Annotated in this window: 53 protein-coding genes and 2 pseudogenes (2 of these 55 only partly in view); 27 read left to right on the top strand and 28 right to left on the bottom strand. The window is 36.2% G+C overall.

Annotated features, from left to right (window positions below; all coding sequences use genetic code 11):
* Positions 1–301: the 3' portion of a YcbX family protein gene (locus GQ594_RS02115; protein ID WP_160411224.1), read on the top strand. It extends 800 nt beyond the left edge of the window; only the last 301 of its 1,101 coding nucleotides appear in the window; the start codon falls outside the window, past its left edge; it ends in the stop codon at positions 299–301.
* Positions 302–528: 227 nt separating this feature from the next.
* Here the strand turns inward: GQ594_RS02115 and GQ594_RS02110 are convergent, their stop codons facing one another.
* Both GQ594_RS02110 and ilvC read right to left on the bottom strand, forming a co-directional pair.
* The gene (locus tag GQ594_RS02110) at positions 529–1,092 is read right to left on the bottom strand and encodes a cell division protein ZapC (protein ID WP_160411223.1); all 564 of its coding nucleotides are present in this window, start codon (positions 1,090–1,092) and stop codon (positions 529–531) included.
* Positions 1,093–1,386: 294 nt separating this feature from the next.
* A complete protein-coding gene (gene ilvC / locus GQ594_RS02105; protein WP_160400098.1) occupies positions 1,387–2,865 on the bottom strand; it encodes a ketol-acid reductoisomerase in 1,479 nt (492 codons plus the stop codon).
* 165 nt (positions 2,866–3,030) lie between these two features.
* Between ilvC and GQ594_RS02100 the strand changes: the two genes are divergently transcribed.
* The 7 genes from GQ594_RS02100 to ruvC all read left to right on the top strand — a co-directional run bounded on the left by GQ594_RS02100 (position 3,031) and on the right by ruvC (position 8,319).
* A complete protein-coding gene (locus tag GQ594_RS02100) occupies positions 3,031–3,267 on the top strand; it encodes a YhdT family protein (RefSeq protein ID WP_160400099.1) in 237 nt (78 codons plus the stop codon).
* A 7-nt stretch (positions 3,268–3,274) separates the two neighbouring features.
* A complete protein-coding gene (gene panF, locus GQ594_RS02095; protein ID WP_160400100.1) occupies positions 3,275–4,726 on the top strand; it encodes a sodium/pantothenate symporter in 1,452 nt (483 codons plus the stop codon).
* Entirely contained in the window at positions 4,701–5,567 is an 867-nt protein-coding gene (gene prmA / locus GQ594_RS02090; RefSeq protein ID WP_160411222.1) for a 50S ribosomal protein L11 methyltransferase, read from the top strand. The genes panF and prmA overlap by 26 nt, the downstream gene beginning before the upstream one ends.
* A gap of 37 nt (positions 5,568–5,604) precedes the next feature.
* On the top strand, positions 5,605–6,612 hold the full coding sequence (dusB, locus tag GQ594_RS02085; protein ID WP_160400102.1) for a tRNA dihydrouridine synthase DusB: 1,008 nt from the start codon (positions 5,605–5,607) through the stop codon (positions 6,610–6,612).
* A 7-nt stretch (positions 6,613–6,619) separates the two neighbouring features.
* Positions 6,620–6,916: a DNA-binding transcriptional regulator Fis gene (fis, locus tag GQ594_RS02080; RefSeq protein WP_160400103.1), complete on the top strand. Its 297-nt coding sequence runs from the start codon at positions 6,620–6,622 to the stop codon at positions 6,914–6,916.
* A 171-nt stretch (positions 6,917–7,087) separates the two neighbouring features.
* Complete coding sequence (locus GQ594_RS02075) at positions 7,088–7,831, top strand: YebC/PmpR family DNA-binding transcriptional regulator (protein WP_160411221.1); 744 nt, start codon at positions 7,088–7,090, stop codon at positions 7,829–7,831.
* Positions 7,831–8,319 carry a crossover junction endodeoxyribonuclease RuvC gene (gene ruvC / locus GQ594_RS02070; protein WP_160411220.1) on the top strand — a complete coding sequence of 163 codons (489 nt, stop codon included), beginning with the start codon at positions 7,831–7,833 and terminating at the stop codon, positions 8,317–8,319. The genes GQ594_RS02075 and ruvC overlap by 1 nt, the downstream gene beginning before the upstream one ends.
* A 133-nt stretch (positions 8,320–8,452) precedes the next feature.
* Here the strand turns inward: ruvC and GQ594_RS02065 are convergent, their stop codons facing one another.
* Positions 8,453–11,662 (bottom strand): efflux RND transporter permease subunit, encoded by a 3,210-nt coding sequence (locus tag GQ594_RS02065; RefSeq protein ID WP_160411219.1) that lies wholly within the window; start codon positions 11,660–11,662, stop codon positions 8,453–8,455.
* A gap of 19 nt (positions 11,663–11,681) precedes the next feature.
* On the bottom strand, positions 11,682–12,878 hold the full coding sequence (locus tag GQ594_RS02060) for an efflux RND transporter periplasmic adaptor subunit (protein WP_160411218.1): 1,197 nt from the start codon (positions 12,876–12,878) through the stop codon (positions 11,682–11,684).
* Positions 12,879–13,283: 405 nt separating this feature from the next.
* On the opposite strand from GQ594_RS02060, the gene zipA reads away from it, so the two are divergent.
* The 4 genes from zipA (at position 13,284) to GQ594_RS02040 (ending at position 17,247) form a co-directional block, all read left to right on the top strand.
* Positions 13,284–14,210 carry a cell division protein ZipA gene (zipA, locus tag GQ594_RS02055; RefSeq protein WP_160411217.1) on the top strand — a complete coding sequence of 309 codons (927 nt, stop codon included), beginning with the start codon at positions 13,284–13,286 and terminating at the stop codon, positions 14,208–14,210.
* 174 nt (positions 14,211–14,384) lie between these two features.
* Positions 14,385–16,463, top strand: coding sequence for an NAD-dependent DNA ligase LigA (ligA, locus tag GQ594_RS02050; protein ID WP_160411216.1), 2,079 nt, complete (start codon positions 14,385–14,387; stop codon positions 16,461–16,463).
* Between the two features lie 70 nt (positions 16,464–16,533).
* Entirely contained in the window at positions 16,534–17,049 is a 516-nt protein-coding gene (luxS, locus tag GQ594_RS02045; protein ID WP_160411215.1) for an S-ribosylhomocysteine lyase, read from the top strand.
* Between the two features lie 9 nt (positions 17,050–17,058).
* Positions 17,059–17,247, top strand: coding sequence for a 2-hydroxymuconate tautomerase (locus GQ594_RS02040; RefSeq protein ID WP_160400117.1), 189 nt, complete (start codon positions 17,059–17,061; stop codon positions 17,245–17,247).
* 182 nt (positions 17,248–17,429) lie between these two features.
* Here GQ594_RS02040 and ribA read toward each other — a convergent pair whose 3' ends face one another.
* Positions 17,430–18,041, bottom strand: a complete 612-nt coding sequence (gene ribA, locus GQ594_RS02035; RefSeq protein WP_160400118.1) for a GTP cyclohydrolase II — start codon at positions 18,039–18,041, stop codon at positions 17,430–17,432.
* 101 nt (positions 18,042–18,142) lie between these two features.
* Between ribA and GQ594_RS02030 the strand changes: the two genes are divergently transcribed.
* The 7 genes from GQ594_RS02030 to GQ594_RS02000 all read left to right on the top strand — a co-directional run bounded on the left by GQ594_RS02030 (position 18,143) and on the right by GQ594_RS02000 (position 25,311).
* Positions 18,143–18,862 carry a phosphatase PAP2 family protein gene (locus GQ594_RS02030; RefSeq protein WP_160411214.1) on the top strand — a complete coding sequence of 240 codons (720 nt, stop codon included), beginning with the start codon at positions 18,143–18,145 and terminating at the stop codon, positions 18,860–18,862.
* Between the two features lie 148 nt (positions 18,863–19,010).
* On the top strand, positions 19,011–19,316 hold the full coding sequence (locus GQ594_RS02025; protein ID WP_202112418.1) for a LapA family protein: 306 nt from the start codon (positions 19,011–19,013) through the stop codon (positions 19,314–19,316).
* A 12-nt stretch (positions 19,317–19,328) separates the two neighbouring features.
* A complete protein-coding gene (gene lapB / locus GQ594_RS02020) occupies positions 19,329–20,507 on the top strand; it encodes a lipopolysaccharide assembly protein LapB (RefSeq protein ID WP_160411213.1) in 1,179 nt (392 codons plus the stop codon).
* Between the two features lie 12 nt (positions 20,508–20,519).
* Positions 20,520–21,305 (top strand): YchF/TatD family DNA exonuclease, encoded by a 786-nt coding sequence (locus tag GQ594_RS02015; RefSeq protein WP_160411212.1) that lies wholly within the window; start codon positions 20,520–20,522, stop codon positions 21,303–21,305.
* A complete protein-coding gene (locus tag GQ594_RS02010; protein ID WP_160411211.1) occupies positions 21,295–22,407 on the top strand; it encodes a ribosomal protein uL16 3-hydroxylase in 1,113 nt (370 codons plus the stop codon). Before GQ594_RS02015 ends, GQ594_RS02010 begins: the two co-directional genes overlap by 11 nt.
* A 184-nt stretch (positions 22,408–22,591) precedes the next feature.
* A complete protein-coding gene (locus tag GQ594_RS02005; protein WP_160411210.1) occupies positions 22,592–23,833 on the top strand; it encodes an MFS transporter in 1,242 nt (413 codons plus the stop codon).
* A 269-nt stretch (positions 23,834–24,102) separates the two neighbouring features.
* A complete protein-coding gene (locus GQ594_RS02000) occupies positions 24,103–25,311 on the top strand; it encodes an aminotransferase-like domain-containing protein (RefSeq protein ID WP_160411209.1) in 1,209 nt (402 codons plus the stop codon).
* Positions 25,312–25,428: 117 nt separating this feature from the next.
* Here the strand turns inward: GQ594_RS02000 and GQ594_RS01995 are convergent, their stop codons facing one another.
* The 5 genes from GQ594_RS01995 to GQ594_RS01975 form a co-directional block, all read right to left on the bottom strand.
* Positions 25,429–25,956: a hypothetical protein gene (locus tag GQ594_RS01995; RefSeq protein ID WP_160411208.1), complete on the bottom strand. Its 528-nt coding sequence runs from the start codon at positions 25,954–25,956 to the stop codon at positions 25,429–25,431.
* A 256-nt stretch (positions 25,957–26,212) separates the two neighbouring features.
* Positions 26,213–26,659, bottom strand: coding sequence for a hypothetical protein (locus GQ594_RS01990; RefSeq protein ID WP_160411207.1), 447 nt, complete (start codon positions 26,657–26,659; stop codon positions 26,213–26,215).
* 214 nt (positions 26,660–26,873) lie between these two features.
* Positions 26,874–27,536 (bottom strand): hypothetical protein, encoded by a 663-nt coding sequence (locus tag GQ594_RS01985; RefSeq protein WP_160411206.1) that lies wholly within the window; start codon positions 27,534–27,536, stop codon positions 26,874–26,876.
* A gap of 153 nt (positions 27,537–27,689) precedes the next feature.
* Positions 27,690–28,580, bottom strand: a complete 891-nt coding sequence (locus tag GQ594_RS01980; RefSeq protein WP_160400128.1) for an SDR family oxidoreductase — start codon at positions 28,578–28,580, stop codon at positions 27,690–27,692.
* A 383-nt stretch (positions 28,581–28,963) separates the two neighbouring features.
* A complete protein-coding gene (locus GQ594_RS01975) occupies positions 28,964–29,407 on the bottom strand; it encodes a hypothetical protein (RefSeq protein ID WP_160411205.1) in 444 nt (147 codons plus the stop codon).
* Between the two features lie 458 nt (positions 29,408–29,865).
* Between GQ594_RS01975 and ilvG the strand changes: the two genes are divergently transcribed.
* The 5 genes from ilvG to ilvA all read left to right on the top strand — a co-directional run bounded on the left by ilvG (position 29,866) and on the right by ilvA (position 36,352).
* On the top strand, positions 29,866–31,545 hold the full coding sequence (gene ilvG, locus GQ594_RS01970; RefSeq protein WP_160411270.1) for an acetolactate synthase 2 catalytic subunit: 1,680 nt from the start codon (positions 29,866–29,868) through the stop codon (positions 31,543–31,545).
* A gap of 3 nt (positions 31,546–31,548) precedes the next feature.
* The gene (gene ilvM / locus GQ594_RS01965) at positions 31,549–31,779 is read left to right on the top strand and encodes an acetolactate synthase 2 small subunit (RefSeq protein ID WP_160400130.1); all 231 of its coding nucleotides are present in this window, start codon (positions 31,549–31,551) and stop codon (positions 31,777–31,779) included.
* A 131-nt stretch (positions 31,780–31,910) separates the two neighbouring features.
* The gene (locus GQ594_RS01960) at positions 31,911–32,840 is read left to right on the top strand and encodes a branched-chain amino acid transaminase (protein WP_160400131.1); all 930 of its coding nucleotides are present in this window, start codon (positions 31,911–31,913) and stop codon (positions 32,838–32,840) included.
* Positions 32,841–32,955: 115 nt separating this feature from the next.
* Complete coding sequence (ilvD, locus tag GQ594_RS01955) at positions 32,956–34,806, top strand: dihydroxy-acid dehydratase (RefSeq protein ID WP_160400132.1); 1,851 nt, start codon at positions 32,956–32,958, stop codon at positions 34,804–34,806.
* 1 nt (position 34,807) lies between these two features.
* On the top strand, positions 34,808–36,352 hold the full coding sequence (ilvA, locus tag GQ594_RS01950) for a threonine ammonia-lyase, biosynthetic (protein WP_160411204.1): 1,545 nt from the start codon (positions 34,808–34,810) through the stop codon (positions 36,350–36,352).
* A gap of 1,268 nt (positions 36,353–37,620) precedes the next feature.
* On the opposite strand, the pseudogene GQ594_RS01945 reads toward ilvA, so the two are convergent.
* From GQ594_RS01945 to purH, 10 genes and pseudogenes are all read right to left on the bottom strand, one after another.
* Positions 37,621–37,929, bottom strand: a pseudogene (locus GQ594_RS01945) (phosphoribosylglycinamide synthetase C domain-containing protein); the annotation flags it as partial.
* Positions 37,930–38,041: 112 nt separating this feature from the next.
* Entirely contained in the window at positions 38,042–38,353 is a 312-nt protein-coding gene (locus GQ594_RS01940) for a hypothetical protein (RefSeq protein ID WP_160411202.1), read from the bottom strand.
* A gap of 10 nt (positions 38,354–38,363) precedes the next feature.
* Positions 38,364–39,674 (bottom strand): PAAR domain-containing protein, encoded by a 1,311-nt coding sequence (locus GQ594_RS01935; protein ID WP_160411201.1) that lies wholly within the window; start codon positions 39,672–39,674, stop codon positions 38,364–38,366.
* Between the two features lie 112 nt (positions 39,675–39,786).
* Positions 39,787–40,104: pseudogene (locus tag GQ594_RS01930) on the bottom strand (phosphoribosylglycinamide synthetase C domain-containing protein); the annotation flags it as partial.
* Positions 40,105–40,216: 112 nt separating this feature from the next.
* On the bottom strand, positions 40,217–40,528 hold the full coding sequence (locus tag GQ594_RS01925; protein WP_160411199.1) for a hypothetical protein: 312 nt from the start codon (positions 40,526–40,528) through the stop codon (positions 40,217–40,219).
* Between the two features lie 10 nt (positions 40,529–40,538).
* Positions 40,539–41,123, bottom strand: a complete 585-nt coding sequence (locus GQ594_RS01920) for a DUF4225 domain-containing protein (protein WP_160411198.1) — start codon at positions 41,121–41,123, stop codon at positions 40,539–40,541.
* Positions 41,092–41,634 (bottom strand): hypothetical protein, encoded by a 543-nt coding sequence (locus GQ594_RS01915; RefSeq protein WP_160411197.1) that lies wholly within the window; start codon positions 41,632–41,634, stop codon positions 41,092–41,094. The genes GQ594_RS01920 and GQ594_RS01915 overlap by 32 nt, the downstream gene beginning before the upstream one ends.
* Positions 41,613–41,804, bottom strand: a complete 192-nt coding sequence (locus tag GQ594_RS01910) for a PAAR domain-containing protein (protein ID WP_160411196.1) — start codon at positions 41,802–41,804, stop codon at positions 41,613–41,615. The genes GQ594_RS01915 and GQ594_RS01910 overlap by 22 nt, the downstream gene beginning before the upstream one ends.
* A gap of 113 nt (positions 41,805–41,917) precedes the next feature.
* Positions 41,918–43,216 (bottom strand): phosphoribosylamine--glycine ligase, encoded by a 1,299-nt coding sequence (purD, locus tag GQ594_RS01905; protein ID WP_160411195.1) that lies wholly within the window; start codon positions 43,214–43,216, stop codon positions 41,918–41,920.
* 96 nt (positions 43,217–43,312) lie between these two features.
* Positions 43,313–44,905: a bifunctional phosphoribosylaminoimidazolecarboxamide formyltransferase/IMP cyclohydrolase gene (gene purH / locus GQ594_RS01900; protein WP_160411194.1), complete on the bottom strand. Its 1,593-nt coding sequence runs from the start codon at positions 44,903–44,905 to the stop codon at positions 43,313–43,315.
* Positions 44,906–45,167: 262 nt separating this feature from the next.
* Between purH and idnO the strand changes: the two genes are divergently transcribed.
* The 3 genes from idnO to idnR all read left to right on the top strand — a co-directional run bounded on the left by idnO (position 45,168) and on the right by idnR (position 48,450).
* On the top strand, positions 45,168–45,932 hold the full coding sequence (gene idnO / locus GQ594_RS01895) for a gluconate 5-dehydrogenase (RefSeq protein ID WP_160411193.1): 765 nt from the start codon (positions 45,168–45,170) through the stop codon (positions 45,930–45,932).
* A gap of 140 nt (positions 45,933–46,072) precedes the next feature.
* A complete protein-coding gene (locus GQ594_RS01890) occupies positions 46,073–47,323 on the top strand; it encodes an MFS transporter (protein ID WP_160400408.1) in 1,251 nt (416 codons plus the stop codon).
* A gap of 134 nt (positions 47,324–47,457) precedes the next feature.
* Positions 47,458–48,450 (top strand): DNA-binding transcriptional regulator IdnR, encoded by a 993-nt coding sequence (idnR, locus tag GQ594_RS01885; RefSeq protein WP_160411192.1) that lies wholly within the window; start codon positions 47,458–47,460, stop codon positions 48,448–48,450.
* A gap of 115 nt (positions 48,451–48,565) precedes the next feature.
* Here the strand turns inward: idnR and era are convergent, their stop codons facing one another.
* The 8 genes from era to GQ594_RS01845 form a co-directional block, all read right to left on the bottom strand.
* A complete protein-coding gene (gene era, locus GQ594_RS01880; RefSeq protein WP_160400406.1) occupies positions 48,566–49,471 on the bottom strand; it encodes a GTPase Era in 906 nt (301 codons plus the stop codon).
* Entirely contained in the window at positions 49,468–50,145 is a 678-nt protein-coding gene (gene rnc, locus GQ594_RS01875; protein WP_370516483.1) for a ribonuclease III, read from the bottom strand. Before rnc ends, era begins: the two co-directional genes overlap by 4 nt.
* 8 nt (positions 50,146–50,153) lie before the next feature.
* Positions 50,154–51,155, bottom strand: coding sequence for a signal peptidase I (gene lepB, locus GQ594_RS01870; RefSeq protein WP_160411191.1), 1,002 nt, complete (start codon positions 51,153–51,155; stop codon positions 50,154–50,156).
* A gap of 46 nt (positions 51,156–51,201) precedes the next feature.
* Positions 51,202–52,998 carry a translation elongation factor 4 gene (gene lepA, locus GQ594_RS01865; protein WP_160411190.1) on the bottom strand — a complete coding sequence of 599 codons (1,797 nt, stop codon included), beginning with the start codon at positions 52,996–52,998 and terminating at the stop codon, positions 51,202–51,204.
* Between the two features lie 154 nt (positions 52,999–53,152).
* On the bottom strand, positions 53,153–54,064 hold the full coding sequence (locus GQ594_RS01860; protein ID WP_160400402.1) for a MucB/RseB C-terminal domain-containing protein: 912 nt from the start codon (positions 54,062–54,064) through the stop codon (positions 53,153–53,155).
* A gap of 78 nt (positions 54,065–54,142) precedes the next feature.
* A complete protein-coding gene (locus GQ594_RS01855) occupies positions 54,143–54,706 on the bottom strand; it encodes an RseA family anti-sigma factor (RefSeq protein ID WP_160411189.1) in 564 nt (187 codons plus the stop codon).
* 49 nt (positions 54,707–54,755) lie between these two features.
* The gene (gene rpoE / locus GQ594_RS01850; RefSeq protein WP_160400400.1) at positions 54,756–55,328 is read right to left on the bottom strand and encodes an RNA polymerase sigma factor RpoE; all 573 of its coding nucleotides are present in this window, start codon (positions 55,326–55,328) and stop codon (positions 54,756–54,758) included.
* 218 nt (positions 55,329–55,546) lie between these two features.
* Positions 55,547–57,671: the 3' portion of a class I adenylate cyclase gene (locus tag GQ594_RS01845; RefSeq protein ID WP_160411188.1), read on the bottom strand. Its footprint extends 365 nt past the window's final position; only the last 2,125 of its 2,490 coding nucleotides appear in the window; the start codon falls outside the window, past its right edge; the stop codon is at positions 55,547–55,549.

The following is a 57,671-nucleotide window of genomic DNA, read 5'->3' as shown; positions in this document are numbered from 1 at the left end:
AGCCAAAAACTATATTAAAGCTTTCCCACCTGAAGCAAAAAGTGAAGAACAGTGTTATTCAATTATTTTCGAAGATAAAACCATTAAAGCTAATAATAAACAACCTATTTTAGAACAATTGGAACAAAATAAAATAACATTACCTTATTCTTGCCGTACTGGTATATGTGGGCGTTGCTTAGTTGTGTTGAAAAAAGGCAAAGTCAACCCACTAACGCAATCAGCAATAAAAAGAAATAATCAAATTTTAGCCTGTAGTTGTGTGCCAAAAGGCGATATTGTAATAACGTTAAAAAAGTAATATAACATCTTTTCTATTAACTATATTACGTAAAATTGTAGTAATACTGATATTAAATATACATTTTTTACTTTACTATCCTTTAATGAAAGATCATGATTATACCTTTGAAGTAAATAAAATAGGTCTATAGTAGTTGAAAAAAGTTGCCAAAGCAGAATCTTCCGAAGCAAAACTATAACTTGCAGATCAATTTAAAACTGTGCTGATAAGGCGCTGTTTTAATTTTATAAAATGGCTTCTAATTCCAGATGTTCTCGATGCTGTACTACATTGTGTTGAATAAGCTTTAGTCTGTCATTCATGATTTTAATAGCTTCAGAAAAACTGAACGTCTTGTTCATTGCCATAAAAGTAGGTTGTGCGATGATACATAACGAAGCATTTTCACCAGCTTCAACCACCATTAGACAAACTTTTTTACCACCCTCTTGTAAATTTACCTCAACAATATCAGCTATTTTAGGCGTGTATAGCATTGGTTGTTGAGAAAAATACCAACTTTTTGGCATTTGAGGTTTTAAAAAGTTAGCAGCTACAATAGCGTTAATAGATAGTTCAATTTTTTGAGAATCAGTTAAATTAAGCAACTGACAACTATCATGGAATTGATAATAAGACGTTGCATCACTAACAGAAAATGGAAACTGTCCAAAAACATCAGGAATGAGCATTTTACTTGGGTAACAAGAGCGAAATAACATTTCAGATGAAACTTCGAGCATTAAGCTATCGTATTCACTATCAAAATACCATCGCCAACAATCCGTTGGACGAAAAGTCATTTTCATTGATATATTACCCTCGTTAATTGAACTAAATTTGGTCAAAAAGATAACATAATTAATATAAGAAATAAATATAAATTTAAAATAAAAATTATTTAATTATATAATTTTTAAAAACTTTAAACAAAAACTTAAAAGATCAAAAAGATCTAAGTTAGATCTGATTCAGATCATCCTTGATCCTTTTGGATCAACTTTATTTTTATATTTAATTTTTCTTTTATGAAAATTTTATACAGAACCGTAAACATAAAAAAGGCGCCTTTCAGCACCTTTTATTTTATTATGAATTATGAATTAGCTTGCCACATTAATGCGTTTCATATCAGTCATATAGCTACGTAATTTTCGACCAATTAGTTCAATTGGATGATTACGTATTTCTTCATTTATATCGCGTAATTGCGCGTTATCAACACTACCTTCGGGGATCACTTTACCAAGATCGCCTGCTCGTAGCATTGGCATAAATTTTTCTTTTAATAATGGTACTGCTGCATTGGCAAATAAATAGTTACCATATTCCGCTGTATCTGAAATGACCACGTTCATTTCGTATAAACGTTTACGCGCAATAGTATTAGCGATAAGTGGTAATTCATGCAATGACTCATAATAGGCTGACTCAGGTAAAATTCCTGATTCAAGCATTGTTTCAAATGCAAGTTCTACCCCTGCTTTAACCATCGCTACCATAACGACACCTTGATCAAAGTAAGCCTGCTCATCAATTTTACCTTGGTATTCAGCCGCTTTTTCAAATGCAGTTTCACCAGTTTCTTTACGCCACTTGAGTAGATTAACATCGTCATTTGCCCAATCTTTCATCATTGTTGATGAAAATTCGCCCGAAATAATATCATCCATATGTTTACGATAAAGATCAGTCATGATCACTTTTAATTCTTTTGCTAGTGCATTTGCCCTTAACTTAGCGGGATTTGATAAGCGATCCATCATTAGCGTAATTCCGCCTTGTTTTAATGCCTCGGTGATCGTTTCCCAACCAAATTGAAGTAATTTACATGCATAAGCAGGATCAACGCCATCAGCCACAAGTTTGTCAAAACAAAGTAATGAACCAGTCTGCAACATACCACAAAGAATTGTTTGTTCGCCCATTAAATCTGATTTAACTTCAGCAACAAATGATGATTGTAAAACGCCCGCACGATGACCTCCTGTTGCAGCCGCCCATGCTTTTGCAATTGCTAGTCCCTCACCTTTAGGATCGTTTTCAGGATGAACAGCAATAAGTGTTGGAACACCAAAACCGCGTTTATACTCTTCACGCACTTCAGTTCCTGGACATTTAGGTGCAACCATTACAACAGTAATATCTGAACGAATTTTTTCGCCTACTTCAACAATATTAAAACCATGAGAATAACCTAATGCTGAACCTTGCTTCATTAACGGTTGTATCGCTTTTACTACTGCTGAGTGCTGTTTATCTGGTGTTAAGTTAATAACAAGGTCAGCAGTTGGAATTAATTCTTCATAACTTCCTACTTTAAAACCATTTTCGGTCGCTTTTTTCCATGATGCACGTTTTTCAGCAATGGCTTCTTTACGTAACGCATAAGCAATATCTAAACCTGAATCGCGCATATTAAGACCTTGGTTAAGACCTTGTGCACCACAACCAACAATAACAATCTTTTTGCCTTTTAAGAAATTGGCTTCTGATGCAAATTCATCACGGCTCATAAAACGGCATTGTCCTAGTTGTTCTAATTTTTCACGCAAATTTAGTGTATTAAAGTAATTTGACATTATTCTCTCCAAAAATTGGGTTATTTATAATTAATTACTATATAGTACTTTTTATATTGCGAAAATTGATATATTTAAAACACAATATTGCATAAATTGCAATAAACTTGCCAAGTTAAATGGTTTCTTTTAATCTAGACTATTTTCAATTTTCAATAAATCAATATGGATGCTCGATATAAGCAAGCAAATAAAGAAGCTAAACTATCGTTAGTACTAACTTTTATTTATCTTCTTGGATGGGTTATTTGTGCTTACTGCATTAGCAATAAAATAGGATTTTTAGGATTACCATTGTGGTTTGAACTATCTTGCATTGTGATACCTTTTGGTTTTGTATTGCTTTGTTGGTTGGTTGTCAAATTTCAATTCAAAAATATTTCATTAGAACAAACTAAGTAATTAAACAATGCATTTTGATATTATCTTACCACTTATCATCTATCTTATTTTTGTGTTTGCTTTATCCATTTATGCTTATGTTAAACGCAAAAAAATAAATCAATTCACTGATTATTTTATTGGTAATCGAACTATGGGCGGATTTTTGCTCGCCATGACACTTGCTGCAACATATATTAGTGCAAGTTCATTCATCGGGGGGCCAGGTGCTGCATATAAATATGGTCTTGGTTGGGTATTGTTGTCGATGATTCAAGTTCCAACGGTGCTTCTTTCATTAGGTATTTTAGGTAAGAAATTTGCCATATTAGCTCGCAAATATAATGCAATAACCTTAAGTGATATGCTTTATGCGCACTATAAAAGTAAAACTATTGTTTGGCTAGCCAGTATTACCCTTGTTGTTGCCTTTATTGGTGCAATGACGGTACAGTTTGTTGGTGGAGCACGCTTACTACAATCATCAGTAGGTATACCTTATCATACTGGGCTATTAATATTTGGTATTGGAACAGTTATTTATACCGCATTTGGCGGTTTTCGAGCCAGTATATTAAATGACGCTTTTCAGGGGTTAGTGATGATCATAGGTGCTATATTATTACTTGGTGCTATTATCTATGCGGGTGGTGGAATTACCACAATAATTGATCAGCTAATAAAAATTGATCCTGCTCTTTTAACACCACAAGGACCTAATGATTTTATGGACTTTCCATTCATGGCCTCATTTTGGATATTAGTTTGTTTTGGTGTAGTTGGCCTACCTCATACGGCTGTGCGATGTATGGCCTATAAAGATAGCAAAGCAGTACACCAAGGAATTATTCTTGGCACTATTGTTGTTACCATTATTATGCTAACCATGCACTTATCTGGTGCTTTAGGTCGTGCAATTATTAGCGATTTAACTATCCCTGATCAAATAGTACCGGCATTGATCATAAAAGTATTACCGCCTTTTGCTGCTGGAATCTTTTTAGCTGCTCCACTTGCAGCTATTATGTCAACCATTAACGCTCAATTATTGCAAGTATCATCCGTTATTATTAAAGATCTCTTTTTAAGCATCAAAACTGATATTAATTTCAGTGACAAGTTTCTTACTCGTATTTCGGTCACTATCACCTTTATTTTTGGTGGATTACTTATTTGGGCAGCATGGACCCCACCTGATATGATTATTTGGCTAAATTTACTCGCTTTTGGTGGGCTTGAAGCTGTCTTTTTATGGCCATTAGTGCTTGGATTATATTGGAAAAGAGCTAATGCTACTGGTGCTCTTTGTTCAATGCTTGCTGGAGCTGTAAGTTATACATTATTGGCAAGTTATAATATTAAATTATTATCGCTACACCCAATAGTCCCCTCTTTAACTATTGGATTTATTATTTTTATTATAGCCAATATGTTTGACAATAAAAGGAAGAATTATGCCTTGGATTCAACTCAGAATTAATACAACCAATGAACTTGCTGAACAAATTAGTGAGCAATTAGAAGAATCGGGTGCAGTATCTGTCACGTTTCAAGACACTTATGATACTCCTGTTTTTGAGCCATTGCCTGGCGAAACTAAGCTTTGGGGCAATACCGATGTCGTTGGTCTATATGATGCACAAATAGATATTGATGAATTAAAGGCAATATTAAATCTAGAGCAATATTCCTATAAAATTGAACAATTAGAAGATAAAGACTGGGAACGAGAATGGATGGATAATTTTCATCCAATGCAATTTGGTAAACGTCTGTGGATTTGTCCTAGTTGGCAAGAAGTTCCTGATCCTAATGCTGTCAATGTTATGCTAGATCCTGGATTAGCATTTGGTACAGGTACTCATCCAACCACGGCGTTATGCTTAACCTGGCTTGATAGTTTAGAACTTAAAGATAAATTAGTTATTGATTATGGTTGTGGCTCTGGTATTTTAGCTATTGCAGCTTTAAAATTAGGTGCCAAGCGTGTAATCGGCATTGATATTGATCCTCAAGCTATTCAAGCTAGCCGAGACAACGCACAACGTAATAATGTTAGTGAAAAGTTAGAACTCTATTTATCAAAAGATATTCCACATGATTTACAAGCCGACGTCGTTGTTGCCAACATATTAGCAGGACCTTTAAAGGAGCTTGAACCACATATAAATAAATTAGTAAAACCACAAGGTGAACTAGGGTTATCTGGCATTTTAGCAAATCAATCACAAAGTGTTTGTATAGCTTATCAGCCTCATTTTGAGCTAGATCCTGTTGTCGAACAGGAAGAGTGGTGTCGTATCACTGGTAAAAAAAAATAAAAAATTAACGTTATCCCCCTTTTCAGTTTGAGAAAAAATGCGTAATATAGCCGACCTTAATTTGCTTACTATTGGTGAAGTTAAATTAAAGAATAATTTAATTGCAGCACCAATGGCTGGAATCAGCGACAAACCATTTCGGAATTTGTGTCATCGATTTGGTGCAGGAATGACTATTTCAGAAATGTTTTTAGCAAATTCGGATGTTTGGCATACCGATAAATCTACTTTGCGGATGATCGCAGATGATGATATTGGTGTTCGTGCAGTACAAATTGTTGGTTCAGATCCCGACGAAATGGCTAGAGCTGCCGAATTTAACGTCAAGCACGGTGCTCAATTAATTGATATTAATATGGGGTGCCCTGCTAAAAAGGTCAATAAAAAATTGGCAGGATCTGCTTTAATGCAGTATCCAGAACTTATTAAAACTATTTTGCAGAAAGTTGTCGGTGCAGTTGATGTTCCGGTAACATTAAAAACGCGGACTGGATGGAATAAAGATCATAGAAATTGCATAGAAATCGCACAAATTGCACAGGATTGTGGCATAAAGGCAATTACTATTCATGGACGAACTCGTGCTTGCTTATTCAACGGTGTAGCTGAATATGAATCTGTTAAAGCAGTTAAGGAAAAGGTTACTATTCCTGTAATTGCTAATGGTGATATTTGTACACCAGAACAAGCAAAAGATGTTTTTCAATATACGCAAGCTGATGCTATAATGATCGGCCGAGCGGCACAAGGGCGACCTTGGATATTTGAAGAAATTGCATTCTATTTAACACATGGAAAGTTACAAAAAAATAAAACGATTGATGAAGTAGAACAAGTTGTATTGTCGCATCTTGATGAGCTTTATCAGTTTTATGGAGAATACAAAGGATTAAGGATTGCCAGAAAGCATGTAAATTGGTACACCAAGAATTATGCTGACAGCGATCAATTCAGGCGCTTATTTAGTGTACTTAGCAATACAAGTGAGCAAGTAAACACTCTAAAAGCATTTTTTAGTCAAATTAGAAACAAAACAAAGAGTTAAGAATACTATGTCAGAACAACGCGTTACAGCTGCAGCACTTCAATTTACAACTGTAAATTCTCAAGACCAAATAACACAAAAGCCTTTGCGAGATTCAGTAAAGCAAGCTTTAAAAAACTATTTATCGCAATTAAATGGTGAAGATCCAACAGATCTTTATGACTTAGTGTTAGCTGAAGTTGAACACCCATTCCTTGATATGGTTATGCAATATACACGTGGAAATCAAACTAGAGCAGCAAATATGCTTGGTATCAACCGCGGTACGCTGCGCAAAAAATTAAAACAATACGGAATGAGTTAATTGTTTAATTATAACACGATAAAAAGCGCCTTCATATTAAGGCGCTTTTTTGTTGATAAATAAAATTTGATACAGTCAGCTATCAAAAATGAATAAATATATTGATAATGAATTTTAAGTAAAAGTTTGCTAAAATACAGCGAATTCTAAATTATTTATCTGGAGATTTTTATGGCAGGTCATAGTAAATGGGCCAATACCAAACATCGTAAAGCCGCACAAGATGCAAAACGCGGTAAAATTTTTACCAAAATTATTCGTGAATTAGTAACCGCAGCAAAACTAGGTGGTGGCGATCCAGCGTCAAATCCACGGTTGCGTGCCGCAATGGATAAAGCATTATCGAATAACATGACTCGTGACACAATGAATCGAGCTGTTGCCCGTGGTGTTGGTGGTGAAGATGACAGCAATATGGAAACGATCATTTATGAAGGCTATGGACCTGCTGGTACAGCTGTGATGGTAGAATGCCTAAGTGACAATCGCAATCGTACCGTATCAGAAGTACGCCACGCATTTACAAAAACAGGTGGTAACTTAGGTACTGATGGTTCAGTTTCATATTTGTTCACCAAAAAGGGGGTTATTTCATATCCAACGGGAACAAATGAAGACCAAGTTATGGATGCAGCACTCGAAGCAGGGGCAGACGATATTGTGACTTATGATGATGGTGCAATAGATGTATTTACTACACCTGAAACATTTGGTGAAGTTAAAGATGCACTTGATGCAGCAGGATTAATTGCTGAATCAGCAGAGGTATCAATGATTCCAGCAACCAAAGTTGACCTTGATATTGAATCAGCACCAAAACTATTACGTTTAATTGATATGCTTGAAGATTGTGATGATGTCCAAGAAGTTTATCATAATGGTGAAGTCTCTGATGAGGTTGCCGCAACACTCTAATGGCCATTATTCTTGGCATTGATCCAGGCTCTCGTTTGACGGGTTACGGTGTAATCCATCAATCGGGACGTCAACTTACCTATCTTGGCAGTGGTTGCATCCGAACCGCTGTTGATGATTTACCTACTAGGTTAAAACGTGTATACGCTGGTGTCAGTGAAATTATTTTACAATTTCAACCTGATATGTTTGCTATTGAACAAGTATTTATGGCTCGTAATGCCGACTCTGCATTAAAATTAGGCCAAGCAAGAGGGGCTGCAATTGTCGCAGCAGTAAATAGTAATTTACCTGTTTTTGAATATGCTGCTCGTTTAGTTAAGCAATGTATAGTTGGAACAGGTGCTGCGGATAAAAAACAAGTACAACACATGGTAAAGTTATTATTAAAATTACCTGCTAGTCCTCAATCTGATGCGGCAGATGCATTAGCTATAGCAATTACTCATGCTCATACCTATCAACAGAGAATACAATATCGTAAGTAAAGTAAACCAAACATCAATATTTAATAAATATCTATAAACAAAAATGCACCACTAAATTGGTGCATTTTTATTTTTTAGTATCTTAATTTTCAACACATGAGCTATATAATATAGCTCATGTATATAAAATCAACTATTCAGACTTCATTTTTGAACGGTTAGTTAGCAATACCACTTTATTTTTATGTTTAGTAAATAGTTTTGTGATAAACAAAAAGAATAATGGAACATAAAATATGGTTAAAAATGTTGCGGTTAACATACCACCTATTACACCTGTACCTACCGCATTTTGGCTAGCAGAACCAGCCCCACTATTTAATGCTAATGGTAACACACCTAAAATAAAGGCAAATGAAGTCATTAAAATCGGACGCAACCGAAGACGACAGGCCTCAAGTGTTGCATCGATTAATGATTTACCTTCTCTTTCAATTGCATCTTTGGCAAATTCTACAATCAAAATAGCGTTCTTGGCTGATAGTCCCATAGTAGTTAATAAACCAACAATGAAGTAAATATCATTATCAAGTCCTCTAAACATAGTAGCAAATACTGTACCTAATATACCTAAAGGAATAATAAATAAAATTGAAATAGGTACTGTCCAACTTTCATATAAAGCCGCTAACGATAAGAACACTACAATAATAGAAATAATATAAAGAGTTGTTGTTTGCGAACCTGTTTGACGTTCTTGATAAGAAATATCCGTCCAGTCGAAAGTAAACCCTTTAGGTAAATTTTTTGATAATTCTTCCATCACAGCCATTGCTTGCCCAGAACTCAAACCTGGTGCAGCTGAACCGCTTATCTCCATTGCAGCAACACCATCATAACGAACTAGTGATGGAGAACCATAAGTTTTTGTCGTCGTAGCAAATGCATCATATGGAACCATTTCGCCATTTTGATTTTTTACATGCCAATAACCAAAATCATCTGGTAGCATACGATATGGTGCATCCGATTGCAGGTATACTTTTTTAACTCGATTGTTATAAACAAAATCATCAATATAAGCAGAACCCAAAGCGGTCGACAATACTGTATTTACTGAATTTACTGAAACACCCAATGCTTGTGCAGCTTCAAAATCAACATTAATTTTATACTGTGGGACATCTAACATACTTCCTGGCCTAACTTGTTGCAGTTTTGGATGATGAGAGGCTTGACCAAACATTTGGAAAAATGCACCAACCAAAGCATCATGCCCATAACTTGCTGTATCTTTTAGCACATAAGAAAAACCATTAGCCATACCTAATGCCGGAACAGCAGGCAAATTGGTAACAATTACCCGTCCTTCAGTTATAGTAGAAGTAAATCCCCACCCACTTGCAACTAAAGCATTAACTTTTTGGTCAGCCCGTTTACGTTGCTCCCAGTTCTTTAATCGAACAAAGCCTAGTCCCATATTTTGACCTCGACCAACCATACTAAATCCAGCCACAGTAAATATTTCCTCGACAGAATCAGATTTTTGTTCGGTATAAAATTTTGCGGTTTTATCTAATACTGACATAGTTTGTTCTAAAGTTGAGCCTGGCGGTAGCTCAACCATAACTAAAAGTACCCCCTGATCTTCATTAGGTAAAAATCCAGTAGGTAAGCGGTTAAAACCAAATATTAATCCAACTAGAATTAAAGCATAACAAACAAAAGCAATTATTGGATTACGGATAACCTTAATAACTCCCTTTTCATAAGAACGTAAACTTCTATCATAAAAACTATTAAACCATTTAAAGAAAAATTTAGTTCCTTTTGAGCACCAACTAAATGGTGGTATTAATTCTAATTTTTCATCTAATGAAGTTTTTCTAATTTTACTTTTAGATGGCGCTTTTAAAATCTGAACACAAAGAGCGGGGGTTAATACAATAGCCATCAATACGGATAACCCCATTGCGGTTACAATAGTAATCGAAAACTGACGATATATTCCACCTGCAGCACCACCATAAAATGCCATTGGCACAAATACAGCAGATAATACAACCGCAATACCTATTAATGCTGAAGTAATTTGCTCCATTGATTTAACAGTTGCATCATAAGGCGATAGCCCCTCATCATGCATAATACGTTCAACGTTTTCGATAACAACAATGGCATCATCCACCAACAATCCAATAGCAAGTACCATTGCAAACATAGATAAGGTATTAATGGTAAATCCACAAATATAAAGAATCCCAAATGTCCCTAATAGTACGACAGGTACGGTAATAGTCGGTATTAGTGTAGAACGCAGATTCTGTAAAAACACATACATGACAATAACAACTAAAATAATTGCTTCGATTAACGTATGAATTACATTACTAATCGACAATTTAACAAATGGAGTTGTATCATATGGAAAAGCATATTTAATATCTTCAGGGAAGATTTTAGATAACTCTTCTAATTTTTTATCTACTTTATCTGATGTATCTAATTGATTAGCACCTGTTGCTAAATATATTCCAAGACCTGCCGATGCTTTACCATCATAACGAGAAATAAAGTTATAATCTGACGCACCGATTTCAACTGTTGCAACATCTTTTAATAAAAGATTAGAACCATCAGTATTCACACGCACTAAAATATTTTGGAATTGCTCCGGTGTTTTTAAACGTGATTGTGCAGTAATAGTCGCATTAAGTTCCTGTCCATCGGTTGATGGTAAAGCACCCAATTGCCCTGCCGTTACTTGTGCATTTTGCGCTTTAATAGCAGCTATGATTTCTTCAATTGATAAATTAAAATAGGTCAATTTATTTGGATCAAGCCAAATACGCATTGCGTATTCAGAACCAAATAATTGAGTATCACCGACACCTTGTACACGTCGAATTTGATCTTGGACAGTGGAATACACAAAGTCAGCAATATCTGCTTGTGTTTTTTGAGGATTTGTTGAATAAAAACCAACAACCTTTAAAAAGTTGGTATTATTTTTTGCAACAGAAACACCATTTTTTTGCACGCTTTCAGGAAGCCTTGATTTAATACTTTCTACTTTATTTAATACTTGCACTTGAGCGAAATCGGGATTAGTTCCAGGAGCAAAAGTTAACGTTGTTTGGACAACGCCTTGCGCACTACTGGTTGATTTCATATAAATTAGATTATCCAGACCAGTTAAATTTTGCTCAATCAACTGAGTAACAGTATTCTCAATAGTTTGTGCATCGGCACCAGGGTAAACAGCACTAACAGTTACAGCCGGAGGGGCTATATCAGGATACTGCTCAACAGCTAGTAGTTTTATACATAACCCCCCCCCCAACATCATCATGATAGCAATTACCCATGCAAAAACAGGTCTATCAATAAAAAACTTAGCCATAATAAAATCTACCCCTGTTTTATTTCATGCTTTTTTGGATGATGCTATCTAACTGTTCTTGAGTAAGCGTTGTCATCTCACCAACCATTTGAACTTTCATAGTTTTTCCCATTTCAACAGCTGTCAAGTTAAGTAAGCCTGTCACGATGACTTGTTCACCAACATCAATACCTTTTGTCACAACCCAATAACCTCCAATACCTGTGTATACTTGGATATCTTGACGATATTCCACTGTATTATCAGGCTTTAAGATTTTTGCAGTATATTGTCCCATTTTATTACTAGTAATGCCTTGTTGCGGAACAAGTACGGCATTTTTAATATAACCTAATGTCACCTGAGGTTTAACAAACATACCTGGTAAAATTTTACCGTCATTGTTGGCAAATTGAGAACGTAATGTCACTGTACCTGTCGTTTCGTTTACAGTCATATCTGAAAACTTAATATTACCAGGTAGAGCATATTTTGAACCATCGTTAAAAAATAATTCTACATTATTTTCTTTTGCTGGTTCATAAATAACATTTTCATCTTGAAGATATTTATTATAACGAGTAGCCGCTTCTGTCATATCGACATAAATAGGGTCTAGTTGTTGAACTAGCGCAAGCGGTGTTGACTGACCAGCGGCTACTAATGCTCCTTCAGTCACACTTGATTTACCGATATATCCATCAATTGGTGAATACACTTTCGTATACTCTAAATTAACTTTGGCTGTATGCTCAGCGGCTTGAGCAACCAATACAGCCGCTTCTGCCTGTTTAACATCGGCCGCTGCTTTATCGTAATCTTGTTGACTAATTGATTTGGTATTTAACAGCCCTGCATAACGTTTTAATGTAAGCTGTGCAATATTTGCATTTGCTTTGGCACTAGCAACACTAGCAACAGCACTATCATAATTAGCTTGATAAATAGCAGGGTCTATTTGATATAGTGATTGCCCAGCTTTAACATTAGAACTTTCATCAAATTCACGTTTTAAAACAATACCACCGACCTGAGGTCTAATTTCAGCAATTTGAGATGCAACAACCCTGCCAGGCAAACTGATTTTTAACGTATAGTTTAATGGTTGAACTTTAAATACAGTGACTCCTGGTAATTGATTATTACCGTCTTGTGATTTACCATTATCACAGCTTGTTAATAAAAGCAGGCCGGCAAACGCCACAGGCAAGGCTAATAGTAGCTTGTTAAATCTCATATAAAAATGACCTCAGTAAACTTAATAATTATTTATTTTTTAATAGTTCTTATTCAAAAGTGGTCAGTAATTTTACAAAAAATATGGATAGATTGTAAGTAGCCCTACTACTTAATAGCACAGAGTTCTAAAAAATAACTAAATAAACCATGATAATAAAAAAGTATATTGATAATTATGATTATTACTAGAAATAAAGTAATATAGACTAACTGATTTTTTTGTACTATAAAGTATCTTAAAGAAAATGTTATACTACAAATATCAAATACGGTTGCTTTAATGAAGATTAATTCAAATTGCTAAAAGAAGCAAAAATTTACATTACTGCATTCCGGAATCATTTTTTTAAAATATGATTAAATAATTTAAATCTATATTTAATTTAATACAGAGATGGTTATTATGGATAATTTACGTATTGTTCTAATTGTTGTTGCATCCTTGGTTATTATTGCATTGCTTATCCATGGATTTTGGATCAATAAAAAAGAACATTCTTCGCTTTTTAGTTCAAATAAAAAAGGAAAATTTGAACAAAATACTCAACTACACCAAAATCTTTCTATAAGCGATATAGATATAGAGGAAGATGATGTAATTCTACTCAAACCTAAAACAACAAAAGACAATGAAACTTCTGAAAATACCGCCACTGTAGATGAGCTTACAGAAGAACAAGAAAATAAACCTCAGCAAAAAGATTTATTTGTTGATAATTGTGATCAACTAGAAATTACTACAGACAAAGATCAAAAATCAGCTATTAATATTAATAAAGATCTTTTTGAAGATGAAGAAGACCTTAGTTTAACTAAAAAAATAAAAGAAACACAAGTTGATACTAATGAGCAGGCCAATAATGAAATTAATCATGATACACATCAAAAACTAGGCATTAAAGACGAACAATCTAAAACAGAAATTATTGTATTAAATGTTACAGGTCTTAACGGAAAACTACTACAAGGTGATGTATTACTTGCTAGTATTATGCAATCAGGGTTTCAGTTTGGTGATATGCAGATTTTTCACCGTCATGTGGATCCCGCAGGTAACGGTCCAGTCTTATTTAGCTTAGCAAATATGATTACACCCGGGTATTTGGATCCTGAAACTATGCATGAATTTACAACACCCGGCGTATCTATTTTCATGGTTGCACCAACAGAAGGTAACAACCAACAAAACTTCAAATTAATGTTACAGACAGCGCAACGTATTGCTGATGATGTCAACGGCGTAGTGTTAGATGACGAACATCACATGTTAACTCCGCAAAAGATAGACAGTTACAAAGATCGCATAAAAAAATCCTGTAACGAAATTTAACAACATAATTTTAAACAAATTTTTAGCACCCCCACCAACCAAAGTTGGTGGTTACAGATAAGTATTAAATATTTATTTAAATGACTTAATTTGGCTATGCATTATTGACAGTTAAATTAATGCAATTGTAATGATATTTCCTAACCCTACGTTTTAATTTAAGAGCCTATGATTATGTCACTATCTAATAAAGCCCAAAACTCAGCAAATACATCTAAATCTGTTAAAGACATAACAGAACAACTGACCTCATTAAGGACAAAAATTAGACATCACGAATATTGCTATTATGTACTTGATACACCTGAAATTCCCGACTCCGAATATGACAAATTAATAAAACAACTGCAAACATTAGAACAACAATATCCAGACCTTATTACACCCGACTCACCAACTCAACGCGTTGGGGGTTTTCCATTAGCACAATTTGCATCGATCAAGCATGAAATACCTATGTTATCACTTGATAATGTTTTTGATGATACAAGTTTTATTGCTTTTAACAAACGAGTAAAAGATCGTCTTCATTTAAGCGATACTGAACATGTTGAATATTGTTGCGAACTCAAACTTGATGGGCTTGCTGTCAGCTTACTTTACCAAAATGGGCAATTTACACAAGCCGCAACCCGAGGTGATGGTACAACAGGGGAAGATATAACCGCAAATGTAAAAACCATCAAAACAATTCCTCTAGTTTTAAGAGGAGACAATATTCCAACTCGATTAGAAATTCGTGGAGAAGTATTTATAACCCACAAAGGATTTGAAAAACTTAATGCTGATGCCATAAAACACAACGAAAAGGTCTTTGCCAACCCACGTAATGCGGCAGCGGGTTCATTAAGACAATTAGATCCTAAAATTACAGCAAAACGTCCATTAACATTCTTTTGTTACGGTGTGGGTATAGTTGAAGGTGCTACATTACCTAATACTCATTATGACCGTTTAATGCAATTCAAAGCTTGGGGCTTACCTGTTAGCAATAAAGTGGAAAAACATCAAGGTGCACAGGCTGCTTTAGACTACTTCAAAAAAATTGGCGAACAACGCATGTCGCTAGGCTTTGATATTGATGGCGTAGTTATAAAAGTTAATAGTATTGAACAACAAAATGAACTTGGCTTTATTGCTCGTGCTCCTAGATGGGCTACTGCATTTAAGTTTCCTGCTCAAGAACAAATTACACAATTAAATAAAGTAGACTTTCAAGTTGGACGAACAGGTGCAATTACACCTGTTGCAAGATTGGAACCTGTCTCTGTCGCTGGTGTTATTGTTAGCAATGCCACATTACATAATAGTGATGAAATAGCGCGACTAGGCGTACGTGAAGGAGACTATGTTACAATACGTCGGGCCGGTGATGTTATTCCCAAAATTGTAGCCGTAATATTGGATAAAAGACCTAAAGATACAAAAGAGATCGTATTCCCAACACATTGTCCTATTTGTGGATCACTAATAGTTCGAGATGAAGGTCAAACTATATCACGCTGTGCAGGTGGACTAATTTGCCCTGCGCAACGAAAAGAAGCTTTAAAGCATTTTGTTTCACGCAAAGCAATGAATGTAGAAGGTATGGGTGATAAAGTCATCGAACAACTAGTTGATAAAGAGTATGTCAAAACACCTGCAGATTTATATAAACTAAATCTACCAATGCTATGTAGTTTAGATAAAATTGGTGAAAAATCTGCCAATAATTTATTAAATGCACTAGAGGAATCTAAAAATACAACATTAAGTCGATTTATATTTGCTCTTGGCATCCCAAATGTTGGCGAAGTTACTGCCGAAAATCTAGTTAACCAACTAGGCAACTTACCGGCAATTGAGAACACCTCGCTTGAACAATTACAAACGGTAAAAGATATCGGTGCTGTCATTGCAGAAAGTATTATAGACTTTTTTCAAGAACCTCATAATCGTAATATCATTGAACAATTAACCAGTCATGAAATTGGTATTCACTGGCAAAATTTAAATCCACAGATGCAAGCAGTTAATACTGATTCACCTTTTTTTGGTAAAAAAGTGGTATTAACAGGCACCTTATCAGTTTTAACTCGAGATGAAGCCAAAAATAAATTAAAACAATTAGGAGCAAAAGTAACGGGTAGCGTATCAAAAAATACCGATCTAGTCATTGCCGGAGAAGCCGCTGGTTCTAAACTTAACAAAGCCCAAGAATTGGGAATTAAAGTTATTGATGAACAAGAAATGCTAAATTTGTTCGCTCAATAAAAATAAAATTCATTGGTACTTGTTGGTTAATTGATTACAATAGCAAGTATCAAAAAACAAGGAGGAAATTATGCCTTTACTCGATAGTTTTAAAGTTGATCACACCAAAATGAAAGCGCCTTTTGTGCGAATTGCAAAAACTATGGCAACCCCAAAAGGTGATCACATCACTGTGTTTGATCTACGCTTTACTATTCCTAATAAAGATAATCTACCAGAAAAAGGGATTCATACATTAGAGCATTTATTTGCTGGCTTTATGCGTGATCACCTAAACAGCGACAAAGTTGAAATAATTGATATTTCACCCATGGGGTGCCGTACAGGCTTTTACATGAGTTTAATTGGTAAACCAAACGAAGCATTAATAGTGGATGCATGGTTAAAATCAATGCATGATGTTTTAAATGTCAAATCACAAAATCAAATTCCAGAATTAAACGAATATCAATGTGGTACCTACAAAATGCATTCATTAGATGAAGCCAAAGCTATTGCTGAAAAAATTATAAAATCAGGCATTAGCATATGCCATAATGATGAAATCGCATTGACTGATGAACAGCTAGCTCAAATTAATCACTAGGAGATATCTATGCCAAACGTCGTTATCGACTTTTTAGAGGGTCGCACCATAGAGCAAAAAAGAGAAATGGCAAAACGCGTAACAAATGCAATTGCCGAAACACTTAACTGCAAACCTGAAGCAGTACAAATCATCATGCACGAAATATCAAAAGATCAGATCGCTAATGGTGGCATACTACGTAGTGATAAAGAATAGTGACAAAGATTCATTTTTACATATACAAATAATTACGCAAATAAGCTAAAACCCTTTGGGTATATTTAAGCTTCATAAAAAAATCTCAAAATAAATATATTTTGAGATTTTTACCTAAACATTTATCACTATTTCATATAAATTCAGCCACCAATAAATTATTCGTAATTCAGCTAAATCGCTTAATGCTTGCAATTGCAGTGATGTAAATGAAGTATATGCCCCATTTTATTCGCTTTTGTTTCTAAATAATGTTCATTATTTGGATTTTCACCGACTTCCAATGGCTCTCGTTTTGTAATTTTGATACCTGAGCTTTCAAGTACTCTAATTTTTTCTGGATTATTGGTTAATAAACGAATTTGAGACACACCTAATAAATTAAGCATATCAGCACATAAAGTAAAATCGCGTTCATCCGCTGCAAAACCTAATTGTTCATTGGCTTCAACTGTATCTAATCCTTGATCTTGTAATGCATAAGCTCTAATTTTATTCAGCAAACCAATATTACGCCCTTCTTGACGATGATAAATTAAAATCCCTTTACCTTCTTTTGCAATTTGTTTTAAAGCTGCTTCTAACTGAAAACCACAATCACAGCGTAAACTAAAAAGTGCATCCCCCGTTAAACATTCAGAATGAATCCTTGTAAGCACAGGTGCATCACTAGATATATCACCAAATACCAATGCTACATGATCCTTCTTTGTTGCAATCTCTTCAAATCCAACAATAGTAAAACATCCCCAAGGAGTTGGTAATTTTGCTTGTGCAACACGTTTTAATTGCATTATTTTCTCCGTTTTAAATAAAACATAGATAAGATTTTATAAAAATAAATCTACATTCTATGCTAAAATATTAAGCAATTTGTACTTAATTGAGTTTATAAATGGGGTTAGTAATAAAAAAAACAATAGCTATACTAGCTATTTTCTTAACTGTGCCTTTAGTTATTATAGCCATAAATTGGCACTGGCAACCAACGTCATTAAATAATACATCTAAATATTTATTTTTAATAACCGAAACGGCCAGTTTTCCTTGGGCAATAATAACATCGGCAATTTTATTTTTAGTATTTTTCCTATTATTACCCAACATAACAAAAACAAAAATTGTTTTGTTATGGTTGCTACTTGTTAGCGCAATATTAAGTGGTCAAGTAATTAAAAGCTTTTTGAAATCGCAAACAGCCGAATCAAGACCTTATGTACTTTGGATGGCAAAAGAATTTAATATGACTGATCAACAATTTTATTCGCAAACAAAGTCAGAAAGAAAAGAACTTATCCACCAATTACTAAATAATTCAATAACAATCCCAAGTTGGTTATCTAACCACTGGCAACATGAAACAGGATATTCTTTTCCTTCTGGGCATACGTTATTTTCTGTCACTTGGGCATTTTTAGCTTTAACATTACTAAAATTTAAACGGCATTATGTAATAATATCAAGCACCATTATCTGGTCGGTATTAATTGAAATTAGTCGGTTATTACTAGGTATGCATCGACCAATTGATTTAATAACAAGCATATTAATCGCTTGGATAATTTCATTAATCTGCTGTTTTTATGCTAAAAAATGGCATATAGTAGATAAGTAACGCTTAAATAAAAATAAAAGAAATTCAATTTATAACAGACGGATTTAATTTTTGAACGTTATAATTAACAGCTTAACGAACCAAAGCAATTTATAGAAACAGACACATATAATAAAAACGTTTAACTAAAAACAAAAAGGTTAACATTATGAAATTTGTTATATCAATTTTATTGATAATTATCATTTTTGCCATCTCAATAGCAATAGGTTCAGCGAATGATCAACTTGTAACATTTAATTATTTGATTGCTAAAACTGAAATTCGTTTATCTGTATTATTAGCTATTTTGTTTGGTTCTGGTTTTATTATTGGTTGGATATTAACAGGCGTTTTCTTTTTAAAATCTAAATTCCAACACTCATCAACAAAACGTAAATTAAACAAATTACAAAAAAAATACGATGAAGATATAGCAAATCATCAACAAACAACCTTAACTAAACCCAATTAAGAATAGGTTACTATGTTTGAGCTGTTATTTCTGTTACTTCCTATCGCTGCCGGATATGGCTGGTATATGGGTAACAGAAATGCAAAACAAAAATATTTAAATGAATCTAATCGGCTATCTCGTGAATATGTAGATGGTTTAAACTTTCTTTTGTCTAACCAAAAAGATAAAGCTGTCGATCTTTTTTTAGATCTATTAAAAGAAGATGATGGTACACTTGAAGCGCATTTAACATTAGGTAACTTATTTCGCTCTCGAGGCGAAGTTGATAGAGCGATACGTATTCACCAAGCACTGTTAGAAAGCGCATCATTAACCTTTGAACAGCAACTATTAGCCATTCAACAATTAGGCCGAGATTATATGGTTGCAGGTTTTTACGACCGTGCCGAAAAGATGTTTTTGCAATTAATAGATGAAGAAGACTTTCAACAACATGCATTACAACAACTTATCATCATATATCAATCAACCAGTGAATGGATAAATGCCATTAACACAGCAACTAAACTAGTCAAACTTGGCAATGAAAAATACAGAACTGATATTGCACAATTTTATTGTGAACTCGCCTCACAAGCTATGACCAATAATGAACTAGACAAAGCAAATAACCTATTACAAAAATCAGCAACGGCAGATGCAACATGTGCTCGGACTTCACTCATGCTGGGTCGAGTTTTTATGGCTCAAAACAAAATAGAGCAAGCTATCGAATCGTTTCAAGAAATATTACAACAAGACAAAGCCTTTATTGGCGAAGCATTACCTTTATTAAAAGAGTGCTATCTAAAACTAAATAATCAACAGCAATTTCAACAATTTTTACAATTATGTGTCGAACAAGATAGCGGTAGCGTAGCCGAATTAATGCTTGCTGATCTTATAGAAAAACAGAAAGGCTTAGATGCAGCACAACATTACATGTACCGTGAATTACTTAAACATCCTAATTTAAAAGGATTTTATCGATTAATGAACTATCATGTTGCAGATGCAGAACAAGGCAAGGCGAAAGAAAGCCTGTTGCTTTTACGTAACATGGTAGGTGAGCAAATAAAAATTGTCCCGAATTATCGATGCCAAAAATGTGGATTTACGGTCAACTCCATCTACTGGTTATGCCCTGCTTGCCGTTCGTGGTCAACCATAAAACCTGTTCGTGATTTTGAACAACATACCAATAAATAAAAAGAGATTTCTATGTTTTTAATTGACTCTCACTGTCATTTAGATAGTTTAGACTTTAGTACTAAATCCATCAAAGATGTTTTACAAGAAGCTGTAAACAACGATGTTAAACATTGCTTAAGTGTAGCAACAACATTATCGGGCTATGAATCGATGAAACATCAACTTACCCCTTATAAACATCAATGCTCTTTTTCGTGTGGGATTCATCCGCTTAATTTAGACGATGAAAAGTATGATGCCGATCGTTTTCAAAGCTTAGCGCAAGAAAATAACGTCATAGCACTAGGCGAAACAGGTCTTGATTACTACTATCAACAAGATAATTTAGAACAGCAACAAGAAAATTTTAAAGAGCATATTCGATTAGGTCGCAAATTAAATAAACCAATTATTGTCCATACCCGTAACGCTAAACAAGACACATTAAGAATATTAAAAGACGAACACGTTCATTCTGGCGTTTTACACTGTTTTACTGAAGATATCGAAACAGCCAAACAACTCTTAGACATCGGCTTTTATATCTCATTTTCAGGAATCATCACCTTTAAAAATGCCGAAGCCCTGCGCGATGTTGCCAAATATGTACCACTTGATCGTATCTTGGTCGAAACAGATTCCCCTTACCTTGCTCCAGTACCACACAGAGGGAAAGAAAACCAACCAGCGTATGTTCGTGAAGTGGCACAATATTTATCCGCTTTAAAAGGCGTCTCATTAGAAGAGATAGCCCAAAAAACCACAGCTAACTTTTGTCGGTTATTCAATCTGCAAGGAAAATTAAATGAATTATAAATTAACCATTGATTGGAATGATTTTTTAACAAATTATTGGCAAAAAAAACCAGTAATCTTACGCAAAGCATTTACTAACTTTATTGATCCCATTACACCAGATGAACTTGCAGGGCTAGCAATGGAAGAAGAAATTGATAGCCGAATTGTTTCCAATAAAGATGGCGTTTGGGATGCAAAATATGGACCATTTACTGAATATCATAACTTAGGAGAAGATCACTGGAGCTTACTTGTTCAAGCGGTTGATCACTGGCATGAACAAGCTGCCACATTAGTTGAACCATTCAAATGCATACCACAATGGCAATTTGATGATTTAATGATTTCTTATGCAACACAAGGAGCAGGTGTTGGGCCTCATATTGATAATTACGATGTGTTTATTATTCAAGGCATGGGGAGCAGGCGTTGGCAAGTGGGTGATCGCAACCCAAATTATAAACAATTTAATGCACACAAAGCATTATTACATGTTGAAGATTACCAATCCATCATAGATGAAGAACTCACGACAGGCGACATTTTATACATTCCAATAGGTTGCCCTCATAATGGTATATCTATTGGTGAATCACTTAGCTATTCTGTTGGTTTTATGACACAAACATCGCAAGAACTACTTAGTAGCTTTGCCGACTATGTCATCGATAACCTACCTAATGGTATTTATTATCAAGACCCGAATTTAAAACTACCTAACGATCCACACCGAGTTCAACCTTATGAACTAACAAAACTACAGGATCAAATTATCGACTTAATCAAAACACCCCAATTATTTAACGATTGGTTTGGCAAACACATTACACAATCAATGCACGAACTAAATATTGTACCTGTTGAACCACCCTACGATTACAATGAATTCGAATCACTACTAAAAAATGGTTCAAAGCTACACCGAGTACCTAGCATTCGCATTCTTAAAGTAGGTGATTTTGGCTACATTCATGGTGAAAAAATTGACTTACCAATGCCTATCATCGATCTACTTTGTGAAACAGAAACATTATATTACAAGCATTTACAAAATAAAAACGTGCTTCAAATAATGCTTGAGTTTGTTAACAAAGGTTACTGGTATTTTGCAGAAGAATGACATAACATCCCGCCGATATTAAAATCGGCGGATAAAACAGCTATTTAAGCTTTAAGTTTGGCTTTTTATGAGTTTTAAGTATATACTTTCCCCCGCTTTTATTTACCCGCCGTTTAATCACAAATTAAACATTATAAAATGAAAATTTTAAGTAACTATCTAATTTTAAAAACTAGAGGTATACATGAAAACTGAAGCAAACACAGCCCAGCAAGCTGAAAGCGAAAGTGAACAAACAACGCCATACCAAAAGAAAACACTTTTTGCTTCCACCGTAGGTTATGCACTTGATGGCATGGATATGATGATTTTAGGTGTTTGTTTTAGCCTGATTTCGACAAGCTTTAACCTAACTAAAGCAGATTTAGGCACCTTAACATCAGTGACCCTACTTGGCGCAGTATTAGGGGGCATTTTATTTGGTGTACTTGCTGATAAATATGGTCGAGTTAGAGTTTTTTCATGGACGATTTTAATATTTTCCTTTTTTACTGGACTATGCGCAATTTCACCCAACTATGAGTGCTTTTTAATATTTCGCTTTTTAAGTGGGCTTGGTCTTGGTGGCGAATTTGGTATTGGCATGACGCTAGTTTCTGAAAGCTGGCCTAAAAATAAACGTTCAAGAGCAACATCAATTGTTGCACTAGGCTTTCAAGTAGGTATTATTTTAGCCGCATTGACTGTCAATTTTATTGGTGAAATTTATGGCTGGCGCTGGGCTTTTGCCATGGGTGTATTACCTGCTTTATTTGTTGCATGGACTCGTAAAGGTCTAAAAGAACCTGAAATTTGGCAAAACCTTAAAAACCAAAACAAAAATAAAATTGCCATTGGCAAATTATTTAAAAATCCCCGAACAATAGCAACAACAATAGGATTAACCATTGCTTGTGCAGTACAAAACTTCGGCTTTTATGGACTCATGGTTTGGATGCCAAACATGATTGCAACCGAACTCAAATTGCCATTTAAAAACACCATGTTTTGGACCATTTCAACCACTATTGGCATGTCATTAGGGATTTTGATTTTTGGTTGGTTATGCGACAAATTTGGCCGTCGTCCTTCTTACATTCTGTTTTTATTTGTTTCAGCCGTTTCGATTTGGTTCTATTTCCAACAAACTGATATGGTTATACTTATTATATTTGGTTCAGTGATTGGCTTTTTTGTCAATGGCATGATGGGTGGATATGGTGCGTTGCTTGCTGAGCATTACCCAACAGATGCACGATCAAGTGCTGAAAACATTATCTTCAATATAGGTCGTGGTCTTGCTGGCGTATCACAAGTGCTTATTGCCTATTTGGCCACTGTCTACTCAATTAGCTATGCATTAGCTTTATTGTCTGCCGCTTATTTATTATCGGCTGCTGCATTTGTCTTTTTAATACCTGAAACAAAAGGCAAAGCACTCGAATAAAATATCTCAAAAATAAAAAACAGGGCAACAGCCCTGTTTTTTTATATCAATACAAACTTATTATATTAAACAATTAAAATACGGCTAAATTGTTTAATTTGTTTTAATGACAAATTAAATATGCCATATTATAGTGAGCACGAAAATAATATTGTAACTAAAATATTGTCGATATCTAAATCATTCTAAAAAAGCATTATTCATTAAAATACAATAATGCACTGATAAAACCGACTATAAAACTATAAACAAGATAAAGGTGAGTATTTATGTTGTGGAAACTATCTAACCGAGCTATAGCATTGAAAAGCTCTGCTATTCGTGAAATTTTAAAAATTACCGAACAGCCTGATGTTATTTCATTTGCTGGAGGTTTACCTTCGCCAAATACTTTTCCAGTTCAAAAAATAAAAGACGCCTTCGACCATATTATTACCGCTGACGAAATGAGTGGTTCTTTACAATATGGACCAACCGAAGGTTATGCACCGCTACGCATCTGGTTAGCTGAATATTTATCTCAGCGTGATAACACTAACGTAAAACCTAACCAAATTTTGATAGTCACTGGTTCTCAACAAGCTTTAGATCTTATTGGCAAAGCACTGATAGACAAAGGAAGTAAAGTCCTAGTTGAAACCCCAACCTATTTAGGTGGATTACAATCTTTCACTCAATATGAGCCTGAGTATATTTCGCTAGAAGGTGATGAACAAGGCATTATTCCTGAAAAACTTGATGACAAAACGGCAGCCGATGCCAATTTTATGTATGTAATCCCTAACTTTCAAAACCCGACAGGACGCCGTTTACCATTAGCACGACGCCAACAATTAGCAGAAAAAGCAATCCGCAATAACCTTGCATTGGTCGAAGACGATCCTTATGGAGAATTAGATTACCAAGGACATCGTTTACCAAGCTTATACACATTAGCGCCAGAAAACACTATTTATTTAGGTTCTTTCTCAAAAATCTTAGCTCCAGGACTACGCCTTGGGTATATCGTTGCCAATGAAAAATTAATCAACAAATTGGTACAACTAAAACAAGCAGCAGATCTACATACCCCAAGTCTAACTCAACGTATTGCTTACCATGTAATAAAAGATGGCTTTCTTGATAAGCATATTCCAACTATTCGTGAATTATACGGTCATCGTTGCCAAGCAATGTTAAATGCATTACAAAAATACATGCCAACCACAGTCACTTGGAATAAACCCGAAGGAGGCATGTTTATTTGGATTGAATTACCAAAAAATATCAATGCGACAGAACTACTTAGCGAAGCAATCCAACATAAAGTTGCTTTTGTACCGGGTGAAACCTTTTTTGCTAATGCTATTCGAACTAATTGCATGCGACTTGCTTTTGTCACAGTACCAGAAGAAAAAATTGAACAAGGCATCAAAACATTAGCTAAATTAATCGCTAACTGGTCAGATATACTAGAAGAAAGCCCAATAATAATGTAGATTCATACCAATAAAAAGGACTCAAATAGAGCCCTTTTTATCTAAACTCGTCAAAATTGATAGATGTAATCCATAAACTTTAACTTTTTCATAATTTTAAATAAAATAAATATATCGTTATTTAGTATCACAATCGCTCGGTTTTACCTCAAATGACATTACTTTTTCGTTTCCAATGTAATAGTTATGACTGACACCATTTGGAAATGCGTCTCTAAACTGTTTAATTTGTGGGTTATTACCACAATAAATTTTTCTCAATGCCCCTCCTGTTTGATTTTTTGTGTCAGAGATTGATATCTCATCTTTTGAAGCATTAATAATATATTTATAATTCAGTAATTCACTAGCTTTTGCTATTTCAACTAAATCAGAGATTGATATTTCATCTCTTGAAGCATTAATAATATATTTATAATTCAGCAATTCACTATCTTTTGCTATTTCAACTAAATTAGTTTTTGCATCAACTTTAACTGGAAGCATTTTTTTAGCTTCATTAATAATGGTATCTTGTAAAATAGCAAGATCAGTATTTTTTGAAGAATCACCAACTACTTGGTTGGCATCAGATTTCGAATTATCACAACCGAAAAGAGCTAAACTCATCAAAATTGCAACTACTGCTAGTTTTAAACCTTTCATTGATATTCCTTTTTATTAAAGTTACCAATTTCATTTTTGCCAATTATTCAAAATACAGGCATTATCATTGTAAAATTTTTGAAAACAAATAGGTATAAAAATTATCATATTTTACATATTAAACAAAAATAAATAACCAATAAAAAGGGCTCTAATAGGCCCTTTTTATCTAAACTCGTCAAAATTGATAGATATAATCCATAAACTTTAACTTTTTTGATAATCTTAAACAAAATAATACAAAATAAATATATCGTTATTTAGTATCACAATCGCTCGGTTTTAACTCAAATGACATTACTTTTTCATCTCCAATATAATAGTTATGACTGACACCATTTGGAAATGCGTCTCTAAACTGTTTAAGTTGTGGGTTATTACCACAATAAACTTTTTTCAATGCCTCTCCTGTTTGATTTTTTGTGTCAGAGATTGATATCTCATCTTTTGAAGCATTAATAATATATTTATAATTCAGTAATTCACTATCTTTTGCTATTTCAACTAAATTAGTGTTTGCATCAACTTTAACTGGAAGCATTTTTTTAGCTTCATTAATAATAGTATCTTGTACAAGAGTAAGATCAGTATTTTTTGAAGAATCACCAACTGATTTGTTGGCATCGGATTTTGAGTTATCACAACCAAAAAGAGCTAAGCTCATCAAAATTGCGACTACTGCCGCTGGTTTTAAATCGTTCATCAATATTCCTTTTTATTTTAAAGTTACTAATTTTATTTTTGCCGATTATTCAGGCATTAGTATTGTAAAATAGTTGAAAGCAAATAGGTATAAAAATTGTCATATTTTACATTTTTAAACAAAAATAAATAATAAATAAAAAGGGCTTTAATAAGCCCTTTTATTGCTAATGAGTTTTAACTATTTATACTTATTGAATCTAATTAAACCATATTTAATCATTATCATCACAATCAGTCGGTTTTACACCCACTGAAAAAACTTTATCGTCATTGATATAATAATTATGATTAGCACCTCTAGGGAATACTAATCTTAGCGTCTTCATACTAGCATCATCACCACAATAAAACGCAACTAATTTATTTTGTAAATTTTTTTGATTAGTTTCAGCTAGCAATGCATCTTTAGTAATATTATTCACAACATATTTATAATTAATTGCATTACTATCTGTTGATACATCAACCAAAGTCATACTCGAATCAATAGTTGCAGGCAATTTTGTTTTAATCGCCTTGATCATCAAACCTTGAGCAACACCATAATTACCTTCTTTAATCTTATTAAGCATATCTTCTTTTTCCGATTTTGTTTGTTCATACAAATCTTTAGCCTTATCACTAACGGCTGAACTTACTTGCTTAACTTGATCGCCAATTTTTGAGCCTAATTGACTTGCTTTATCGCCAATTTCAGAGCTTAATTGACTCGCTTTTTCGCTAATTTGAGATCCTACTTGATTAGCCTTGTCATTTATTTCTGAACTTGTCTGCTCGGCTTGCTGCTTGATATCATCAGCTTTTGATTTTGAATTATCACAATTAACTAAAAAAAACCCTAATACTACTAAAGAGATTACTTTAAAAAGTTTCATATTATTCCCCTTCTATTTTTAATTTATATTGGCTATAGTGATTTGGATTCGCAATAACCTATTGATTTTAAAAATTGATTACCTATAAATCAGCTGTAAAAGCGCATAAAAAGCACTTTTACAGTGACCATTATCTATTAGCTAATTACTTAATTAGTTAATATGCATACCACCAGTAACACCATACGTTTCGCCTGTTGTATAGCTTGACTCTTCTGATGCTAAATGCACATAAACACCAGCAAGCTCAACAGGTTGACCTGCTCGTTGTAATGGGGTTTGTTTACCAAATTCAGGAATCACATCACTTGGTTGACCACCACAAATTTGTAGTGGAGTCCAAACTGGTCCCGGCGCCACGCTATTTACACGGATACCTTTATGTGCTAATTGTTTAGCTAAACCACGAGTAAACGCAATAATAGCCGTCTTAGTTGAAGCATAATCTAATAAATTACCACTAGGTTGATAAGCCTGAACTGACGAAGTAGTAATAATAGTCGAACCGGGTTTTAAATATCCTAAAGCTGCTTTAGTCATCCAAAAAAGCGAGAACACATTCACTTCAAACGTTTTTTTAATTTGCTCTGTGGTAAGGTCCATAATATTTTCGACTGCAGTTTGCTTACCGGCAACTAACGTCAAATTATCTAACCCACCTAATTTATCATGAGCTTCATCAACTAATTTTTTACAAAACGCCTCATCACTTAAATCACCGGGAATTAACACCACTTTACGCCCAGCGGCCTCAATAACTTTAGCAACTTCTTCCGCGTCTTTTTGTTCAACAGGAAGATAATTGATAGCCACATCAGCGCCTTCTTTAGCATAAGCAATCGCTGCTGCACGTCCAATGCCTGAATCGCCGCCAGTCACAAGCATTTTACGCCCTTCTAAACGATTATGCCCTTGATAGCTCTTTTCGCCACAATCAGGAATTGGGGTCATTTCACACTGTAAAGCCGGTGCAACCTGTTTTTGTTTTGGAAACTTGTCATGATGATATTTGGTAAGTGGATTATAGATTTTTTGTTTACGCATAATATGCTCCTAAGTTAATCTATATTTTTTATAAAACCTTAATATAATTTAAATAAAATCAATTAAGACTCACAAAATCCTATGTGTACTCATATCAATGTTAAAAATACTTAATCAACTCAATAAATTATATAGTTTAAGATTGGGACTTTTTTAAAGACTTTTGCTTTTAAAACTGAATTTTGCTACTTGGTAACACCTTCTAAATTTTCAAAAAAATTAAAAATAAGGACTAAAAATTCATTAAAGCTGGCTTTGAGTGGGCTTGGTGAGAACGGTGAAAATAGTCATATCAAAGCCATGATCGTTGTATAATTTTGTACTGGATTTAGTGTAGCAAATTAAAATTAACTAAGCTAGATATAGCGCATTAACAAAAAAGATCAATTAACTTCGCAATCTGTTGATTTTAATTCAATTATAATGATTTCTTTATTATTAATATCGTAGTGATAGTTAATACCATCCAGAAAATCATTTTTTAGTGTTCTCATCTCATCACTATTTTCACAATACGTCTTAAGCAATTTTTGACGAATAGCATCAATTGTTGTTGGTAATAATAGAGCTTGTTCAGGTGTATTTCGAACACTATAAGTATAATTAATTGTATTATGATCTTTTTCTACCCCAACTAACGTAGTGAACTCATCAATATCAATCGGTAACGCTTTTTTTATTGGTTCAATCACTTCATTTTGAGTATCGCTAAGCTCGCTGTTTTTTGAATCTGTATTGGACGCACTTTGTGAAGGGCTTTTAGCGTTATCACAGCTGATTAAAGCTAGATTTAAAAGTGCAAAAAGAATTAGTTGCAATATTTTCATACTGATATCTCATTTTAATGGTTTAGATATACGATATTTCTTAATATTACTCATGTTTACTATTTATACACCACATCATCAAAAACACCAAAACAAAGCATCAAAAATGATGTTTTTTTATACTGCAACAAAAAAATCGCCAAACCTTTTCAACAGATTATTGATACACATGACAAAAACGTCAAAAAACGGTTGCACTTTTTTTAAAAACGAGTATTTTGTTAAGAATAGTTTTTAAAAATGACAAAAAGTTAATTATATAACATTATGAAATTTTCACTCAAAATCGTCCTCATCAACATTATTGTCAGCGTGGTCATTATTCCTGCGCGGGGGCGTTTTTTGAATTAAAAATATGTTCATACATAGATCAAAAACCCCCGCCCTCAAAAAGCGGGGGTTTTTTTATGAACCTTATTTTTTATGAAAAATAAATGGGCAAAATAAGTGAGGAATCAATGTTAGGAACACAGTGGATAGTAAAAACTTTAAAAGAGAAAGGCGTAACTACCGTTTTTGGATATCCTGGCGGACAAATTATGCCACTATATGATGCGCTTTATGATGGTGGTATTGAGCATGTACTGTGTCGCCACGAACAAGGTGCAGCCATGGCAGCCATAGGCTATGCCCGATCAACAGGAAAAACAGGTGTCTGCATTGCAACCTCTGGCCCTGGTGCAACAAACATCATCACAGGTCTTGCCGATGCCTTAATTGATTCAGTACCGATTGTTGCCATAACAGGACAAGTTCCCACCAACCTTATTGGTACTGACGCCTTTCAAGAAGTAGATGTTTTAGGATTATCACTTGCTTGCACCAAACACAGTTACTTAATTGATGAGGCTAAAGACTTACCCAACACCTTAGAGCAGGCCTTTGACTTAGCCAATTCAGGCAGGCCGGGACCAATATTAATTGACATCCCCAAAGACATACAGCTTGCAAACCTAGAGTACCAAAACTATTTATCGCCATCCTTAACCAAAACTTCTCAACAAGATAACTCTCAATTATATCCAATCTTGCCTGATGATATAAACCAAGCCAAACAAATGATCGCCCGAGCTAAAAAACCAATCCTTTACATTGGTGGTGGTGTTGGACTTTCTGGAGCAATAGCCGAACTAAGACAATTCATGGCACTAACAAACATCCCAAGTGTATCAACACTAAAAGGACTTGGCGTAGCCGATCTTAATAACCCTTATTATTTAGGACTAATTGGCATGCACGGCGCCAAAGCAGCTAATTTAGCAGTGCAAGAGTGCGATCTACTAATTGCGTTAGGAGTGCGATTTGATGACAGAGTAACGGGCAATCTTAACGAATTTGCACGACATGCTAAAGTGCTTCATGTTGATATTGACCAAGCCGAAATCAACAAATTACGCCAAAGCCATTTAGGATTGCAAGGTGACATAAAACACGTGTTACCCTTGCTAAATCAAACTGTATCAATAAATGCATGGCATCAAAGGATTGATGAATTAAAAGCACAGCATCCAACCCGTTATGATCACCCAGGCGAAGCCATTTATGCACCAGCATTATTAAAAACCCTATCAGAGCGTAAATCGGCCGATGCAGTTATTACAACCGATGTTGGACAACACCAAATGTGGACAGCCCAGCACATGCGCTTTACCCACCCACAAAACTTTATCACATCAAGTGGGCTTGGCACTATGGGATTTGGTTTACCTGCTGCCGTTGGTGCACAAATGGCAAGACCGAATGACTGCGTTATTTGTGTATCGGGCGATGGTTCATTCATGATGAATGTTCAAGAACTCACCACCATCAAACGCAAACAGCTACCAATAAAAATTGTATTAATTGATAACCAACGCTTAGGCATGGTTCGCCAATGGCAAGAGCTATTTTTTAACGAAAGATACAGCGAAACAAACCTATCTGATAATCCCGATTTTTTAACGCTAGCCAAAGCGTTTGACATACCGGGGCAAACCATCAGCAAAAAGTCACAAATAAACGGTGCGCTTGACAACATGTTCAATTCCAAAGGTGCTTACCTTTTACATGTATGCATAGACGAATTAGAAAACGTATGGCCACTTGTACCACCTGGTGCGGCCAACGAAAACATGTTAGACAAAAGTGGCAAGGAGTAAGCAATGAACCAACAAACGCAACATCAATTAACCATAAAAGCGAATGACGCCTTAGGAACACTTGAACGAATATTGCGTGTAATCCGCCATCGAGGTGGACACATCGAATCAATGCAAATGCAAACATTCGAAAACAACACAATAACAATGACGCTACACTTAACGACCGAAAGATCACTATCAACATTACAAAACCAAGTCGCAAAATTAGAAGATGTCATTACAGTTGAATAAAAGATTAACCAAATTAATAAATAACTTAACAGTTAAACAAACACAAGTTCAGAGTATAATGCTTAACCATTAAAGCAAAATACTTACAGCAAAAAATGCTTATCAAATAAAAAATAAAGAGGAAAACAAAAATGGGTTCTACAGCAAAATCGGATTATATTTGGTTTAATGGCGAAATGGTTCCATGGGCAGATGCCAAAGTACATGTTATGTCGCACGCCTTACATTATGGAACTTCAGTATTTGAAGGGGTACGTTGTTATGACACCCATAAAGGCCCTGCTATTTTTCGCCATAAAGAACACGCACAACGACTATTAAACTCAGCCAAAATTTATCGTTTTCCTGTTCCTTATTCGCTTGAAGAAATTATGGAAGCAACTCGCCAAACCATCAAAAAAAATAATTTAAAAAGTGCTTATATCCGCCCACTTGTTTTTGTTGGTGATGTAGGCATGGGAGTCAACCCACCAGCAGGTTATCAAACCGATGTCATGATTGCCGCATTCCCATGGGGTGCCTATCTTGGCGAAGAAGCATTAGACCAAGGTATTGATGCAATGGTCTCATCGTGGCATCGTGTCGCATCAAACACCATTCCCGCAGCAGCTAAAGCGGGCGGTAACTATTTATCGTCATTACTAATTGGATCTGAAGCACGAGCAAATGGTTTCCAAGAAGGTATCGCATTAGATGTGCATGGTCACCTATCAGAAGGCGCAGGCGAAAACCTATTCATCATAAAAGATAGCATTTTATATACCCCAGTGCTATCGTCTTCAGCGCTACCGGGTATTACACGTGATGCAGTATTAACATTAGCACGCGACATTGGCATAGAAGTGCGTGAACAAACACTATCTCGTGAATCACTTTATTTAGCCGACGAAGTGTTTATGACAGGCACCGCAGCCGAAATCACCCCCGTACGCAGTGTTGACCGCATTCAAGTGGGTATTGGTCGTTGCGGCCCAATCACCAAACAAATACAACAAACATTTTTTGGCTTATTTAGTGGTAAAACCGAAGACAAATACGGTTGGTTAGATCCAATTAAATAAAAATCACTCCCACCAACTAATTTGGTGGGAATTTTTTAAACATCGAATTAGCTATATTGATTTATTATCGAGACAAAATAAAATCGTATGCATAATAAAAACTTGGGAGCAAAAAATGCCTAAATATCGTTCAGCAACCTCGGTCGAAGGCCGAAACATGGCTGGTGCCCGTGCATTATGGCGTGCAACAGGCGTTAAAAATGAAGACTTTGGTAAACCCATCATTGCGGTGGTTAACTCATTTACACAATTCGTACCAGGGCATGTCCATCTAAAAGACATTGGTCAACTGGTTGCAAAACAAATTGAAGCATCGGGTGGTATTGCCAAAGAATTCAACACAATCGCCGTTGATGACGGCATCGCCATGGGGCATGGTGGTATGCTCTATTCATTACCATCGCGCGAACTTATTGCCGATTCGGTTGAATATATGGTTAACGCACATTGTGCCGATGCAATGATCTGCATCTCGAACTGCGACAAAATCACTCCCGGCATGTTAATGGCATCACTTCGTTTAAATATTCCCACCATTTTTGTTTCTGGTGGACCAATGGAAGCGGGCAAAACCAAACTGTCAGATCAAATTATAAAATTAGATCTGGTCGATGCCATGATCCAAAGTGCTAACCCAAATGTCAGCGACGAAGACAGCAAAGCAATCGAAGAATCAGCCTGTCCAACTTGTGGCTCTTGCTCAGGCATGTTTACCGCTAACTCCATGAACTGCTTAACTGAGGCCTTAGGCCTATCCCTACCCGGCAACGGCTCATTAGTTGCCACACACAAACAGCGTGAACAACTCTTTTTACAAGCAGCAAAACGCATTGTTGAAATTACCAAACGCTATTACGAACATGATGATGAATCTTACCTACCACGCGCTATCGCAACTAAAGCCGCATATGAAAACGCCATGTCACTCGATATTGCCATGGGGGGATCGACCAATACCGTTTTACATCTGCTAGCAACAGCACAAGAGGGTGAAATCGATTTTACTATGTCAGATATCGACAAATTATCCCGCAAAGTCCCACACCTATGCAAAGTGGCGCCAAGTACTGCAAAATATCATATGGAAGATGTACACCGTGCTGGTGGCGTGGTATCAATCATGTCTGAATTAGACAAAGCAGGCCTACTCAATCGTAATGTTCACAACGTACTCGGTTTATCATTACAAGAAACCTTTACTAAATACGACATCAAACAAACTAACGACGAAACCGTCAAAAAAATGTACCGTAGTGGCCCAGCCGGCATTCGCACTACCAAAGCATTTTCACAAGACTGCTATTGGGACACACTTGACGATGACCGTCAAGAGGGGTGTATTCGTGATATAGCCCATGCCTATAGTCAAGATGGTGGACTTGCCACACTCTATGGTAACGTAGCACTGGATGGAGCAATTGTTAAAACTGCAGGCGTTGCTGCTGAAAATCTCATTTTCCGAGGCCCTGCCAAAGTATTTGAAAGCCAAGAAGATGCTGTCGATGCCATTTTAGGTGGAAAAATAATAGCAGGCGATGTAGTTGTCATTATTTACGAAGGACCAAAAGGTGGACCGGGCATGCAAGAAATGCTCTACCCAACCAGCTATCTAAAATCAATGGGACTTGGCAAAGCTTGTGCCCTTATTACTGATGGACGATTTTCAGGAGGATCATCGGGCTTATCAATCGGACACATCTCACCAGAAGCAGCAAGTGGTGGAGTTATAGGGCTAGTTCGTGATGGTGATATAATCGATATTGATATTCCAAATCGAAAACTCGTACTAGATGTCCCTAATGATGAACTTGAACGCCGCCGAGTCGCCGAACTTGCCCGTGGTGACAAAGCCTTTACGCCTCACCACCGCAACCGCCAAGTCTCTTATGCACTTAAAGCTTACGCTAGCTTAGCAACCAGCGCAGACAAAGGGGCAGTTCGTGATAAAAGCAAACTTGGAGGTTAATGTGAAACAACAAAACACACAATTCACAGGCGCCGACTACTTAAAAGCAACACTTTGCAGTGCCGTTTATGACGTGGCCGAAGTCACTCCACTTGAAAAGATGGAAAAAATCTCAACAAGATTAAATAATCAAATTTTTGTCAAGCGCGAAGACCGCCAACTCGTCCACAGTTTCAAAATCCGTGGCGCACAAACCATGATAGCAAGCCTAAGTGAAGATGAACGCAAATGCGGTGTTATTGCCGCATCAGCAGGCAACCATGCGCAGGGCGTTGCTTTTTCGGCGACTAAATTAGGCATCAGTTCTTTAATTGTTATGCCGCTAACAACCGCCGACATCAAAGTCGAAGCAGTAAAAAGCTTCGGCGGTGAAGTACTTTTGTACGGAGCCAATTTTGACGAAGCCAAAGCCAAAGCCATGGCGCTTGCCAAAGAACAAAAACGCATTTTTATTCCACCCTTTGACCACCCACTTGTCATTGCAGGACAAGGCAGTATTGCGATGGAATTATTACAACAAAATGCCAAACTCGACCGCATCTTTGTACCCGTCGGTGGTGGAGGGCTTGCTGCTGGCGTTGCGGTATTAATCAAACAAATCATGCCATCAATCAAAGTTATTGCGGTCGAACCTAAAGATTCCGCTTGCTTAAAAGCGGCGTTAGATGCCGGCCACCCTGTTGATTTAGATCGTGTTGGACTTTTTGCCGAAGGTGTCGCCGTTAAACGAATTGGAGACGAAACATTCAGGCTTTGCCAACAATATATCGACGATATTATCACCGTCAGTAGCGACGAAATTTGCGCAGCAGTAAAAGACCTATTTGACGATGTACGTGCCATAGCTGAACCCTCTGGCGCAGTTGCCTTAGCAGGGCTAAAAAAATACGTAGAGCACCACAACATCAGCGGCGAAAATCTTGCCCACATATTATCGGGGGCAAATTTAAATTTCCACAACTTACGTTATGTATCAGAACGTTGCGAACTTGGCGAAAAGCGTGAAGCACTCTTTGCAGTCACCATTCCCGAAAAGAAAGGCAGTTTTTTAAAATTCTGCCAACTCCTTGGCAGACGCTCAGTGACCGAATTTAACTACCGCTACCACGACGACAAGTCCGCCTATATTTTTGTCGGCATCAAAATTGCGCAAAGCAACGAAAAAGACGACATCATGCAAGAACTTACCGCCGCAGGCTACCCTGTTGTGGATCTGACCGAAGATGAAATGGCAAAACTGCATGTTCGTTACATGATTGGCGGCAAACCGTGCAAATCGCTTCAAGAACAAGTGTATAGTTTTGAATTTCCTGAATCACAAGGCGCTTTGCTTAAATTCTTGCAAACATTAGGGACAAATTGGAATATTTCGATGTTCCATTACCGTAGCCATGGGACTGATTATGGTAGAGTACTTGCTGCGTTTGAAATTGGCGAAAGTGATAGTAGTGAATTTAATCAGCATTTGAAAGCTTTGGGGTATGGTTTTCATAACGAAACGCAAAATCCATCACTTGGGTTGTTTTTGACAAATCAGGGGGCGTAATGTTGTTTTTTTGTTAAAAAACAACAAGAAAAAACATCAATAAAATCAACACCTTTCCTGACCAATTTTTTCATCAAAATGATGTTTTTTTGTTGGTGCATAGAATGGGGTTGGTACGGTGGTTTCTGACGTTTTGACCTTTGGTGAACAAAATGGCTACAGTGCCCACGTCCGAGTCAGGGAATTAAAGCAAATTCCCTGACAACCCACGCTTTGGCTGCAGAATGTGGCCTTCGGCAATACTCGTATCATCCTGATATTCGCTTTCTTCGCTATGCTCAGATGTTCAAATTTGTTCCAGACAAATTTGTCAAGCGCGCCACAAACTCGCTCTGTTGTTGCCACATTCTGACGCCGGAATAAAACAGATAACATAGCCGATTGCTTTTTAATTATGTGATTAACTTTATTTTTTATTGCCGCCTATACGGCGTTAAGGAGTTGTATTTTATAGTTACTCTAGCGCCTTTTTTTCTAAACCGCCTATACGGCGTTAAGGATCGTAATAATCAGCTAACCAGTCAACCAAACTTTCTAAACCGCCTATACGGCGTTAAGGAAACTGACAGATAGAAACCAATTCGGCATATCTTTCTAAACCGCCTATACGGCGTTAAGGTAGAACTCAAGATTTGATAAATCTTGTTATATAAAGATAAACAACAATTTTGACTTTGAAAACCCTTTTTTTAAGCTATTTTCTAATGTATTGATTTTATTGAACTTTAAATTATCGTAAAAAAAAGGGTTTGGAGAGGTTTATATTCAAAAAAACGGATAGAAAAAACTTTAATAAAATTAGTACCTTTCCTGACCACTTTTTTGGGGTTTTTGCATTGCTTTTTAACACAAAAACAACTCACAAAAAAGACCTAAGGTTATGTTGTTGTCTTGTTTCGGCGTCGGACAAATTTGTCTGGAACAAATTTGAACACCTGAGCATAGAGAAGGTGGCCTCGTAGAGGCGAGTATCAGGATGATACGAGTAATTGCACAAACGGTGCGTTAAGACCGAGCGACGGCGGAGGGTTAGCCGTAGCAGCCAAAGCGTGGGTTGTCAGGGAATTCGCTTTAATTCCCTGACTCGGACGTTGTCACTGTAGCTATTTTGTTCACAAAAAGTCAAAACGTCCGAAACCTCTGCACTCAATTTATTCTATTCACAAAAACAAAAAAGCTGATTTTCCGCTAAAAAAACAGTGAGGAAAGGTATTGATTTTATTAAAGTTTTTATTGGGTGTTTTTCTTAAAAAAACACCCAATCATCACTATTTGTTTTGTTCCCGCTCAATCGCACGGTAACCAATATCATGCTGATAAAAACAACCATGCCAATAGATGTCTTTGGCTTGCTGATAAGCCCGTTGTTGGGCTTCAAGTACCATGTTACCAAGTGCGGTTATGCACAATACTCGCCCGCCATTAGTGTGAACACGCCCTTTTTCTAAACTAGTACCCGCATGGAAGATTTTGCAATCTTCGGTTGATTCGGCAGGAAATCCAAGGATGACATCTTTGGTATTATATTTGCCTGGGTAACCACCAGCGGCAAGCACCACACCTAATGCAGGTCTTGGCTAGAAATTATGTCGGTATAGCCACATTAGCATGTTGCATAATATGGCTAAAAATATAAATAGACATATGATTAATACAAAATATCAACAGCTTCTATTTAACTTCAATTAATCATTTCCATTTTTTCCTTTTTATGTATCTACGTGGTGTTTCAAGAAAGCTAATAAAAAATACATACAATATAAAAATAAAAACAGCTGACCAGAAAAAAATAATATTTGAAAAAAAACCTTCTCCTGGCTGACTTATAATTAACAGGCTATATAAAGAAATAAAATAAAAATAAAAAAGAGCTAAACGTCGTTTACGATTTAAAGTTTTGTCATTATTGTAGTCCATTGCAATATATTCCGAAAAATAGCGCCGAATAAAACACCCAACAATAGCAAAAAAATAATAGCTAACCCATATTTCAACAGCCATGCAAATCTCCTTATTTTATAATATTACCGTCTCTATCTTTTCTATATGTTGAACCATCACTACTTTCACAGCTATAATAATCTGGTGCATCATCATTACCTATTGTGATTATCAATGAACAATTCTCAACAATTTGTCCTGTATTAATAATTGTTTCTGGCTCTTTAACAACCATGCTCACTTGGTTGGTATCTTTATTAAGTATAAAAGCTTTTTTTAACTGATTAGCTAGTTCTCTAAGAGAAATAGCATCACCAAGAATTTCCACAGTTAATAATTTCTTACTCATTTGTTTGTAAGCGTTTTCTAAATCACGGCGACCATATTTAAATAATTTAAATATTGGATTACCAAACTTATTCAGTTTCGGCACTAATTTCAACTTAGCCCCTACTGACATACTTAAATCTAAACTATCATAAGCAATATCACCTATTGAAGAATCAAAACCTAAAGACTCGGTAGCATCTTTATACCAACCTCTTAAAGGCCCATCAACTTCCATACTTCTGTTGCCGCCATCAATCTCGTTCATAACACCATTAACAATGCCAGCTCCTCCTTCATATATTCCATTTCCTCCATGCGCTATCATAGGGGCACCAATAAGACATGACAATCCCACAGAACAAAGTGCTACCCCAGTTTGAATCATTCCTACACCACCAAAAATAGACAAACCATTTTTCGACCATATAAAACTTTGTTTCCATAAATTATTTTCTTCAGTCTTTATTTTCTTTGCGCCTTCCTCATAACTCATTTCTCCACTTTCAACTTTATTGACAATATTCATGGCATATGTATCAACATCATCAATAAAAGATTGTTTTATTTCGTTATAATAAAGGTGTTTTTCGCATAGTTCGTGGGTGCAATCCATTAAGCGCTTGGCATCCAATCGAATTTTTGAAGTATCATCACTTATTTCAAGTGGTGAGTCACTTTGCGTATACATCAGGTTTTGAAAAATAGGTAATGAGGTTTTTGAAGAGCTAGGCATTTTAAAACTTGAGCTTTTCGCTGATGAATGGATTGCAACATTAACATAAATAAAGCTTTTAGTGGCGATAATTCGATTCTCACCTATTGGACATCCACAAGCTACAATGCAACCATCATAGGCAGCCGGTTTACCATCTACAATACAATCATATGTTCCTTCAATAATGGAACCGTACCCTTTTGTACATTTAGGACAACTTGCGTAATCGCCTAAGCATGCAATGCCTTGACCTTGAGAAAACCCTCCATTTGATGCGGAAATTACTTTACCACCAGTTGTCGTATCATCGCCCAACACTGCTAATAATTTGTTCACTCCCTTCTCCCATTCTTTTATTTAAAAATTTAATAAGAATTGATGAGCATTGAGTTAATTGTTCGTTCATACCTATTATGGCGTCATTAAACGCCATAATTAACTTTAGAAATTAAGATTTATGGCCGTTTTGCTCTCGCTCAATCGCACGGTAACCTATATCATGCCGATAAAAACAACCATGCCAATAGATGTCTTTGGCTTGCTGATAAGCCCGTTGTTGGGCTTCAAGTACCGTGTTACCAAGTGCGGTTATGCACAATACTCGCCCGCCATTAGTGTGAACACGCCCTTTTTCTAAACTAGTACCCGCATGAAAGATTTTGCAATCTTCGGTTGATTCGGCAGACAATCCAAGGATGACATCTTTGGTATTATATTTGCCTGGGTAACCGCCAGCGACAAGCACCACACCTAATGCAGGTCTTGGCTAGAAATTATGTCGGTATAGCCACATTAGCATGTTGCATAATATGGCTAAAAATATAAATAGACATATGATTAATACAAAATATCAACAGCTTCTATTTAACTTCAATTAATCATTTCCATTTTTTCCTTTTTATGTATCTACGTGGTGTTTCAAGAAAGCTAATAAAAAATACATACAATATAAAAATAAAAACAGCTGACCAGAAAAAAACAAGTTCTAAAAAAAGCCCTTCTCCTGGCTGACTTATCATAAACAGGCTATATAAAAAAATAAAATAAAAATAAAAAAGAGCTAAACGTCGTTTACAATTTAAAGTCTTATCATTTTCATAGTCCATTGCAATATATCCCGAGAAATAGCGCCGAATAAAACACCCAACAATAGCAAAAAAATAATAGCTAACCCACATTTTAATAGCCATGCAAATCTCCTTATTTTATAATATTACCGTCTCTATCTTTTCTATATGTTGAACCATCACTACTTTCACAGCTATAATAATCTGGTGCATCATCATTACCTATTGTGATTATCAATGAACAATTCTCAACAATTTGTCCTGTATTAATAATTGTTTCTGGCTCTTTAACAACCATGCTCACTTGGTTGGTATCTTTATTAAGTACAAAAGCTTTTTTTAATTTTTCACGCAGCTGATAAAAAGATAATAGATCACTACCTATTTCAAAAGTTAATAATTTCTTACTCATTTGTTTGTAAGCATTTTCTAAATTACTGCGACCATATTTAAATAATTTAAATCTCGGATCACCAAACTTATTCAGTTTCGGCACTAATTTCAACTTAGCCCCTACTGACATACTTAAATCTAAACTATCATAAGCAATATCACCTATTGAAGAATCAAAACCTAAAGACTCGGTAGCATCTTTATACCAACCTCTTAAAGGCCCATCAACTTCCATACTTCTGTTGCCGCCATCAATCTCGTTCATAACACCATTAACAATGCCAGCTCCTCCTTCATATATTCCATTTACTCCATGCGCTATCATAGGGGCACCAATAAGACATGACCACACAGAACAAAGTGCTACTCCTAGTTTGAATCATTCCTACACCACCAAAAATAGACAAACCATTTTTCAACCATATAAAACTTTGCTCTAATAAATTATTTTCTTCAGTCTTTATTTTCTTTGCGCCTTCCTCATAACTCATTTCTCCACTTTCAACTTTATTGACAATATTCATGGCATATGTATCAACATCATCAATAAAAGATTGTTTTATTTCGTTATAATAAAGGTGTTTTTCGCATAGTTCGTGGGTGCAATCCATTAAGCGCTTGGCATCCAATCGAATTTTTGAAGTATCATCACTCATTTCAAGTGGTGAGTCACTTTGCGTATACATCAGGTTTTGAAAGATAGGTAATGAGGTTTCTGAAGGGCTAGGTATTTTAAAACTTGAGCTTTTCGCTGATGAATGGATTGCAACATTAACATAAGCAAAGCTTTTAGTGGCGATAATTCGATTATCGCCTATTGGACATCTACAATACAATCATATGTTCCTTCAATAATGGAACCATACCCTTTTGTACATTTAGGACAACTTGCGTAATCGCCTAAGCATGCAATGCCTTGACCTTGAGAAAACCCTCCATTTGATGCGGAAATTACTTTACCACCAGTTGTCGTATCATCGCCCAACACTGCTAATAATTTGTTCACTTCCCTTCTCCCATTCTTTTATTTAAAAATTTAATAAGAATTGATGAGCATTGCGTTAATTGTTCGTTCATACCTACTATGGCGTCATTAAACGCCATAATTAACTTTAGAAATTAAGATTTATGGCCGTTTTGCTCTCGCTCAATCGCACGGTAACCTATATCATGCCGATAAAAACAACCATGCCAATAGATGTCTTTGGCTTGTTGATAAGCCCGTTGTTGGGCTTCAAGTACCGTGTTACCAAGTGCGGTTATGCACAATACTCGCCCGCCATTAGTGTGAACACGCCCTTTTTCTAAACTAGTACCCGCATGAAAGATTTTGCAATCTTCGGTTGATTCGGCAGGCAATCCAAGGATGACATCTTTGGTATTATATTTGCCTGGGTAACCACCAGCGGCAAGCACCACGCCTAATGCAGGTCTTGGATCCCATTTTGATTTGACGGTATCTAATTTGCCATCCACTGCCGCAAGGCAGAGTTCGACCAGATCGGATTGCATTCGCATCATAATTGGTTGTGTTTCAGGATCGCCAAATCGGCAGTTGAATTCAATAACTTTGGGGTTGCCATCTTTGTCAATCATTAAGCCAGCATATAAAAAGCCAACATAGACATTGCCTTCTTGCGCCATACCGTTAACGGTTGGGTAGATGATCTTATCCATTACCTTTGCAAAAACCGCATCAGTTACAACAGGAGCTGGCGAATACGCGCCCATTCCCCCCGTGTTTAAACCTGTATCGCCGTCGCCAACACGTTTATGGTCTTGGCTAGTTGCCATTGGCTCGACATGTTTGCCATCAACCATGACAATAAAGCTGGCTTCTTCACCGTCTAAAAATTCTTCAATCACAACGCGGTGCCCTGCATCGCCAAAGGCGTTGCCTGCTAACATGTCATGTACGGCATCTTCGGCTTCTTTTAGGGTCATGGCAACAATCACTCCTTTACCAGCCGCTAGGCCGTCGGCTTTAATGACAATTGGGACGCCTTTTTCACGGATATAGTTAATAGCTGGAGCAACTTCGGTAAAGTTTTGATATTCGGCTGTGGGGATATTGTGGCGAGCTAAGAAGTCTTTAGTAAAGGCTTTTGATCCTTCAAGTTGTGCAGCTGCTTTGGTTGGGCCAAAGATTTTTAATCCTGCTTTTTGAAAGCTATCAACAATGCCAATCACTAACGGGGCTTCGGGGCCAACTATCGTTAAATCAATTTGTTCTTGCTGAGCAAAACTAAGCAGTCCACCGACGTCGGTCGCTTTGATGTTGATATTTTCTAAGCTAGGCTCTAGTGAAGTACCTGCATTACCTGGTGCAACAAAGACTTTAGATACTCGTGGTGATTGTGCAATTTTCCAAGCAAGCGCATGTTCGCGCCCACCATTACCAATGACTAAAACTTTCATAAAAGATCCTTTAACAATGTCTTTTTTAATAAAAAGATAAATATAGGTAATTTATTTTTAATAATAAGCAAAGTCGCCATATTATTCATATCAAAATTAATGTCTAAAATGACGCATATTTGTAAATATCATTGCAATATTGTGTTCATTTGCAGCTTGAATCACTTCGTCATCACGAATCGAGCCACCGGGCTGAATTACACACGTTACCCCTGCAGCTGCTGCCGCATCAACTCCGTCTCGAAATGGGAAAAACGCATCTGAAGCAACGACAGAACCCGCTACTTCTAGGTTTTCGTCTTGCGCTTTGATTCCAGCGATTTTGGCGGAATAAACTCGGCTCATCTGTCCTGCGCCAATACCAATTGTCATGTTGTTTTTGGCATAAACAATGGCATTGGATTTAACAAATTTAGCCACTTTCCAACAAAATAAAGCATCAGACAGTTCTTGCTCTGTTGGTTTGCGTTTGGTGACAACGGTAAGTTCGTTTGGCGATACCATGCCTAAATCACGATCTTGCACTAATAAACCACCATTAACACGCTTAAAGTCTAGGCTGACTGTCGCAGGCGTTGACCATTCGCCACATTCCAGTACTCGTACATTTTTTTTCGCTTCAATAATAGCTAATGCATCTTGATTGACTATTGGGGCAATGATGACTTCAACAAATTGTTGTTGAACAATAGCTTGAGCCGTTGCCGCATCTAATGGGCGGTTAAAGGCAATAATGCCCCCAAAAGCTGATGTCGGATCGGTTTTATAGGCATTTAAATAGGCGTTTAGGATATTGTCACTAACCGCAACACCACAAGGGTTGGCGTGTTTGACGATCACGCAAGCAGGCTGTTCAAATGATTTTACGCATTCAAGCGCAGCGTCGGTGTCGGCAATGTTGTTATAAGATAGTGCTTTACCTTGCAGTTGTCTTGCCGTTGCAATCGATGCTTCCTTAACGCTTTCTTCAATATAAAAAGCCGCTTGTTGGTGGCTGTTTTCACCATAGCGCATGTTCTGTTTTTTTATAAATTGGAGATTTAATGTGCGTGGAAATTGACCTGCTGGTTTGTCGGTTTCGCCCATATACGGTGGTACTTGTTGCCCAAAATAGTTGGCAATCATGCCGTCGTATTTGGCGGTGTGTTCAAAGGCTTTAATGGCAAGGTTGAAGCGATATTCAAAAGAAAGGGCGTTTTGGTTATTATCCATCATATTAATGATATTTTCATAATCACCACAATCAACCACAATAGCAACATCTTTATGATTTTTAGCGGCAGAGCGCACCATAGTTGGACCGCCAATATCGATATTTTCAACGGCGTCTTCTAATGTGCAGTTGGGTTTGGCAACCGTTTTAGCAAATGGGTAAAGGTTGACAACCACCATATCAATCGGTGCAATTTGGTGTTGTTGCATAATATCATCATCAACACCTCGTCTTCCTAAAATAGCACCATGAATTTTGGGGTGTAGTGTTTTGACTCGCCCATCCATCATTTCAGGAAAGCCTGTGTAGTCTGACACTTCAGTTACAGGTATTTGGTTGTCCATAAGTAGCTTTGCAGTTCCCCCTGTTGAAAGAAGTTCTACATTTCGTTCAGATAGGGCTTTGGCAAATTCTAAAATACCGGTTTTGTCGGATACACTAAGTAAAGCACGGCGAATGGGGCGAAACTGCTGCATGAGGGGGCTCCGAAGTTGATATTAAAATTCAAATTATTGAGTCGCATTATATATAAATTAAGGGGGGATGTTTAGTATTAACTTATTAAAAAATTTTATTAAACAAGCCTAAAAACGGGTAAATCATAATATTTGATATTGATCACAGAATTAACATTTTCATGGTAAATAACGCATTGTTGGCTTTCTTTTTTTACTTTTCCATAATATTGTTACGCGTAACTGTTATGCATAACAATATTTGAAATACAAGGAGAAAATCATGCAATCTTTATTTGAACTAAAAGGAAAACGCGCTTTAATTACAGGTTCAGCACAAGGTATTGGTAATTTGCTTGCCACAGGTTTAGGGCAATATGGAGCAAGTATCATTATTAATGATATTACCCAAGAACGTGCTGAAAATGCAGCAAACCAACTTAAATCACAAGGCATTGATGCCGTTGGCGTCGGTTTTGATGTAACCAGTTATGATTCAGTCGAAAATGCCATTAATTATATTGAAAAAGAGATCGGACCTATTGATATATTAATCAATAACGCGGGTATTCAACGCCGTCATCCGTTTATTGAATTTCCTGAAGCAGATTGGGATGCCGTCATTAATGTTAACCAAAAAGCGGTTTTTTTAGTTTCACAGCAAGTCGCTAAGCACATGATCAAACGTAAGCAAGGAAAGATTATCCATATTTGTTCAATGCAAAGCGAACTCGGTCGCGACACCATTACCCCCTATGCCGCATCAAAAGGTGCAGTGAAAATGCTTGTAAAAGGTATGTGCGTTGAACTTGCACGTTACAACATTCAAGTCAATGGTATTGGGCCTGGTTATTTTGATACCGAGATGTGCAAAGCTTTGGTTGAAAACAAAGAATTTACTCAATGGTTATGTCAAAGAACGCCTGCCGCTCGCTGGGGGAAACCTGAAGAACTTATTGGCTCGGCGGTGTTTTTGTCGTCTGCTGCATCAAACTTTGTTAATGGGCATATTCTTTATGTTGATGGCGGAATGTTAGCGGCAGTTTAGAGCCATATTGCGACAATTGTATTTTTACGGACTTAAATCAAGGAAGGTTAAAACAATATATATAAATAAAAAATTGATAAAAATAGGGATGAAAATTGTCGCAAAATCACTTTATGATTAATTGAAAGCGAGAATAAAACATGAATATAACAAACAAACTAGCGCCGTCTCGTTGGTGGCGTTTAATGCCAATCATTTTTATTACTTATAGTTTAGCTTATTTAGATCGAGCCAATTATGGCTTTGCCTCTGCAGCGGGGATTAATAAAGATTTAGACATCAGTCCAAGCACTTCGTCATTAATTGGCGCTCTTTTTTTCCTTGGTTATTTCTTTTTTCAAGTACCGGGATCGGTTTATGCAGTTAAGCGAAGTGTTCGTAAGCTGATTTTTGTGTGTTTAATACTGTGGGGATTATGTGCCGCATTGACAGGGATGGTCAGTAATATTCCAACACTTATGGCGATCCGTTTTGTTCTCGGTATTGTTGAAGCAGCAGTTATGCCATCAATGTTAATTTATATCAGTACATGGTTTACTAAAGCCGAACGTTCAAAAGCCAATACATTTTTAGTTTTAGGTAATCCTGTAACCGTATTGTGGATGTCAATTGTATCAGCGCACTTAATCGACCTTTATGGTTGGCGCGAAATGTTCATAATTGAAGGCTTACCAGCTGTATTATGGGCAGTAGTGTGGTGGTTCCTTGTTCGTGACAAACCATCCGAAGTTAAATGGCTCACCGACGCCGAAAAAGCTGATTTTAAAGCTGTCATGGATAAAGAACAACAAAATATCAAACCCATGCGTAACTATGGCGAAGCGTTCCGTTCTGCCAGTGTTATTAAACTCTGTGCAGTGCACGCATTATGGAGTATTGGTGTATATGGCTTTATGATGTGGATGCCGTCAATCATCAAATCGGCAGGCAATGTTGATATTATATCGGTTGGTTGGTTTGCGGCTATTCCTTATTTTGTTGCGATTGCTATGATGTTAATTGTCTCTTTCTATTCTGACAAACTACAAAATCGTAAACTTTTTGTTTGGCCATTATTACTTGTCGCAACCATTGCTTTTTTTACTGCTTATTTGCTTGGGGCTGAACATTTTTGGATCTGTTTTGTGCTTTTATCACTTGCTGCTGGCTGTATGTACGCACCTTATGGACCTTTCTTTGCTTTAATTCCTGAATTATTACCAAGCAATGTATCGGGTGTATCGATTGGATTAATTAACAGTTTTGGAGCACTTGGCGCATTTATTGGTGCTTGGTTAGTGGGTGTTATCAATGCGGCAACGGGCAGTGCCGGAGCGTCATATATCTTTATGGGCGTATCTTTAGTTTTATCTGTTATTTTGATGGCTAGCGTTAAAGCGCCTAAAAAATAACCAATAATATCAAAAAAATAAGAAGGCAATGGATACTGCCTTCTTAATTTATTCTAACGAATATTATTTATTTTCTTGTTTTTACTGGTAAAATGCCACACATTCAACCAGCATCCCTCCTAAAATAATAGGTTATGAAAGATAAGCGTATTAGTTTACAAGATATTGCCAATTTAACTGGCGTGACTAAAATGACCATTAGTCGCTATCTAAAAAACCCTAAACAAGTCTCTGAAAAAAACCAAGAAAAAATAGCAAAAGTGTTAAAAGAGATCCAATATATTCCCAATCTTGCACCACAAATCATGCTAGGTTCGCGCAGTCACTGTATTGGCATTGTTATACCGTCTTTTAAAAACCAAATATTTACAGAAGTGCTTGCTGGTATTGAATCGGTCGCATCAGCTCAACATTACCAAACAATTATTACTAACTATAATTATGATAAACAGTTAGAAGAAGAAAAAATTATTAACCTGCTGTCATACAACGTCGACGCTCTTGTCTTGATGGAAAAGGAGCACACTCAAACCACCCTACAATATTTAAAAACCGCTAATATTCCTGTTGTTGAGCTTATGGATATCACCAAAACATTTTTTGATATCCAAGTCGGTTTTGATAATGAACAAGCCGCCTATGATATGACTTTGCAAATGATTGAATCTGGCAAAAAAAATATCATCTATTTTAATTCCATTGCAAGTGCACGCGATAGCCAACGTTACAAAGGTTATCAACGTGTTATGAAACAATCAGGATTAACACCACGTCAGATTATCCCCAATGCAATATCATCAATAGATTTAGGCAAAAGTTTATTTCACCAAGCAATTCAAAAATATCCTGATATGGATGGTATTTTATGTACTAACGACGATATGGCAATAGGTGTACTACTTGAGTGCCAAAATTATCAGATCCCTGTTCCTGAACAAATTGCTATTGCAGGCTTTCATGGTTTAGAAATTGGTCGAGCAAACAACCAAAAGATTGCAACCGTCATTACGCCACGATTTGAGATTGGTAAAGTTGCAATCGAATTATTATTGCAAAAATTAAATGGTGAGCATGTGAAAAGTAGTGTTAATTTAGATTATAAGATTGATAAAGGGCAAACAATTTAGGGGATTTTTCGTTAAAAAATCGTTCAGGAAGGTTATTGATTTTATTGAAGTTTTTTAAATGAAAAATCAGGCATCGTTATGCCTGATTGATAACTTAAAAAATCTAGCGGAATCGTTAATCATCACTATAGCCTAAACTTCGTAATGCTCGCTCATCATCTGCCCAGCCTGCTTTGACTTTGACCCAAAGTTCTAGATGGACTTTGTTATCAAAAAATGATTGCATGTCTTTACGGGCTTCAATACCGATTTTTTTGATTTTTTCACCTTTATTGCCGATAACCATTTTCTTTTGTCCATCACGCTCAACTAAGATTAGTCCGTTAATGCGGTACATTCCATTACGTTCGTCAACTTTAAATTGTTCAATTTCAACCGTTACTGAATAAGGTAATTCGTCACCTAAAAAACGCATGAGTTTTTCACGAATAATTTCTGACGCCATAAAACGTTGTGAGCGGTCGGTAATGTAATCTTCAGGAAAATGGTGTTCACCTTCTGGTAAGTGTTTTTTGACGATATCTTTGATGATATCAACGCCTTCACCTTTTTCGGCGCTGATTGGCACCACATCAAGGAAGTTAACTTTTTGACTAATTGCTTGAATGTGGGGTAATAATTGCGTTTTGTCAGTGACATTGTCAATTTTATTAATGACTAATAATACTGGGCATTTGCAGTCTTTGAGTTTATTGGCAACCATTTCGTCATCGTCATTCCAATGAGTCCCTTCTACAACAAAGATCACAAGTTCAACATCACCAATCGAGCTACTTGCCGCTCGGTTCATTAGGCGGTTGATGGCTCTTTTTTCTTCAATGTGCAATCCAGGTGTGTCGATATAAATAATTTGGTCGTTATTCTGCGTGTCAATACCGACAATGCGGTGCCTTGTAGTTTGCGCTTTGCGCGAGGTAATCGAAATCTTTTGACCAAGCAGTTGGTTCAATAGTGTTGATTTACCTACGTTTGGTCGCCCCACAATGGCGACAAATCCACAATGTTGTGTTGTTTCTGTCATTTTATACCTAGTTGGTTGAGTGCTTCTTGTGCTGCTATTTGTTCTGCTTTTCGGCGACTTAAACCACGACCTAAATATTCGCGGTTGTCATTATCGATTTTGCACTGAATTAGGAATTCTTGTTCGTGATTATCACCAGTAACTTCAAGAATAAGATAACATGGACGTGGTCGATGAATCCCTTGTAAATATTCTTGTAATCTTGTTTTAGCATCTTTTTGCTTTATACCTGGTTGAATTTGGCTTAAGCGAGTTTGGTACCACGATAAGATTAACTGACGAATTGTGTCGATGTTGCTATCTAAATAAATGGCACCAATAATGGCTTCAACGGCATCAGAAATAATTGATTCGCGACGAAATCCGCCACTTTTTAACTCGCCTTGTCCTAAAATAAGGTGATCGCCTAATTTAAAATCTTTGCCAATTTCGGCAAGCATTTGACCGCAAACGAGTGTAGCTCGCATTTGGCTTAGGTCGCCTTCGTCTTGTTTGACAAAACGGTGATATAGCTCATCAGCAATGACAAAACTTAAAATAGAATCCCCAAGAAACTCTAAGCGTTCGTTATGCATTTTATTAGCGCTTCGGTGAGTGAGCGCTAATTCAAGTAGTGATAGATCTTGAAACTGATAGCCGATCGATTGTTGAATTTGTGTAAATTTTTTCATAATGATAATTTTTAATGTATTCCACCAATACGACTAAAGCGAATTCCTGTTGGCCACTCATCTGGTTGTTTTTCAAAGCTAATCCAAATTGCAGTTGCTTTACCCACAAAGTTACCTTCAGGTACAAAACCAAAGTATCGACTGTCACCACTGTTGTCACGGTTGTCACCCATCATAAAGTAGTGACCTTGTGGTACAACCCAAGTGGCTATTGGTTGATCTTTTTGGTGGTAATAATAATTTGGATCCTCTTGCGATCCTTGTGTAATCAAAATGTCGTGCGGTTTGTCACCTAGCGTTTCTTGTTGAATGTTCATATTCAATGTTACAACACTATCTGAGTCAATAATACCTTTATCAGCATATTGCTGTAAGGTATAAAAGCTTGGAGAAGTTTTAAACTTTTCGTGAACTTCTTTCCAATTGCTTGTTTTGGGTTCGCTGTAATGCAAGTCAAGTGGCTGTGATTGCTGACCTTTGCAATCGGTATCCGCTGTTTGGCACGCTGGATAAATTACAATTTTCTTTTCTTTATCCAGATAGACGATTTTATCCCCCGGTAAACCCACTACACGTTTAATCAGATCCATTTGTGGAACATTTGGATGTTTAAACACGGCTACATCACCACGTTTAGGGTGCCCTGTTGGGATGATAACTGTGTTAGTAATAGGATCACGTAAGCCATAAGCGTATTTTTCAACCGCAATAAAGTCACCAATGAGTAACGTTTGCATCATTGACCCTGATGGGATTTGAAACGGTTCATATAAAAATGAGCGGATAAAAAACACGACAAATAAAACAGGGAAAAACGATGCCAAGTTTTCAACCCACACTTTGGGTTTACCCACTTCAGCAAGTATCTTTCCGTCAACCTCACCATTGCTTTGGGTGCGGATTTCTTCTACTTTACGCTGTCTTGCCGGTTTCCATTTGAATTTTTCTAAAAACCAAAAGATCCCAGTAATAAAAGTTGCGGTTGTTAATATGATGGCAAACATTCCAGCCATTTTTTTTCCTCTTTAAATGAATCTTTTATCAATTCGTTTTAATTAGTTAATCTTTTCCTACATGCAAAATCGCTAAAAATGCTTCTTGTGGTAATTCAACATTACCAACTTGTTTCATGCGTTTTTTACCTTCTTTTTGCTTTTGTAAAAGTTTCTTTTTACGACTCACGTCACCACCATAACATTTAGCTAATACGTTTTTGCGTAGTTGTTTTACAGTTGATCGTGCTATGACGTGATTTCCGATAGCCGCTTGTATGGCAATATCAAATAGTTGACGAGGAATAAGCTCTTTCATCTTTTCGACTAATTCCCGCCCTCGATAAGGTGCATTGTCTTTGTGGGTAATCAAGGCTAATGCATCAACACGTTCACCGTTTATTAATACATCTAATCTTACCATGTCGGCAGCTTGGAATCGTTTAAAGCTGTAATCTAATGAAGCATACCCGCGTGAAGTTGATTTTAGTTTGTCAAAAAAGTCTAATACAACTTCGGTCATTGGTATTTCGTATGTTAAGGCTACTTGGTTTCCATGATAAACCATGTTAGTTTGTACCCCGCGTTTTTCAACACATAATGTGATGACGTTACCTAGATAGGTTTGTGGTACTAAAATATTACATTCAGCAATCGGTTCACGCAGTTCCTGAATATTATTTACCGCTGGTAATTTGGCGGGGCTATCAACATAAATAATGTCATTGGATGTGGTTAGCACTTCATAAACAACCGTTGGTGCAGTAGTTATAAGATCAAGGTTGTATTCACGCTCTAAGCGCTCTTGGATAATTTCCATATGCAGTAGACCAAGAAAACCACAACGGAACCCAAATCCTAATGCCCCTGAATTTTCAGGTTCATAAAATAATGAGGCGTCATTTAGGCTTAATTTGCCTAGCGCATCACGAAAAGCTTCGTAATCGTCAGAACTAGTTGGGAATAACCCAGCATAAACCTGTGGTTTGACCTTTTTAAAGCCAGGTAATGGTTCTTGTGCCGGTGCTTTTGCTAAGGTTAAAGTATCCCCGACTGGGGCACCTAATATATCTTTGATAGCACAAACAACCCAGCCCACTTCGCCACAATGCAAGCATTGTTTATCAACTTGTTTAGGCGTAAATATACCAAGTCGATCAACGTTGTATGTCATGCCTGTACTCATAACTTTAATTTTGTCACCTTTGTTTAATTCACCATTTTTTATGCGAATTAATGAAACAACGCCTAAGTAATTATCAAACCATGAATCAATAATAAGTGCTTGTAATGGTGCGCTTGAGTCGCCTTCTGGTGGAGGAATGTCGTTGACAAGTTGTTCAAGAACATCCGTCACGCCCACACCTGTTTTAGCTGAACAACGAACAGCATTACTTGCGTCGATGCCAACAATATCTTCGATTTCGTCCGCTACACGCTCTGGTTCGGCTGCGGGTAAATCGATTTTATTTAGTACAGGAACAACTTCAAGATCCATGTCTAAGGCGGTATAGCAGTTTGCTAGTGTTTGTGCTTCAACGCCTTGCCCTGCATCAACAACTAATAATGCGCCTTCACAAGCGGCAAGCGAGCGCGAGACTTCATACGAAAAGTCAACATGGCCGGGAGTGTCGATAAAATTGAGCTGATAGGTTTCGCCATTTTTAGCATGATAATCAAGCGTAACACTTTGAGCTTTTATGGTGATACCTCGCTCACGCTCAAGATCCATTGAGTCGAGCACTTGGGCTTCCATTTCACGATCTGAAAGTCCGCCACAAATTTGAATGATGCGGTCTGAAAGTGTTGATTTACCATGGTCAATATGGGCAATAATCGAAAAATTGCGGATATTTTTATTCATATTAATAATATTATAATGAGTATCTTGGTTATTAATGGTTAACTATCTAAAATGCCTTTGGTTATTACCAACATTGCTAATAATTACATAGTCATAAAGGCGTCATTTTACACATTTATCACTGCTAAGCATAGCGTTATCGAGAAGTTTGCACTTATTTCTGGATAATATTTTGTGCTATACGTTCAAGCGTGGTATGCGGTAAATTACCAATGATGATAATATTTTTATGACCCAAGTTAGTTGAATAGATAGTGCGCCCACCTTGTTGTATAATTTGGTGTGATTGCTTAGCTTGTTCCGAGGAAATATTAACCGTAAATGAAAATACACCATCTGAAAACAATTTAGTTGCAATATCAGAGTTGTAAAAGTTCAGATTATAAGCAGCGATTTCCTTAAATCCTTTAGGTAACCAAGCTAATCGCCATTGGTCAAATGCACTATCTTGCTTTTCGATCGATAATAAAACAGGATAAGTTCGGTTGTTGATATAATCTAGCTGTTTTTTCTTATCAAGATTTTCATCTAACTGGATCACTTTTATCTGATTAATAATGTTGTTATTTTCATCCAATAAATCAACTCTGATCGGCAAATAGGTTTGATCATCAATCCAAATCAGGTAGCTATAACGGTCCTTTTCTTTAGCGATAATTTTTACCTGTTGTGCACTACGATTTGCCGTTCTTGCTTTGCCTAATAAAATAAAATCGTAAACCTCGCTTAAGTCATTAAAATTATTATAAATCACATCAGGAAAAGCTTCGATAATGCGTGGGCTAGTGATCGAAAACGATGGGCTATCAGGTTGAAAGTAACTCGTTACGCCATTGTGCAAGATGATCTCTTTATCTGGACCTTCAAGATAGCGTAAACAGGCATTAATATCGTTTGTGTCTGCTGCACCTAAATGGCTATATTCAAATGTGGTTGCATACTGATCTTTATCTTCAAATAAGAAGTGGATATGATAATTTTGTGTTTGAGCTGCATGATGCATTTTGTTTAATAGTGTTAAGGCATCATTGGTGTCATTAGCATAAACGGATGCGGAAAAAAACACGAAAAACAGAGTGAAAATAAAATTTCTACTCTGTTTTATAAAATGTAGCACAAAATAATAGGGTAATTTCATTTCGAATTAGTGAGCATTAAGTCTTTTCTGTAATTCGTAATCTTGCACAAGCAATCTAATTTTGTCGTATTGTCGCTTTTCAAGCAGTTGCTGATCGTTTTGCTGATGAATTCCACCTACTGGTGCGATATTAACGCCCACCGGCACAGTGTTTAATAATGTAGGAGTGCCATTCACATTATCCGTTTGGCTTTGTTGATATTGAACACCAGCAATAATACCGAGTGTGACACACGCCGCAAGTCCAACTTGGCTCACTTTAGCAAAAAAGTCTTTAAGGTGAATCCAAATTAGGTTTTCAGCTTTTGGTAGTGCTGTTGCGTTGATATTCGGTTGATCTGTTAGTGGATTGTATAGATCTTCACTCGCAATAGCTTGAGCAATTTGATTAGAGATATCTAATGTTAATGAGCAACTATGCAACTCACCTCGCATTGTATCTCTTACAATATGATAGCGGTGCCAGCATGATTGCAAACTCTCATTATGCGATACTTCATCAACAATATGATCATGAGTGAACTCGCCATCCATAAGTGATGAAAGTTGCTCTTTCTGTTCTATTTGCATAGTAAATACCTTAAATTTATGACTACTTTTATCAATCTGTTTGTAGCCATTAATTGAGTAATGGTTTTAATTTTTCATCTATTGCTTCACGAGCTCTAAAGATACGTGATCGCACTGTTCCAACAGGTGAATCCATAATTTCAGCAATCTCTTCGTAGCTTAAACCATCGATTTCACGCAATGTAATTGCCGTTTTTAAATCATCAGGCAGAGCCTCAATCGCTGCAAATACAGTTTTTTTCACTTCATCTGAAAGTGCTAAATTTTCAGGATTATCAAGATCCCTTAGTGAATCTGCACCTTCGTAACCTTCGGCTTCGCTAGCTTCGATATCTGATGCTGGCGGCCGTCGACCTTGAGAAGTTAAGTAATTTTTTGCCGTATTAACCGCAATGCGGTACAACCATGTGTAAAAAACGCTTTCACCTTTAAAAAGACTTAATGAGCGATATGCCTTAATAAAGCTTTCTTGCACAACATCAGGGACTTCTGACGCTAATACATAACGAGAAACCAAATGAGCTAATTTGTTTTGATAACGAACCACAAGTAGATTGAATGCGTTTTTGTCTCCATTAACAACGCGATCAACTAATACTTGGTCTGTTACTTGCTCCCCCATTAAAGGCCATTCCTTATTACGTTAATAACTGTCAATCGGCCCAAATTTGTGCGCTCAGACAGTTAGATTCTTAAATTTAAAAAAAGTTCCCATTATTCTAATAGAAATTGAATTATTTTACTTATTAATTGTAAATTTTTATCTTTTTATACTAAAAAACATGCTTCCCTGAAAGTTTTTGGCAGGAATTATAGTTAAATAAGATCATTGTCGATCATTTAATTAAGCGGAATGATCTCTCGATCTCCAGAGTCATTATAAGTGATTTGATAAAATTGTGGTAAATTAAAATTAACGGCACTGCCAGTAGTAAAAGTAAAACGGTCATCAGATAAAACATAAAAATCGTTAATATCTTTTACCATGTTTTCTTTTGATCCATTGCAATTACGGTAAATTTCAACTTGATTATGTTCGTTTAAGATATAAAGATCAAAACCTAAATCAGTATCTTCAAAAAAGAATTGGATGATACCTCGATAAGCAAAACTGTCTATTTCTTTCGGTAGTTCATTAGTTTGATCTAAGATATTTAGCGGTCTGCCTTGTATTTTATTATTTGATACTGCACCATAAAAGTCGATCGCATTTTCAAATTGATGACTAGAAACACCTAATCTTTCAAAAAATAGGTACCAAGAAGATCCCCCTACTCTTAGCGGTTTGACTTGTGTTGAATTATTTTGTGTCGTAGTTAGACGTAAATCAACACATTCATCCATGAGTTTTTTTATTTGCTGTTTGATTTCGTAACTTAGGTGCTCACTATAACAAAAAATGTCAATGGAATTGGGTAGATCGGCATCTTTGTGCATACGATTTAATAATGCTTTTATGGCTTCAAGCACAGACAATGTTCCACTAAAGTGAAGTATGCGAATTTCATTCCACGAATTTCGATAAAGAAGATCAATCGTTCCAACTAAGCTTAGTTCATCTTTACCATAATTAAGTACACTATTGGTAACTTCATCATCTAATTCAATATTAGCAGTTGGATCGTCTTCCAGATTTAAAATGATCGCCAAGTGACGGATTTCACATGGCCCATATAACTGTTCTTCAGTTGCAGCAGGAACATCGATAGGAAAGTAATTTTTTAGATCAGCGATCAATTTATTAATTTTTGCGTTATTACGGTTTTTACCATCCCGATAATAAAATTGGGTAGTATCAGCAATTAAACCGTTAAAATAACACCAACTAACAAGCTTTACTAAATACTTGCTATATTCAAGATATTGATGACCAATAATTGATTGCAACATGGGTTTTTGATTGTAAACATACCATCCCGCTCGATTAATGCGATCTTCTGCCACATGAATAAACGTCAAGGCATCTTCTTGCAAATTGTCGGATATGTTAAGTTTTAATGTTGTTATTTTTCCCGGTAACACTTCAAAAGCAGCATAGAGTTTACGCGTTAAAATCGCAAGATCTTGAGGACTAATTAATGAGTCTAAATTATTACGACGACCAAAATTGAGTAGGTTCCGATAGCCTGTCATCATAGTGTGTAATAAAATTTCATGCATTTCACGAACTTGCTCTATTTTCCAAGTTTGGCAGGCATCTAATTTAGCAATTTGGTGCTCATTCCATCCCCAATCTTTAACTAAATCGCTCAAAATTTTACGGCGCCAAGATGGTGATTGCATAGAAACAGATAGTTTTTCATTCACTTTTAAATAAAAACAGTTGCGAATTAGTTCAAGTCGTTCATAGTCATTAATTTCTATAAGATAGTTACTGATTCGGTCTAACAGCATGTAGTATGAATCTAGATTCATTCCTTGATGTTTTTTACCTTTTTGAATGAATTCCTTCATCTGGTAAGCAATCGGCTTATTTTCGGGATAGATCCATGAATACGCTTCTAATAATAGAGTTTTAAGTACCGCTTTAAAGGGGGAATCGATACTTTTATAAAGCTGCCATAAACTTGCACCAAAATATTCTTGCGCGGATAAGCTAGTTAGTGGACCAAAATCAATCCAGTCATTTCTCTCAATTAAATTAAGATCTACCATAGCTCTAACGCACTGTTCGTATGTGGGATAAGTGACATTATTTATGGTATAGTTATAAGGCACAGCAAACCACAACAAAAGTTTTCCTGCTAATAAATTTGCAGAGCGGTAAAATTCTTCAAGTAATAAAATATGTTGCGCAGAGCCACAATTTTCACCCATTAAACATTCGTGATGTTGTTTAATAAAACGATCGGCATCAACCACAAATAACGTTAACTTGACTTGTAAACTTTCTGCCCATTTTTCGATTAATCGACATTTTTGTTGTAAATTATCTTTTTGCTGATCTGTTAAGTTATTTTCAATA

It is taken from the genome of Gilliamella sp. Pra-s52 (assembly GCF_009795805.1).
Taxonomy (GTDB): Bacteria; Pseudomonadota; Gammaproteobacteria; order Enterobacterales; family Orbaceae; genus Gilliamella.
Note: the sequence above shows the minus strand (reverse complement) of the source record. Positions and strands in the feature narration are given on the sequence as shown.

What these genes read in the sequence shown, in the direction of transcription:
- GQ594_RS01890 (WP_160400408.1), top strand. Translation starts at nt 46,073, where the DNA reads ATGAATATAACAAACAAACTAGCGCCGTCTCGTTGGTGGCGTTTAATG.
- GQ594_RS01940 (WP_160411202.1), bottom strand. Translation starts at nt 38,353, where the DNA reads ATGGCTGTTGAAATATGGGTTAGCTATTATTTTTTTGCTATTGTTGGG.
- lepA (WP_160411190.1), bottom strand. Translation starts at nt 52,998, where the DNA reads ATGAATAAAAATATCCGCAATTTTTCGATTATTGCCCATATTGACCAT.
- GQ594_RS02000 (WP_160411209.1), top strand. Translation starts at nt 24,103, where the DNA reads ATGTTGTGGAAACTATCTAACCGAGCTATAGCATTGAAAAGCTCTGCT.
- GQ594_RS02010 (WP_160411211.1), top strand. Translation starts at nt 21,295, where the DNA reads ATGAATTATAAATTAACCATTGATTGGAATGATTTTTTAACAAATTAT.
- GQ594_RS01855 (WP_160411189.1), bottom strand. Translation starts at nt 54,706, where the DNA reads ATGCAAATAGAACAGAAAGAGCAACTTTCATCACTTATGGATGGCGAG.
- GQ594_RS02025 (WP_202112418.1), top strand. Translation starts at nt 19,011, where the DNA reads ATGAAATTTGTTATATCAATTTTATTGATAATTATCATTTTTGCCATC.
- purH (WP_160411194.1), bottom strand. Translation starts at nt 44,905, where the DNA reads ATGCAGCAGTTTCGCCCCATTCGCCGTGCTTTACTTAGTGTATCCGAC.
- ilvG (WP_160411270.1), top strand. Translation starts at nt 29,866, where the DNA reads ATGTTAGGAACACAGTGGATAGTAAAAACTTTAAAAGAGAAAGGCGTA.
- ligA (WP_160411216.1), top strand. Translation starts at nt 14,385, where the DNA reads ATGTCACTATCTAATAAAGCCCAAAACTCAGCAAATACATCTAAATCT.
- ruvC (WP_160411220.1), top strand. Translation starts at nt 7,831, where the DNA reads ATGGCCATTATTCTTGGCATTGATCCAGGCTCTCGTTTGACGGGTTAC.
- GQ594_RS02030 (WP_160411214.1), top strand. Translation starts at nt 18,143, where the DNA reads ATGGGGTTAGTAATAAAAAAAACAATAGCTATACTAGCTATTTTCTTA.
- prmA (WP_160411222.1), top strand. Translation starts at nt 4,701, where the DNA reads ATGCCTTGGATTCAACTCAGAATTAATACAACCAATGAACTTGCTGAA.
- GQ594_RS01920 (WP_160411198.1), bottom strand. Translation starts at nt 41,123, where the DNA reads ATGATAGCGCATGGAGTAAATGGAATATATGAAGGAGGAGCTGGCATT.
- fis (WP_160400103.1), top strand. Translation starts at nt 6,620, where the DNA reads ATGTCAGAACAACGCGTTACAGCTGCAGCACTTCAATTTACAACTGTA.
- lapB (WP_160411213.1), top strand. Translation starts at nt 19,329, where the DNA reads ATGTTTGAGCTGTTATTTCTGTTACTTCCTATCGCTGCCGGATATGGC.
- GQ594_RS02100 (WP_160400099.1), top strand. Translation starts at nt 3,031, where the DNA reads ATGGATGCTCGATATAAGCAAGCAAATAAAGAAGCTAAACTATCGTTA.
- GQ594_RS02065 (WP_160411219.1), bottom strand. Translation starts at nt 11,662, where the DNA reads ATGGCTAAGTTTTTTATTGATAGACCTGTTTTTGCATGGGTAATTGCT.
- GQ594_RS01980 (WP_160400128.1), bottom strand. Translation starts at nt 28,580, where the DNA reads ATGCGTAAACAAAAAATCTATAATCCACTTACCAAATATCATCATGAC.
- dusB (WP_160400102.1), top strand. Translation starts at nt 5,605, where the DNA reads ATGCGTAATATAGCCGACCTTAATTTGCTTACTATTGGTGAAGTTAAA.
- GQ594_RS01985 (WP_160411206.1), bottom strand. Translation starts at nt 27,536, where the DNA reads ATGAAACTTTTTAAAGTAATCTCTTTAGTAGTATTAGGGTTTTTTTTA.
- GQ594_RS02060 (WP_160411218.1), bottom strand. Translation starts at nt 12,878, where the DNA reads ATGAGATTTAACAAGCTACTATTAGCCTTGCCTGTGGCGTTTGCCGGC.
- era (WP_160400406.1), bottom strand. Translation starts at nt 49,471, where the DNA reads ATGACAGAAACAACACAACATTGTGGATTTGTCGCCATTGTGGGGCGA.
- luxS (WP_160411215.1), top strand. Translation starts at nt 16,534, where the DNA reads ATGCCTTTACTCGATAGTTTTAAAGTTGATCACACCAAAATGAAAGCG.
- purD (WP_160411195.1), bottom strand. Translation starts at nt 43,216, where the DNA reads ATGAAAGTTTTAGTCATTGGTAATGGTGGGCGCGAACATGCGCTTGCT.
- GQ594_RS01925 (WP_160411199.1), bottom strand. Translation starts at nt 40,528, where the DNA reads ATGGCTATTAAAATGTGGGTTAGCTATTATTTTTTTGCTATTGTTGGG.
- ilvM (WP_160400130.1), top strand. Translation starts at nt 31,549, where the DNA reads ATGAACCAACAAACGCAACATCAATTAACCATAAAAGCGAATGACGCC.
- lepB (WP_160411191.1), bottom strand. Translation starts at nt 51,155, where the DNA reads ATGGCTGGAATGTTTGCCATCATATTAACAACCGCAACTTTTATTACT.
- idnR (WP_160411192.1), top strand. Translation starts at nt 47,458, where the DNA reads ATGAAAGATAAGCGTATTAGTTTACAAGATATTGCCAATTTAACTGGC.
- ribA (WP_160400118.1), bottom strand. Translation starts at nt 18,041, where the DNA reads ATGCAATTAAAACGTGTTGCACAAGCAAAATTACCAACTCCTTGGGGA.
- GQ594_RS01990 (WP_160411207.1), bottom strand. Translation starts at nt 26,659, where the DNA reads ATGAACGATTTAAAACCAGCGGCAGTAGTCGCAATTTTGATGAGCTTA.
- ilvC (WP_160400098.1), bottom strand. Translation starts at nt 2,865, where the DNA reads ATGTCAAATTACTTTAATACACTAAATTTGCGTGAAAAATTAGAACAA.
- ilvD (WP_160400132.1), top strand. Translation starts at nt 32,956, where the DNA reads ATGCCTAAATATCGTTCAGCAACCTCGGTCGAAGGCCGAAACATGGCT.
- idnO (WP_160411193.1), top strand. Translation starts at nt 45,168, where the DNA reads ATGCAATCTTTATTTGAACTAAAAGGAAAACGCGCTTTAATTACAGGT.
- GQ594_RS02040 (WP_160400117.1), top strand. Translation starts at nt 17,059, where the DNA reads ATGCCAAACGTCGTTATCGACTTTTTAGAGGGTCGCACCATAGAGCAA.
- GQ594_RS02075 (WP_160411221.1), top strand. Translation starts at nt 7,088, where the DNA reads ATGGCAGGTCATAGTAAATGGGCCAATACCAAACATCGTAAAGCCGCA.
- GQ594_RS01960 (WP_160400131.1), top strand. Translation starts at nt 31,911, where the DNA reads ATGGGTTCTACAGCAAAATCGGATTATATTTGGTTTAATGGCGAAATG.
- rpoE (WP_160400400.1), bottom strand. Translation starts at nt 55,328, where the DNA reads ATGGGGGAGCAAGTAACAGACCAAGTATTAGTTGATCGCGTTGTTAAT.
- GQ594_RS01975 (WP_160411205.1), bottom strand. Translation starts at nt 29,407, where the DNA reads ATGAAAATATTGCAACTAATTCTTTTTGCACTTTTAAATCTAGCTTTA.
- GQ594_RS02015 (WP_160411212.1), top strand. Translation starts at nt 20,520, where the DNA reads ATGTTTTTAATTGACTCTCACTGTCATTTAGATAGTTTAGACTTTAGT.
- GQ594_RS01995 (WP_160411208.1), bottom strand. Translation starts at nt 25,956, where the DNA reads ATGAAAGGTTTAAAACTAGCAGTAGTTGCAATTTTGATGAGTTTAGCT.
- zipA (WP_160411217.1), top strand. Translation starts at nt 13,284, where the DNA reads ATGGATAATTTACGTATTGTTCTAATTGTTGTTGCATCCTTGGTTATT.
- GQ594_RS02110 (WP_160411223.1), bottom strand. Translation starts at nt 1,092, where the DNA reads ATGAAAATGACTTTTCGTCCAACGGATTGTTGGCGATGGTATTTTGAT.
- panF (WP_160400100.1), top strand. Translation starts at nt 3,275, where the DNA reads ATGCATTTTGATATTATCTTACCACTTATCATCTATCTTATTTTTGTG.
- GQ594_RS02005 (WP_160411210.1), top strand. Translation starts at nt 22,592, where the DNA reads ATGAAAACTGAAGCAAACACAGCCCAGCAAGCTGAAAGCGAAAGTGAA.